Origin of the sequence: Pseudoalteromonas sp. A25 (genome assembly GCF_009176705.1) — a bacterium.
Lineage (GTDB): Bacteria > Pseudomonadota > Gammaproteobacteria > Enterobacterales > Alteromonadaceae > Pseudoalteromonas.
Window position 1 is genome coordinate 337,672 of sequence record NZ_AP021846.1, and the last position, 57,671, is coordinate 395,342.

51 protein-coding genes and 1 other RNA gene (2 of these 52 only partly in view) are annotated in these 57,671 nt (G+C 43.2%); 40 read left to right on the top strand and 12 right to left on the bottom strand.

Going from position 1 to position 57,671, the window contains the following annotated elements; all coding sequences use genetic code 11:
* A protein-coding gene (locus GDK41_RS01590) for a DegQ family serine endoprotease (protein WP_152084766.1) crosses the window boundary here: on the bottom strand, window positions 1-350 show its 5' portion. 1,003 nt of this gene lie to the left of the window's left edge; 350 of the gene's 1,353 nt are visible here — the first part of the coding sequence; the start codon lies at window positions 348-350; its stop codon lies off the left edge, out of view.
* Window positions 351-475: 125 nt separating this feature from the next.
* Window positions 476-934, bottom strand: coding sequence for a YhcB family protein (locus GDK41_RS01595; protein ID WP_152084767.1), 459 nt, complete (start codon window positions 932-934; stop codon window positions 476-478).
* Between the two features lie 155 nt (window positions 935-1,089).
* Here GDK41_RS01595 and zapE point away from each other — a divergent pair, with 155 nt between their 5' ends.
* The 8 genes from zapE to GDK41_RS01635 all read left to right on the top strand — a co-directional run bounded on the left by zapE (window position 1,090) and on the right by GDK41_RS01635 (window position 7,527).
* The gene (zapE, locus tag GDK41_RS01600; RefSeq protein ID WP_152084768.1) at window positions 1,090-2,178 is read left to right on the top strand and encodes a cell division protein ZapE; all 1,089 of its coding nucleotides are present in this window, start codon (window positions 1,090-1,092) and stop codon (window positions 2,176-2,178) included.
* A gap of 258 nt (window positions 2,179-2,436) precedes the next feature.
* Window positions 2,437-2,865, top strand: a complete 429-nt coding sequence (rplM, locus tag GDK41_RS01605) for a 50S ribosomal protein L13 (RefSeq protein ID WP_152084769.1) — start codon at window positions 2,437-2,439, stop codon at window positions 2,863-2,865.
* An 11-nt stretch (window positions 2,866-2,876) separates the two neighbouring features.
* A complete protein-coding gene (gene rpsI, locus GDK41_RS01610) occupies window positions 2,877-3,266 on the top strand; it encodes a 30S ribosomal protein S9 (protein ID WP_070983178.1) in 390 nt (129 codons plus the stop codon).
* A 516-nt stretch (window positions 3,267-3,782) separates the two neighbouring features.
* Entirely contained in the window at window positions 3,783-4,373 is a 591-nt protein-coding gene (petA, locus tag GDK41_RS01615) for a ubiquinol-cytochrome c reductase iron-sulfur subunit (RefSeq protein ID WP_152084770.1), read from the top strand.
* Window positions 4,373-5,638, top strand: a complete 1,266-nt coding sequence (locus tag GDK41_RS01620) for a cytochrome b (protein ID WP_152084771.1) — start codon at window positions 4,373-4,375, stop codon at window positions 5,636-5,638. Before petA ends, GDK41_RS01620 begins: the two co-directional genes overlap by 1 nt.
* Complete coding sequence (locus tag GDK41_RS01625; protein WP_152084772.1) at window positions 5,635-6,372, top strand: cytochrome c1; 738 nt, start codon at window positions 5,635-5,637, stop codon at window positions 6,370-6,372. Before GDK41_RS01620 ends, GDK41_RS01625 begins: the two co-directional genes overlap by 4 nt.
* Before the next feature lie 97 nt (window positions 6,373-6,469).
* The gene (gene sspA / locus GDK41_RS01630) at window positions 6,470-7,096 is read left to right on the top strand and encodes a stringent starvation protein SspA (RefSeq protein WP_152084773.1); all 627 of its coding nucleotides are present in this window, start codon (window positions 6,470-6,472) and stop codon (window positions 7,094-7,096) included.
* A complete protein-coding gene (locus GDK41_RS01635; protein ID WP_152084774.1) occupies window positions 7,096-7,527 on the top strand; it encodes a ClpXP protease specificity-enhancing factor in 432 nt (143 codons plus the stop codon). Before sspA ends, GDK41_RS01635 begins: the two co-directional genes overlap by 1 nt.
* A gap of 267 nt (window positions 7,528-7,794) precedes the next feature.
* Here GDK41_RS01635 and dolP read toward each other — a convergent pair whose 3' ends face one another.
* The 4 genes from dolP to GDK41_RS01655 are packed head-to-tail and all read right to left on the bottom strand — an operon-like array spanning window position 7,795 to window position 11,224.
* Entirely contained in the window at window positions 7,795-8,361 is a 567-nt protein-coding gene (gene dolP, locus GDK41_RS01640; protein WP_152084775.1) for a division/outer membrane stress-associated lipid-binding lipoprotein, read from the bottom strand.
* A 3-nt stretch (window positions 8,362-8,364) separates the two neighbouring features.
* Window positions 8,365-8,952: an SIS domain-containing protein gene (locus GDK41_RS01645; protein ID WP_152084776.1), complete on the bottom strand. Its 588-nt coding sequence runs from the start codon at window positions 8,950-8,952 to the stop codon at window positions 8,365-8,367.
* Between the two features lies 1 nt (window position 8,953).
* Window positions 8,954-9,319 (bottom strand): YraN family protein, encoded by a 366-nt coding sequence (locus GDK41_RS01650; protein ID WP_152084777.1) that lies wholly within the window; start codon window positions 9,317-9,319, stop codon window positions 8,954-8,956.
* 12 nt (window positions 9,320-9,331) lie between these two features.
* A complete protein-coding gene (locus GDK41_RS01655) occupies window positions 9,332-11,224 on the bottom strand; it encodes a penicillin-binding protein activator (RefSeq protein ID WP_152084778.1) in 1,893 nt (630 codons plus the stop codon).
* Window positions 11,225-11,286: 62 nt separating this feature from the next.
* On the opposite strand from GDK41_RS01655, the gene rsmI reads away from it, so the two are divergent.
* Together rsmI and rnpB are read left to right on the top strand one after the other, a co-directional pair.
* Window positions 11,287-12,147 (top strand): 16S rRNA (cytidine(1402)-2'-O)-methyltransferase, encoded by an 861-nt coding sequence (rsmI, locus tag GDK41_RS01660; protein WP_152084779.1) that lies wholly within the window; start codon window positions 11,287-11,289, stop codon window positions 12,145-12,147.
* Window positions 12,148-12,189: 42 nt separating this feature from the next.
* Window positions 12,190-12,550, top strand: an RNA gene (rnpB, locus tag GDK41_RS01665) — RNase P RNA component class A.
* Between the two features lie 606 nt (window positions 12,551-13,156).
* Here the strand turns inward: rnpB and GDK41_RS01670 are convergent.
* Window positions 13,157-14,062, bottom strand: coding sequence for a LysR substrate-binding domain-containing protein (locus tag GDK41_RS01670; protein WP_152084780.1), 906 nt, complete (start codon window positions 14,060-14,062; stop codon window positions 13,157-13,159).
* A 137-nt stretch (window positions 14,063-14,199) separates the two neighbouring features.
* Here GDK41_RS01670 and GDK41_RS01675 point away from each other — a divergent pair, with 137 nt between their 5' ends.
* From GDK41_RS01675 to GDK41_RS01690, 4 genes are all read left to right on the top strand, one after another.
* On the top strand, window positions 14,200-15,102 hold the full coding sequence (locus GDK41_RS01675) for a pirin family protein (RefSeq protein WP_232056502.1): 903 nt from the start codon (window positions 14,200-14,202) through the stop codon (window positions 15,100-15,102).
* A gap of 40 nt (window positions 15,103-15,142) precedes the next feature.
* A complete protein-coding gene (locus GDK41_RS01680; protein ID WP_152084781.1) occupies window positions 15,143-15,673 on the top strand; it encodes an NADPH-dependent FMN reductase in 531 nt (176 codons plus the stop codon).
* A 28-nt stretch (window positions 15,674-15,701) separates the two neighbouring features.
* Entirely contained in the window at window positions 15,702-15,929 is a 228-nt protein-coding gene (locus GDK41_RS01685; RefSeq protein WP_152084782.1) for a DUF2798 domain-containing protein, read from the top strand.
* 156 nt (window positions 15,930-16,085) lie between these two features.
* The gene (locus tag GDK41_RS01690; RefSeq protein ID WP_152084783.1) at window positions 16,086-16,703 is read left to right on the top strand and encodes a hypothetical protein; all 618 of its coding nucleotides are present in this window, start codon (window positions 16,086-16,088) and stop codon (window positions 16,701-16,703) included.
* A gap of 329 nt (window positions 16,704-17,032) precedes the next feature.
* On the opposite strand, the gene GDK41_RS01695 is transcribed toward GDK41_RS01690, so the two are convergent.
* Window positions 17,033-17,266: a heavy-metal-associated domain-containing protein gene (locus GDK41_RS01695; RefSeq protein WP_197739490.1), complete on the bottom strand. Its 234-nt coding sequence runs from the start codon at window positions 17,264-17,266 to the stop codon at window positions 17,033-17,035.
* Window positions 17,267-17,415: 149 nt separating this feature from the next.
* Here GDK41_RS01695 and GDK41_RS01700 point away from each other — a divergent pair, with 149 nt between their 5' ends.
* From GDK41_RS01700 to GDK41_RS01720, 5 genes are all read left to right on the top strand, one after another.
* Entirely contained in the window at window positions 17,416-19,782 is a 2,367-nt protein-coding gene (locus GDK41_RS01700) for a heavy metal translocating P-type ATPase (RefSeq protein WP_152084784.1), read from the top strand.
* Window positions 19,783-19,792: 10 nt separating this feature from the next.
* Window positions 19,793-20,200, top strand: coding sequence for a Cu(I)-responsive transcriptional regulator (cueR, locus tag GDK41_RS01705; protein WP_152084785.1), 408 nt, complete (start codon window positions 19,793-19,795; stop codon window positions 20,198-20,200).
* A gap of 239 nt (window positions 20,201-20,439) precedes the next feature.
* Window positions 20,440-21,396, top strand: coding sequence for an AraC family transcriptional regulator (locus GDK41_RS01710; RefSeq protein WP_152084786.1), 957 nt, complete (start codon window positions 20,440-20,442; stop codon window positions 21,394-21,396).
* A 234-nt stretch (window positions 21,397-21,630) separates the two neighbouring features.
* Window positions 21,631-22,305, top strand: a complete 675-nt coding sequence (locus GDK41_RS01715; RefSeq protein ID WP_152084787.1) for an NAD(P)-dependent oxidoreductase — start codon at window positions 21,631-21,633, stop codon at window positions 22,303-22,305.
* A gap of 148 nt (window positions 22,306-22,453) precedes the next feature.
* A complete protein-coding gene (locus tag GDK41_RS01720) occupies window positions 22,454-23,857 on the top strand; it encodes an MBL fold metallo-hydrolase RNA specificity domain-containing protein (RefSeq protein WP_152084788.1) in 1,404 nt (467 codons plus the stop codon).
* Between the two features lie 72 nt (window positions 23,858-23,929).
* Here GDK41_RS01720 and GDK41_RS01725 read toward each other — a convergent pair whose 3' ends face one another.
* Together GDK41_RS01725 and GDK41_RS01730 are read right to left on the bottom strand one after the other, a co-directional pair.
* A complete protein-coding gene (locus tag GDK41_RS01725) occupies window positions 23,930-24,601 on the bottom strand; it encodes an exo-alpha-sialidase (protein ID WP_232056551.1) in 672 nt (223 codons plus the stop codon).
* Window positions 24,602-24,750: 149 nt separating this feature from the next.
* Window positions 24,751-27,297 carry an Ig-like domain-containing protein gene (locus tag GDK41_RS01730; RefSeq protein WP_152084790.1) on the bottom strand — a complete coding sequence of 849 codons (2,547 nt, stop codon included), beginning with the start codon at window positions 27,295-27,297 and terminating at the stop codon, window positions 24,751-24,753.
* 317 nt (window positions 27,298-27,614) lie between these two features.
* Between GDK41_RS01730 and GDK41_RS01735 the strand changes: the two genes are divergently transcribed.
* From GDK41_RS01735 to GDK41_RS01745, 3 genes are all read left to right on the top strand, one after another.
* Entirely contained in the window at window positions 27,615-28,994 is a 1,380-nt protein-coding gene (locus GDK41_RS01735) for a DEAD/DEAH box helicase (protein WP_152084791.1), read from the top strand.
* Between the two features lie 103 nt (window positions 28,995-29,097).
* Window positions 29,098-30,303, top strand: coding sequence for a cation:proton antiporter (locus tag GDK41_RS01740; RefSeq protein WP_152084792.1), 1,206 nt, complete (start codon window positions 29,098-29,100; stop codon window positions 30,301-30,303).
* 222 nt (window positions 30,304-30,525) lie between these two features.
* Complete coding sequence (locus tag GDK41_RS01745) at window positions 30,526-32,184, top strand: alkaline phosphatase (RefSeq protein ID WP_152084793.1); 1,659 nt, start codon at window positions 30,526-30,528, stop codon at window positions 32,182-32,184.
* A gap of 346 nt (window positions 32,185-32,530) precedes the next feature.
* Here the strand turns inward: GDK41_RS01745 and GDK41_RS01750 are convergent, their stop codons facing one another.
* Window positions 32,531-35,584 carry a bifunctional diguanylate cyclase/phosphodiesterase gene (locus GDK41_RS01750; RefSeq protein WP_232056503.1) on the bottom strand — a complete coding sequence of 1,018 codons (3,054 nt, stop codon included), beginning with the start codon at window positions 35,582-35,584 and terminating at the stop codon, window positions 32,531-32,533.
* A gap of 397 nt (window positions 35,585-35,981) precedes the next feature.
* On the opposite strand from GDK41_RS01750, the gene mraZ reads away from it, so the two are divergent.
* The 16 genes from mraZ (at window position 35,982) to lpxC (ending at window position 53,664) form a co-directional block, all read left to right on the top strand.
* Window positions 35,982-36,440, top strand: a complete 459-nt coding sequence (gene mraZ / locus GDK41_RS01755) for a division/cell wall cluster transcriptional repressor MraZ (RefSeq protein WP_152084794.1) — start codon at window positions 35,982-35,984, stop codon at window positions 36,438-36,440.
* A gap of 24 nt (window positions 36,441-36,464) precedes the next feature.
* Window positions 36,465-37,400: a 16S rRNA (cytosine(1402)-N(4))-methyltransferase RsmH gene (rsmH, locus tag GDK41_RS01760; protein WP_152084795.1), complete on the top strand. Its 936-nt coding sequence runs from the start codon at window positions 36,465-36,467 to the stop codon at window positions 37,398-37,400.
* Window positions 37,400-37,723 carry a cell division protein FtsL gene (ftsL, locus tag GDK41_RS01765; RefSeq protein ID WP_152084796.1) on the top strand — a complete coding sequence of 108 codons (324 nt, stop codon included), beginning with the start codon at window positions 37,400-37,402 and terminating at the stop codon, window positions 37,721-37,723. The genes rsmH and ftsL overlap by 1 nt, the downstream gene beginning before the upstream one ends.
* Window positions 37,720-39,531 carry a peptidoglycan D,D-transpeptidase FtsI family protein gene (locus GDK41_RS01770; protein ID WP_152084797.1) on the top strand — a complete coding sequence of 604 codons (1,812 nt, stop codon included), beginning with the start codon at window positions 37,720-37,722 and terminating at the stop codon, window positions 39,529-39,531. Before ftsL ends, GDK41_RS01770 begins: the two co-directional genes overlap by 4 nt.
* Window positions 39,521-40,987 (top strand): UDP-N-acetylmuramoyl-L-alanyl-D-glutamate--2,6-diaminopimelate ligase, encoded by a 1,467-nt coding sequence (locus tag GDK41_RS01775; RefSeq protein WP_152084798.1) that lies wholly within the window; start codon window positions 39,521-39,523, stop codon window positions 40,985-40,987. Before GDK41_RS01770 ends, GDK41_RS01775 begins: the two co-directional genes overlap by 11 nt.
* Window positions 40,984-42,375 carry a UDP-N-acetylmuramoyl-tripeptide--D-alanyl-D-alanine ligase gene (locus GDK41_RS01780; protein ID WP_152084799.1) on the top strand — a complete coding sequence of 464 codons (1,392 nt, stop codon included), beginning with the start codon at window positions 40,984-40,986 and terminating at the stop codon, window positions 42,373-42,375. Before GDK41_RS01775 ends, GDK41_RS01780 begins: the two co-directional genes overlap by 4 nt.
* Entirely contained in the window at window positions 42,369-43,451 is a 1,083-nt protein-coding gene (gene mraY, locus GDK41_RS01785) for a phospho-N-acetylmuramoyl-pentapeptide-transferase (protein WP_152084800.1), read from the top strand. The genes GDK41_RS01780 and mraY overlap by 7 nt, the downstream gene beginning before the upstream one ends.
* A complete protein-coding gene (gene murD / locus GDK41_RS01790) occupies window positions 43,451-44,779 on the top strand; it encodes a UDP-N-acetylmuramoyl-L-alanine--D-glutamate ligase (protein WP_152084801.1) in 1,329 nt (442 codons plus the stop codon). Before mraY ends, murD begins: the two co-directional genes overlap by 1 nt.
* On the top strand, window positions 44,773-45,960 hold the full coding sequence (gene ftsW / locus GDK41_RS01795; RefSeq protein WP_152084802.1) for a cell division protein FtsW: 1,188 nt from the start codon (window positions 44,773-44,775) through the stop codon (window positions 45,958-45,960). The genes murD and ftsW overlap by 7 nt, the downstream gene beginning before the upstream one ends.
* Window positions 45,957-47,027: an undecaprenyldiphospho-muramoylpentapeptide beta-N-acetylglucosaminyltransferase gene (gene murG, locus GDK41_RS01800; RefSeq protein WP_152084803.1), complete on the top strand. Its 1,071-nt coding sequence runs from the start codon at window positions 45,957-45,959 to the stop codon at window positions 47,025-47,027. The genes ftsW and murG overlap by 4 nt, the downstream gene beginning before the upstream one ends.
* Window positions 47,028-47,076: 49 nt before the next feature.
* Window positions 47,077-48,486 carry a UDP-N-acetylmuramate--L-alanine ligase gene (gene murC / locus GDK41_RS01805; protein ID WP_152087482.1) on the top strand — a complete coding sequence of 470 codons (1,410 nt, stop codon included), beginning with the start codon at window positions 47,077-47,079 and terminating at the stop codon, window positions 48,484-48,486.
* Window positions 48,483-49,391, top strand: a complete 909-nt coding sequence (locus GDK41_RS01810) for a D-alanine--D-alanine ligase (protein WP_152084804.1) — start codon at window positions 48,483-48,485, stop codon at window positions 49,389-49,391. The genes murC and GDK41_RS01810 overlap by 4 nt, the downstream gene beginning before the upstream one ends.
* Window position 49,392: 1 nt before the next feature.
* Window positions 49,393-50,172, top strand: coding sequence for a cell division protein FtsQ/DivIB (locus tag GDK41_RS01815; RefSeq protein WP_152084805.1), 780 nt, complete (start codon window positions 49,393-49,395; stop codon window positions 50,170-50,172).
* A complete protein-coding gene (gene ftsA, locus GDK41_RS01820) occupies window positions 50,169-51,401 on the top strand; it encodes a cell division protein FtsA (protein ID WP_152084806.1) in 1,233 nt (410 codons plus the stop codon). Before GDK41_RS01815 ends, ftsA begins: the two co-directional genes overlap by 4 nt.
* A gap of 21 nt (window positions 51,402-51,422) precedes the next feature.
* Window positions 51,423-52,667, top strand: coding sequence for a cell division protein FtsZ (gene ftsZ, locus GDK41_RS01825; RefSeq protein ID WP_152084807.1), 1,245 nt, complete (start codon window positions 51,423-51,425; stop codon window positions 52,665-52,667).
* Between the two features lie 85 nt (window positions 52,668-52,752).
* The gene (gene lpxC, locus GDK41_RS01830; RefSeq protein WP_152084808.1) at window positions 52,753-53,664 is read left to right on the top strand and encodes a UDP-3-O-acyl-N-acetylglucosamine deacetylase; all 912 of its coding nucleotides are present in this window, start codon (window positions 52,753-52,755) and stop codon (window positions 53,662-53,664) included.
* Between the two features lie 29 nt (window positions 53,665-53,693).
* Here the strand turns inward: lpxC and GDK41_RS01835 are convergent, their stop codons facing one another.
* Window positions 53,694-54,197, bottom strand: coding sequence for a DUF721 domain-containing protein (locus GDK41_RS01835; protein WP_152084809.1), 504 nt, complete (start codon window positions 54,195-54,197; stop codon window positions 53,694-53,696).
* Window positions 54,198-54,591: 394 nt separating this feature from the next.
* Here GDK41_RS01835 and secA point away from each other — a divergent pair, with 394 nt between their 5' ends.
* Window positions 54,592-57,300 carry a preprotein translocase subunit SecA gene (gene secA, locus GDK41_RS01840; protein ID WP_152084810.1) on the top strand — a complete coding sequence of 903 codons (2,709 nt, stop codon included), beginning with the start codon at window positions 54,592-54,594 and terminating at the stop codon, window positions 57,298-57,300.
* A 65-nt stretch (window positions 57,301-57,365) separates the two neighbouring features.
* Window positions 57,366-57,671, top strand: partial view of an 8-oxo-dGTP diphosphatase MutT gene (mutT, locus tag GDK41_RS01845; protein WP_152084811.1) — the 5' portion only. Its footprint extends 90 nt past the window's final position; only the first 306 of its 396 coding nucleotides appear in the window; it begins with the start codon at window positions 57,366-57,368; its stop codon lies beyond the right edge, outside the window.

Sequence of the window (57,671 nt, forward strand, 5' to 3'; positions counted from 1 at the left end):
GTAACAATGATTTTTTCTGCATCGGCTATTACATGGTTATTAGTGACAACATACCCCTCGTCTGCATTGATAATGACACCTGAACCAAGGCCACTAAATGGGCGCTTTTGGCTACGCGGCTGAGGGTTACCAAAAAAGTAATCGAACGGGTCAACACGACGGCGTACTTCTTTTGCACCTGAAACCTGAATACTGACCACGCCGGGGGTTACTCGCTCTAACATTGGTGCGAGTGTAGGCATAGTCTGGCCATCTACAGCCATAGGCAACTTAGCATATGCTGCATGAGGGTTAATAAGCAGGGCGGTTGATAAAATAGCAGCTGTTAATAACGAGTGTTTCAATTTCATAGTCAGTAAATACTCCGCAAAAGCGTTAATGCATTGAAAAGGCGAGCACTAAAGTTGGTATGTGCTCGCCATTTCGCTATTGTAAAAAACTATATTTACTGACTATGGGGTCAAAAAAAAGTTCATCAAGAGGCTTTTGTTTGCTCAACTTCTAGCCGCTCACCTGAAAACAGACCACTTTCACCATCAACATAGTCAGTTGGCTGGGCAAAGCCTTCATTCGCTCTATCGCTACGGCGGCGTTCTGGGCGGCTTTTTAAAGAAGCGTGTAGTTGCTCGGTTGTTTCTTTTGAGAAAAATGGTTCACTCGGGTGGCTAGGTTTTTCGCTTAGCAATACCTGATTGGTTTCTTCAACATGGCTTAACAATTGACTGTAGCTATCTTGCATCTTGCCCATTAACTTTTTTGTGCTGGCAAGGTGATCAGCAACTTCCTGTCTATATTGCTCCAACTCGTGCTTTGCCTGCTGGGCTTGTTGTTCAAGGTCGCTATGTTTAAATTGCTTTTTAGTCCACACAGAGCCAACAAAAAAGGCGGCAATGGCAACGATTATGATAAGGCCTATCCAGGCAAATGAGGTCATATGTCTCTCCTAATAACATCGCGAAGCGCATAAGCTGTGAAAACTGGGCGAGTTTGCGACTAATAATAAAATCTAATGATAAGCTAAATATACGCCTAGAATCGATGCGTGTTAATATAATACGCAAATAAAAACGTAGAACTATGTAACTGACTATGACACCGTGGGAAAAATATCAGCAAGATTTGCAGCGCGAAGACTTTCAATATGACAATGCACAAGAAAATGCGGTCAAGCATTTGCAGAGGTTATATGATGATTTAACCGCTAAACCGGCCCCTAGAAAAGGTCTGCTAAGTAAACTGTTTGGTAAGTCTGAAGCGCAAAAAATAACAGGTTTATATTTCTGGGGCGGAGTGGGGCGAGGTAAAACATATTTAGTTGATACCTTTTACGAAGCACTACCAACACAGCGCAAAATGCGCGTGCATTTTCACCGTTTTATGCATCGAGTACATGATGAGTTAAAACTTTTGAAAGATGTAAAAAATCCTTTGGAAACGGTTGCTGACAAATTTAAAGCCGAAACCGATATTATTTGTTTTGATGAGTTCTTTGTACAAGATATTACCGATGCAATGTTATTGGGTGGGTTGATGCAGGCATTATTTGCCAGAGATATTGTGTTAGTGGCCACCTCTAATATCGTACCGGATGAGCTTTATCGAAATGGTCTACAAAGAGCACGTTTCTTACCTGCGATAGAGCTAGTTAAAGCTAATACAGAAGTGGTCAATGTTGATTCGGGCATTGATTATCGTCTGCGTACCTTAGAGCAGGCTGAAATTTTTCACAGTCCACTGGATGAGCAAGCTGACAAAAATTTATTTGAATATTTTGATAAGTTGTCACCTGAACCGGGCCGTCTGGATGAAAAAATTGAAATTGAAGGGCGTTTAATTCACACCCGTAAAGTATCGGACTGCATTGTTATGTTTGATTTTACGGCACTGTGCGAAACTGCTCGTTCTCAAGTTGACTATATGGAAATAAGCCGTCTTTACAATACAGTGATTTTGTCGAATGTGAAGCAGTTGGGTCAGCACAATGACGATGCAGCAAGGCGCTTTATTGCGTTAGTTGATGAATTTTACGAGCGTAATGTTACTTTAATTATTTCAGCAGCGGCGCCGATTACTGAGCTTTATACCCAAGGTACGTTGAACTTTGAATTTAAACGTTGCATCAGTCGTTTGCAAGAAATGCAGTCGTTAGAATATTTAGCGCGCGAGCATTTAGCATAATAACAGACTGTTGCTCCTGCGATAAGAATGAACTGAGTGTAGAAATTTTTTGTCGAAAAAACAATCTCACGCTAGTCAAGCATAAATAGAGTTGCTATAATCCGCGGCCTGCCACGTTGCGTTCTATTGCCCTCGTCGGCTTAGCCACTGACTTGAGCGGCAAAAAAGTCTTAAACTCGAAGGGGTTAAAGCACTCATATAGTAAGCGGTAATCACTTGATTACCTGTGGTTTTAAATAGAAAACATTGGATTTTTAAATGAAAACGTTTGTTGCTAAACCAGAAACTGTAAAACGTGACTGGTACGTAGTTGACGCTGAAGGTAAAACTTTAGGTCGCATCGCTACTGAAATCGCTCGTCGCCTTCGCGGTAAGCATAAAGCTGAGTACACTCCTCATGTAGATACTGGTGATTACATCATCGTTATCAACGCTGAAAAAGTTACTGTAACTGGTAACAAAACTCAGGACAAAATGTACTATGCGCACACTGGCTTCCCTGGCGGTCTTAAGTCTGTGAACTTCGAGAAACTTCAAGCTAAAAAGCCTGAAATGATCATCGAAAAAGCGGTTAAGGGCATGTTACCTCGCGGTCCTCTGGGTCGTGAAATGTACCGTAAACTTAAAGTTTACGCTGGTAACGAGCACAACCACGCGGCACAACAGCCGCAGGTTCTAGACATTTAAGGAGCACACTCATGGCAAATCAATACTACGGTACAGGTCGTCGTAAAAGTTCAAGTGCTCGCGTATTCTTACGCCCAGGCACTGGCAGCATCGTAATTAATCAGCGTTCTATCGAAGAGTACTTCGGTCGTGAAACTTCTCGCATGGTTGTTCGTCAGCCGCTAGAGCTAGTTGAAATGACAGAGAAGTTTGACCTTTACATCACTGTTGAAGGTGGTGGTATGACTGGTCAAGCTGGCGCAATCCGCCACGGTATCACGCGTGCACTTATGGAATTTGACGAGTCACTTCGTCCTACTCTTCGCAAAGCTGGCTTCGTTACTCGCGATGCTCGTAAAGTTGAGCGTAAGAAAGTTGGTCTTAAGAAAGCACGTAAGAAGACACAGTTCTCAAAACGTTAATTTTTTACGTTTCAAGAATTCAAAAACCCAGCATTTTGCTGGGTTTTTTGTTTTTTGCCTTTTAATTCCCTTTCATGAATGCGCCTAAAATATTTTCAAGATAGCTTAATAAGTAGGCATTTCACCTAATACTCAGATTTGCTGATAAAAAAAGTGCAATATTTAGGGTATTTAGTGTAAATCTGACGATAACTCGGCGGTTTTTTTTGCTACAATTGCAGGGCAAGTAAAGTGAGCGAGTTTCAACCCCGTATTCGGTGGTTCTCTAGCCTCAGTTGAGGTTGATCTTGGTCAGTATATTGTTTTTAGGATAGCGTATTATATATCATCGGCCTCATGCTCAAAGTAACCTAATAAATTCGAATCGGGTTTATTGGGGCATGAGTCTGTAATAACCTTGTTTTAATCAAGGGATTTATTTATGATCGCTTCTATTTTGTAGTTTCTTAAAATTAACCTGCTGTAACTGATGTTCTCAATATAGCAAGTGTTGAGAATCATAGTGGAGATAAGTGGATGAGCAATGCGCCTGTAGACAATGGCCGACGTCGCTTTTTAACCATAGCTACCTCTGTTGTTGGTGGTGTTGGTGCGGCTGGGGCTGCTGTTCCTTTTATTGCGTCTTGGAATCCAAGTGAGCGAGCTAAATCTGCGGGTGCGCCTGTAGAAGTAGATATCAGCAAGCTTGAGCCTGGACAATTAATTCGTGTTGAGTGGCGAGGTAAACCTGTTTGGGTTATTTCTCGTACGCCAAAAATGCTTGAACAAATGAAGGGCCATGAAGATATGCTTCGTGATCCGGAGTCTGAAGAGCCTCAACAACTAGATTCAGCTAAAAACCCATATCGTTCTAAGCGCCCAGAAATTTTTGTGGCGGTTGGTATTTGTACTCACCTTGGCTGTTCACCTAGCTTTTTACAGGGTGGTTTTGGTGAAAAGGTTGAAGGCACAGAGGATGGTTTCTTCTGTCCGTGTCACGGTTCTAAATTTGATATGGCTGGTCGCGTATTCCAGTCAGTACCAGCACCGTTAAACCTTGAAGTTCCACCGTATACCTTTATTGATGACACTACAATTCTAGTTGGTGAAGAAGAAGGGGTTGCGTAATGTTTGGTAATATTATCAACTGGATAGATGAACGTATTCCTATGACTCGCGTCTGGAATATGCACATTGCTCAATATCCTGCACCAAAAAACTTTAACTTTTGGTATCTGTTTGGTTCATTGGCCATTCTTGTACTAGTAAACCAAATCGTGACGGGTATCTGGCTTACCATGAACTTTGTACCTTCTGCGGAAGGTGCATTTGCGTCTGTTGAATACATCATGCGTGACGTTGAATATGGTTGGTTACTGCGCTATTTACACTCAACGGGTGCGTCTGCGTTCTTTATCGTTGTTTACTTGCATATGTTCCGTGGCATGATCTACGGCTCTTACCAAAAACCGCGTGAACTTCTCTGGTTATTTGGTATGTTCATTTTCTTAGCGTTAATGGCAGAAGCCTTTATGGGTTACTTATTACCTTGGGGACAAATGTCTTTCTGGGGTGCGCAAGTAATCATTTCATTGTTCGGAGCCATCCCTGTGATCGGTGATGATTTAACTCTTTGGATCCGTGGTGACTATGTTATCTCAGGTGCAACACTAAACCGTTTCTTTGCGTTGCATGTTATTGCATTGCCACTTGTACTAGTTATTCTTGTGTTCCTTCACATTGTTGCGCTTCACGAAGTGGGTTCAAACAACCCTGATGGTGTTGAGATTAAGCGTAAGAAAGGTACTGTTGCAGAAGAAGACAAGCCAAAATTTAAGTTCCATGAATATTACACCAGCAAGAAAGATATTGTTGATGCGATTCCATTCCACCCATATTACACAGTAAAAGATGTGCTGGGTGTAGCAGGCTTCTTAATTCTGTTCTGCTGGGTTGTGTTCTTTATGCCGGAAATGAACGGGTTCTTCTTAGAGGCTCCTAACTTTGAAGCGGCAAACCCACTGAAAACACCAGAACACATTTTCCCTGTTTGGTATTTTACGCCGTTTTATGCAATCTTACGTGCGATCCCTAATAAGTTATTAGGTGTTGTAGCAATGGGTGCATCAATCGTGGTCCTTGCGTTATTACCTTGGATTGACCGTGGTAAGGTGAAGTCTATTCGTTACCGTTGTGGTCTTCACAAGCTTAACATTGCACAGTTTGTTGTTACATTTGTTATCCTTGGCTGGATCGGGGCAACACCGCAAACAGACTTTAAAACGCTGCTGTCGCAAATTACTACAGTGACGTACTTCATGTTCTTTGTTTTACTCTTTGTGTATTCGAAGAATGAAAAGACTAAGCCATTGCCAACGAGGTTGACGAAATGATGAAAAAGCTAATTATCGGTTTATTCGCATTGTTGCCAACGTTTGTTATGGCAGCAGGGCCGTCTGTGCCGCTGATGGAAGCAGGCCATGACTTGACAGACAAGGCATCGTTACAACGTGGTGCTAAGTTGTTCATGAATTACTGTCTTGGTTGTCACCAGATGCAGTATCAGCGTTATGAGCGTACGTTCAGAGATATCGGTATTCCAACTGATATTGGTCAAGAACAGTTGATTTTTGATGGCTCAAAAGTGGGTAGCCACATTTTGAATTCCATTGAAAAAGATGATGCTGCTAAATGGTTTGGTGCTGCGCCACCAGATCTAACCCTGGTAGCGCGTGTACGTGGTGCAGATTGGATTTATACTTATCTGAAGTCTTTCTATAAAGATGAATCTCGCCCATTTGGTGTGAATAACACTATTTTCCCTTCTGTGGGGATGCCACACGTGCTTCAGGAGTTACAAGGGTTACCGACACCAATTACTGAGCAAGTAACTGAGAATGGGAAAACTGTAACGAAGATAGTGGGTACTGAAACGGATGGTTCTGGAGAGATGAGTACTGATGAATATGATCAAGCTGTTCGTGATTTAACGAACTTCATGGCATACGTTGGTGAACCTTCTCGACTTGAGTCTGAAGCTCTTGGTTATAAAGTGTTAGGATTTTTAGTTATTCTATTTATTCTGGCATTTTTCTTGAAGAAAGAATACTGGAGAGATGTCCACTAAGTTGGTCAAATCTAAGGTGATTTTGCAATAGGGGCTCTAGCCCCTATTGCTGTTTAAAGTGATTTATTACTTTTTGTAATTATTAATGGAGGTAGGCATGGCCGTTGCTGCCAATAAGCGCCCTGTAATGACTCTTTTCTCTGGTGCAAACTGCATGTATAGCCATCAAGTACGTATTGTACTGGCAGAGAAAGGGGTAAGTGTTGATATTCACCTAGCAGAAAAGGATAACCTGCCAGAGGCTCTACATGAGATAAATCCTTATGGTACCGTTCCTACTTTGATTGACCGCGAGTTAGGCCTATACCAAGCGGATATTATCAATGAATACCTAGATGAGCGTTTTCCGCATCCACCTTTAATGCCTGTCTACCCTGTAATGCGTGGTCGTAGTCGTTTAATGATGCACCGTATTGATACTGACTGGTATAGCCTTGCTGCAAAGATCACCGAAGGCGGAGCTGAAGAAGCCCAAGCACGTAAAGAGTTAACTGAAGCATTGCTTGCTGTAGCGCCAATCTTTAACGAAGCGCCTTACTTCATGAGTGAAGAGTTTAGTTTAGTTGATTGCTATTTAGCCCCCTTGTTATGGCGTTTGCCGCAACTAGGTATTGAGTTGAATGGAGCGGGAGCTAAAGAGTTAAAAGACTATATGTTACGCTTGTTTGAGCGAGACTCTTTCCAGGCTTCTCTAACCGAAGCAGAACGTGAGATAAGAGCATAATGACTCCTAATCGCCCGTATTTACTGAGAGCCTTTTTTGATTGGATAGTCGATAATGAGTGTACACCACATCTCGTTGTGAATGCAGAGTATCCAGCCGTTCAAGTGCCTACACAGTTTGTACAAGATGGGCAGATTGTGTTGAATATCAGCCCCTCAGCAGTGACGCAATTTGCAATGGACAATCACCAATTGAGCTTTAATGCACGCTTTGGTGGTCAGCCTATGCAAGTGTATGTGCCTATCGCTGCGGTATTAGCTATTTATGCACGTGAGAATGGTGAAGGTACTGTGTTTACACAAGAAGAGTTTCCCGAAGATGATGCTGTGGAAACACAAGAAGTGCAAGAGACACAAGAAGTACAAACAACTGAATCAGATAAACCTGAACCTGAAAAGCGAAAGGGCTCACACTTAAGAGTTATTAAGTAACCTCAGCTGCACATAAGAGAATTTGCCCAATAAAGCTATTTCGCTCACTCTCTTCGTTATTTTCGTTTGTAATAGCTCGCTATTACTTCACGAAAATGCCTTGATAGTGAGCGAAATATCGTCATTGGATATTGAAGGGGTTGCAATGTCTCTCTTCTGAACTATCAAAACTCTTATCCGCAGCTGAGGTTAAGTAATATTTGTTATTGCTTTTTGAATCTAAAAAACCTGCATAGTGCAGGTTTTTTTATCTCTGATGGGGGAATATTATAAATACTCAAATGCTTTTATAACGCGTGTAACCCCGTTTACATGACGGGCGATATCAACCGCTCTATTAGCTTCGTCTTGGCTAACTAATCCCATCAAGAATACTTCGCTATTTTCCGTGACCACTTTAATATTATTGCCACTGACATCATCAGCGGCAAGAAGCTTAGTCTTTACTTTCGAGGTTAACCATACATCATGAGTTTGGGTTGTAACACCAATATTACTGCTAATTCTAAGCTGGTTGTGTACTTGGCGAATAGCGGGTATGTCTTGTAGCGCTTTTTGTGCTTGTTGCTTCATTTCAATATTGGCTACTTGGCCAACCATCAATACCACCCCATTGACACTAATAAGGCTGATATTTGCATGCTCTTTTAACCGTTCAATATTACGAATTGCAAGCATCCCCTTGATCTCAATATTATTATCATCGAGTTGCGAGCCTATCGTTCGACGGTCATCTGCAGCAGAGATAGCACCAGCAGTACCTGCAACTACGGCTGCTGCGCAACCTTGTAAAAGGGCTAGGCTCAAAAGTATTGCAATAGGTTTAACCAACATTTTTTACTGCTCTCCCTGTGGAAATAGTGTGTTGTCTATGAGTTGGCTCAGGCAATGAGTAATAAATAAGTGAGACTCAACGATACGACTAGGTCGCTTGCTAGGAACGCGGATCTCAACGTCACTCGGACCTAAAAGCCCTGTTAGTTCACCGCCATCGTCACCAACTAGAGCGATTACTTTCATATCTTTGGTAAGTGCTGCTTCTGCGGCACTGACGATGTCCTTCTCATTGCCATTTACAGCGATGACTAAAAGGAGATCACCTTGTTGTGCAAATGCGCGTACTTGTCTTGAAAAGCGCTCTGTATCATCGGTCGCTACAGATTGCCCTAGATGTACTGAAGTTTGTGTGAGTGCAATTGCGGGTAAGCAAGGACGCTCAGTTTCATAAAAATTAACAAGTAAGCCTGCAAAGTGTTCAGCTAGCATATGACAGCTATCTGCACCACAACAAAGGAGTTTGTTGCCATTTATCAAGCCTTGCACAATTGTTAAAGCTGCTGATTCAAGCGCATCAGGCAATACTTCTCCTGCGGCGATTTGTGCTTGGATACTTTCAGTAAAAATGCTTTTAATAGATTCTTGCATACTAAAAAACGCTCTTAATCCATTGTATATTGGGAGGGTTTTTTCCCTCAATTGCGATAAAGTCTACGCGTACTGGTACATTATGCAACTGTTGCGCGCCTAAGTAGTAATAAATGCTACGTTTAAGTTTTTGCTGCTTTGTATGAGTAAGGGTAGAAAGTACCCCACCAAAGCGCTGAGACTGTCTAAATTTTACTTCAACAAAGACCCAACAGGTTCCTTCTCTCATAATGAGATCTATTTCGCCGTAACGGCAATTATAGTTGCTTTGTACAAAGCTAAGCCCTTGCTTGAGTAAGTAAGATTTAGCAAGTTGTTCGTAGTGTTGCCCCTTATCTCTACTGTTTTTAAATAGCTTTTCAAACATTGGCTTCCTGCCTTAGTTCATTATTTGTGCCTCTGTGGCCTGTGTTTGGCGCATAAATAAAGGCTTTGGAGGTGTCTCATTGAGTTTTACTAACCGGATCTTCTTTTTCCTGTATTGCGCCCAACTCAACGTGCGCGCGAGAGTGTTATCGCGTTTAATACTTAATTGCCCTGTAAGACCCGAAAACTCTTTGCCAGGCACACGTGCAAGCTGTTTTATCTGTGTTATTAAATTTACTGAGTCGTATGCCATAGCGAATAGGCGCTGCTCTATATCTGCCTGCTCGGGCCACAGTGTTAAATACTTTTCTCTTAATCCATTTTGCTGAACAGCACCAGGTAACATCCATGGTTGTTCGGTAAAATATAGCCCCTCAAGATCACCCTTATCAGTACTGTCTATGCGGCGACTGTAGCTTCGTGACGTAGCATACAGAGGGATCTTCTGTGCAAAGGTACTTACATTTACATCCAAATATGGCTTTAATAGGCGAGTTTCAATGGCATCTCCCAAAATATAGACCACATCGATGTCTCCTCGGGAGCGAGTCTCACTTTCAACCTCTTTGTTAAATAAAGACTTGATGGTTCTTATTCGTTGTTTTGACTCATCAACTTCTAGTAAGTTAGCGACGACTTTGGCCATATTTTTGCTGTCAGTATAAAAGCCTACTTCAGGCTCTGTTTCACTGTAGCGCTGCCATTGCTTTTGAAAGTGACTAATAAGTCGATGACCAGAATTATTATCTGGCGCCAGTAGCATCGGTTTTTGATATTCTTGCGTTAAGAAGTGTATCAAAGCTTGTTCGACTTCATGCTCTGGGTTAAGAGCAAAATAGTAGTGTTGTGGGTTGGAGTTAGAGTAAAGCTCACTTGATGTATTTAAAAATATAGTAGGTAATGCCGAAAGCACCGAGCTATCTGCGAGTTTATCGATATTGTTTTTCAGCAACGGCCCAACAACAAAGTCAACTTGATGACGGACTAAAGACTGCTCAATTTTTTCAATGCTTTGTGACTCATCAATAAAAAAAACTTCCTCGATTTTTTGTTTGTCTAGAGCGGCCAAAAAGCCATTTTTTAACGCAAGACCGAAGCGTTCACTATTGCCAGATTGGGGTAGTAAAATAGCTAATCGCTTTGTGTTGTAAGGGGTTAAGCTAACAGATTTTGCGACTTCTTCAGGCAATAAGTAGCTAGCAGGATGATTAACGAAACGACGTTGCCAATTATTAAGCGCCTGATGAAGCTCGACCCCCGCACCTAAATAGACCAGCTGATATTTAGCAAGTTTAACCCAACCTTGTTGAGTAACTGAGCCTGTATCTAGTTTTTCTAATGCATACGACGACAATTGCTGCAGAGCCTGCCAGATATCGTCATTGAGGTTAGCAATAGCAACATTGTTTTGCGCAGTTATATTGGCAGCATTAAAAAAGTAAGTGAGGGCTTGATTTGGCAACCCTTCAGAGGCGTAAATACTGCCCGTTAAGTATTGATGCCAAGCCTTGTGCTCTGGTAAAGAGAGTTGCTCTTCAAGTGAATTAAGCATCGCCAAGGCGTCACTTGCACGCTGTTGATTTTTGCGAGCCAAAGCGATGTATAACTTATTTTGAACGTGATCAACGCTTACTTTACTTTCTAAAGCGAGGCAAATTTGTTCAAGGAGTTGCCATTCTTTATTACTAATAGCCGCATCTCTTGCATAATAGAGCAGCTGTATTCTATCAGCCCCCTCTTTTGATTGGGCTTTTTCAAACAAGGCGAGTGCATCAGAATAATCCAATGTGTGCTTTGATTGCTGATTTTGTGACTTGGTGTTAGCAGTTGGTACTTTTTCGGTTGTACTGCAGGCTGATAACCCTGACAATATAGCGATTACAAGACTAATTATTTTCAGTCGCACAACAACGCCCTAGTTGATTTACTTTCTTGGGGCTATCTTACTGACTGAACTGGGAGAGCTCAATGATAAAAGCACAGAACACGGATAAAATAGGCACCCTTTATGTGGTAGCTACGCCAATTGGCAATCTTGCCGACATCAGCGAGCGTGCTTTAACAACTTTATCAAGCGTAGACTTAATTGCCGCTGAAGATACCAGACATACAGGCAAATTATTGAGTCATTTCAATATAAAAGCGAAAACCTTTGCCTTACATGATCATAATGAAAAACAAAAAGCGCAGCAGGTTGTTGATTGGCTTAATGAAGGTTTAGATATCGCCTTGGTATCAGACGCTGGCACGCCTTTAATCAGCGATCCTGGGTATGCCGTTGTAAATCTTTGCCGTGAACAAGGTGCAAATGTGACACCTGTGCCTGGAGCATGTGCTGCAATTACTGCGCTTAGTTGCTCGGGTCTGCCAACGGATCGCTTCCAATTTATTGGTTTTACACCCGCAAAAAGCCAAGCAAGGCAGCAATTCTTTATCGATGCCTATGAAAGTGGCATCACCAGCATTATGTACGAAAGTACGCATCGTATCATGGCGAGTCTGAATGACTTGCACAGTGCGCTAGGCGAAGAGCAACAAGTTGTATTTGCCAAAGAACTAACGAAAACATATGAGACATTTTTTAGCGGCTCCGTTGCTGAACTTATCGATTATTTGACTGAAGAGCCCGAAAAGCAAAGAGGTGAGCTAGTGCTGATGCTGCCCGGCAAGCCAAAGCAGCAGGCTGAAATTCCGGCTGATGCAAAACGGATGTTGTCTTTACTTGAAAGCGAAATGCCGCTCAAAAAAGCCTGCGGCATTGTGGCAGATTACTTTGATTTAAAGAAAAACGCGCTGTACAAAGCAGCTATCGCAGAAAAAGAGGCCTAAAAAGCGTGAGATTTTGGTGATAATCCTGTATTATCGCCGCCCTGAGTCAGCCGGATAATCGCTGCCTGTGACGAAAATGATCAGGGGGAGGAAAGTCCGGGCTCCACAGGGCAGGGTGCCAGCTAACGGCTGGGGGGCGTGAGCCTACGACAAGTGCAGCAGAGAGGAGACCGCCAACTTTCGAGTTGGTAAGGGTGAAAGGGTGCGGTAAGAGCGCACCGGGCCACTGGTAACAGTTGGTTGCAAGGTAAACTCCACCCGGAGCAAGACCAAATAGGGTTCCTTATGGTGTGGCCCACATCGGAACCGGGTAGGTTGCTTGAGCCTAGGAGCAATCCTAGGCCTAGACGAATGATTATCACTCGTAAGAGTACAGAACCCGGCTTATAGGCTGTCTCAGAAGTTTTAGTAACCGCTTGATTTACTTGTGTAGATCAAGCGGTACACTAAAATTATCCACCCTCAAATCACATTTCCATGTACCGTTTGGTACACGGATCGCAGCTTCAAAATTCAATTCACAAAAAAATTCAACTCGCGATGAATTCATAAAGTATTGATTTAGATGCTTCTTTTCGCCTGATACACTTTTCACTAACAGTTTGATTTTACGATTGGTAAGCACAATTCCGTGGTACATGGCTGGCGAAAATTTGGAAAGTAAAATGCTTTATGGGCAATACGAACTGTACTTCTAAGGCGGGTGTTACGGGTTGATAGCCAACTTTTGGTCTAATACCAATTTTATTAATACATTGATCATTCTAGCGAGCTAAATAACTCATTAACTGCGTTAAATATTTCTCATGTAGAATAACTGCATAGCGAAATATTTGCCTTGTTACTAAGCCATTTATCTGTCGCAATATCTGATCACCAATTTAATGCAATTGGTCTAAAATGCTTACCTTACCATGTTAAAGGTTGGTACTTTGCTGACTCGTTTTTGCGGGGACTAAACGATGATTCATGTGAACACCATCTTGCAAAGTTGAACTGTAAATTGAGGCTAGTCCCCAATACGTTCTTTCAAGTGTTTAAGTAAAAATTCGCCGACCGCCTTCGCGGAAGGCGATTGCGCTTTGCGTGATGGGGTTAGCAAGCTCAACTGTGCCCTACCTGAAATCCAATCTGGCAGCACTCTAAGTAAAGTACCATCATTAATTTCATTACGACATACGTAGCTAGGCAGGCTTACGATCCCAAGCCCTTTAATGGCTGCTTGCTTTAAAGTGCCCATGTCATCGCTACAAAGCTGCGGATTATAGGGGACGGTGGTTTTAAGTCCCTCCTTATTTTCAAGTGTCCAGTGTCCGTCAGAGGGTTGCCATCCAACTTTTAGACTTTGTCTTTTAAAAAGGTCATAAGTTGACTGAGGAGTGCCTGTTTTAGTCAAGTAATCTGGGCTGGCAAATAAGTGCCAAGAAACAGTCGCAAGACTTCTTTGAATAATCGTTGAATCAGGCAAAGATTCGATGTGACCACGAATTGCCAAATCCACGCCAGAGGAAATTAAGTCGATATTTTGGTTAGTGACTTGCTGAACCAACTCTACTTTGGGGTGCTCCTGAAGAAATTTTATGAGTAAGTCTTTAACTGCAAATTGCGCGACTCCCAGCGAGCAACTTATCGTTACTCGACCACTAAGCGATGTCTTTCTGCTTTCTATTGCCGCTTCCGCCGCTTCCATTTCATTGAGCAGCGCGCGGGCATGTTGATAAAATATCTGACCAGTTTCCGTAACATTAAACTGGCGTGATGTTCGTTGAATTAACTTTATATCAAGCCTTTCTTCGAGCTTTGACACATGACGACTTAATCGTGATTTTGGCATATTCAGCGCTGCTGCTGCGGGTGTGAAGCCTTGTTTTTCCACCACGTGTACAAAGTAATAATAGTCATTCAAATCAATCATATGTTTTTAAGCCTTCTCACTTACCGCCTCAACGTTTCAAATATAGAACAGTACTTTCAGTTTTTCTATCTACAAAACACTATCGTTCTACAACTAGAATGAAGTTATCGATTTGCAATAGCGTTAGGTGATTAAAAATGAATACATTAATAAATTCGACAATTGAGCATGCTGACAACCAAATTATTGCTCCAACTATGACAGCGGCAAAGTCGGGTGAAGTGTTAAGGATCGGAAGCGGCTTTGAAGCATTGGCTTTTCGAGATAAAGATTTTTCGGGCACCATGGACCCGCTCGTGATGGTTGATCACTATATAATGACCAAACCTACATTTGGTGCTCATCCGCATGCGGGCCTTTCAGCCGTCTCTGTTATTTTTGAAGACAGTGAGGGCCCGTTTCATAACCGCGACTCATTAGGAAATGACTTTGACATAATGCCTGGGGACTTATATTGGCTTAAAGCGGGTTCTGGTGTTATTCATGATGAGTCGCCACGTACTGGCTCGAAGATCCATGGATTACAAGTATTCGTAAACTTGCCTGCAGCGCTAAGAAAGAGTTCGCCCGAGTCGCTCCATGTTAAAGCGCAAAATATGCCTCATATTGAATATGAAGGTGCTCGAGTACGGGTTGTGCTTGGCCAGAGTAATGGCGTTAAAGGTGAACAATCCCCGGCACTACCAATGACCATTCTTGATGGGCAACTTCATTCAAATACCACTTTCTCTCACGCATTAGAAATGGGAGAAAACGCGTGGATAACAGTGGTTAGTGGAGAGCTAGATGTGGCTGTTGACGGTAACCCGATACGCCTTGTCTCAGGCCAGGCTACTTCCATATCTAATGTTTCGTCTGATACTGAAGCAACTATTAGCATGGTTAATCCTAGCCTAAAAAGTGTGCATTTTGCACTTTTCTCTGGCAAGCCAATCAATGAAACCTATGTCCAAAAAGGGCCTTTTATTATGGGCTCCGAAGCAGAAATTACGCAAGTTGAGCAAGATTTTTCCGCAGGTAAATTGGGAAAACTAGTTTAACAGTCTGTAAAGATTAGCTTTCAATCCATAGGAGATAAATATGAATATTTTAGCTTTCGCGGCAAGTAATAGTCGTAAATCTATTAATAAGGCCCTTGTCACTTATGCAGCATCGTTATTAGATCAGCATCGGGTGGATATGTTGGATATCAACGAGTACGAGATGCCCATTTACAATAGTGATCTGGAAGAGGGTTATGGTATTCCCGACGCGGCCAATCGGTTTTTAGATAGGATTACACAGGCGGATGCCTTGTTAATTTCATTTGCCGAGCATAATGGTAACTACACCGTTGCGTTTAAAAACCTTTTGGATTGGATGTCTCGCATCAACACAAAAGTGTATCAAGGTAAGCCAATAGTTATGTTATCAACATCACCCGGACCGGGTGGCGCTAACAGCGTATTGTCTTTGGCTAGTGACTCTGCGCATTACTTTGGTGGAAATGTAGTTGCCTCTCTCTCGATCCCAAGTTTTTTCGATAACTTTGACCTAGAAAATGGTCAACTCGCAAACGCTGAACTGATTTCTAAGTTGCATGCGGTGCTTAAAAAAATCGAAAGCGCTTAAAGTAAGTATTAACTAGGAGGCAGGTATCATGATCCCAAAAAAACTCACGTTTCATACCTTTTCGTTTGTTATGTCGTTTTTAATGTCTGGCGTGATGTCGTTGTCTATGCTGGTCATGGAATCAGCCACTATTAATGAGGTGTTTGCTGGTTGGCCAAGTGCATGGGCTGTAGCAATGCTAGTCGCTTTTCCATTTAGTTTGCTTGTCGTACCGCTCACCCAGCGATTGGTTTCAGCGATTGTTTCTGACGAGTAACTGTATTGATGTCGTTGCAATAGATGGCGGTCACATTATGTGTGCTGTCAAATTGTTATAACAAAAGAGTTTGGCAAGCGGTCAAAGAGCTCATTTTTGACTCTCAGAGTATTCTGCAAGTGCTATAGCCAAAATAAGATAAGAAGGATACACACTATGAACCATCTATATGAATTTAATCGTGCTTGGGACACTCCTGAATTTACTCAAATAGAGCTCGACCCAGTAGATATAAACGCCGTAATTAAAGATCATTATTCACATCCTGGTCAATTTAGCATGACAAAGACTCAGTTGTGGGACATGGAAGTGAAAAAAGCCAGTAGGCCTGATTTATTTATACCGTCTGTTATTAAACGAGGTTCTGCAGCTGCCTGGGGATTTAAAACACAAGGAAATAGCGAAACTTTTACTAGAGTATCAGAGCAGCGTTTGTGGCTAGATAACACTCAATACGGTGTGGTTATAGAGCATGTCCACATTGATCATGATACTAAACTAGTTACCTTTATTGGCGAGTTACAAGTAAATTCGGATGAGTACGGTCATTTTATTGTGGACGGAGCACAACCAATTTTCCATGTTCAACATGGTGTCGTTGGTGATGAGAATAGTCCAATTAACACATGGAAAATCGTTCACCTTGAAGCAACGAACGAAGCGAAACTCAAAGAACGATTCCAAAAAATGAATCATTGCAGATGGCTACCAGAATACGTTGAAATTTATCTGCGTGACATTCTTGGAGTGGAGTTACAAAGAGGGGAGTTTTGAGCTTAGTGTTTATTTAAAACTAGCTTTTACAAAAATTTAGATAGGTTTAACGTATAAGTATTCATATAAACCCCTTTGTTAGTAGTACAGTGTGCGATCTCCTCTCTAACTGTCTAAATGTATACAAAGCAAACTCCGTCTGTTCAAGTCTAAATAGCGTAGGGCTGTGGGTAAGGCAGTTGTTTATAAACGACTAAAAGTCGTGCATATGCCTACCAAAGAAAGCAAAATTCTACCAACGAATTGCGCTGGTTAAACTTTCAACGGAAATTGAAAAAAACGTCACTCGCCTTAAGCCAGTGACGTTAAGCTTAAACGTGACTCTCTTATTAGTGGCAACTATTTGAAGGGGAGCAACACGATACCTTTGCTTCGCTGGCATCATAACCGGCTTCTTTTATCGCCGCTGTTACTTCTTCTACTGAAAGCTTAGACTCAATAGAGACTGAGCTATGTGCTACATCAAAGGTCAGTTTTGCATCTTCATCAAGTGCAAATAGCGATTTAGCAATGGCGGCAGTGCAGTGATCACATGACATGTTAGCGACATTAAATTTCATCATTATTAATCTCCTATGTTTAACTTCAGTGCAATGCTAAAAGTTGCCCTATAGGGAATGTCAACAGTCTTTAAAAAACGTTTGACCTTGACATCGTGGTAAGGTTTAGCCTCTCGTTCTAGAATCTAAATTGTCATAGAGGAGATTCTATAATGACAACAACGGTAGACTTACCCGTGAAGGGGATGACGTGTGCTTCATGTGCAAAAAGAGTCGAAAAAGCGGTCATGGCAGTATCGGGCATCGATAGTGCGAATGTTAACTTGGCATCTGACACGGTGTCTATTTCAGGTGATTTAAACATCACAGCGGTAAGCGATGCGGTTAACGCAGCAGGGTATCAACTAGACTTTGTAACTAAGCAGTTCAAGGTCAAGGGGATGACATGTGCATCGTGTAGTGGTCGAGTAGAGAAAAGTTTAAATGCGCTTGAAGGTGTACTATCTGCCACTGTCAATTTGGCATCTGAGCAAGTCACTGTCGCAGTCTCGCCAAAAGTAACTGATGGTGATCTACAGCAAGTAGTTAAAAGCGCGGGATACGAACTGGTTATAAAAAGCAATACTGAAAAATCTGCAGAGCAAGCGAACAGCACGGCTTTTTATCATAGAGACAGCTGGTCGGTTATAGGCGCAGCAGTGTTAACTTTACCGCTCGCGCTACCTATGTTCGCAATGTTATTTGGTAAAGACTGGATGTTGGCACCAGTTTGGCAATGGATTTTAGCCACACCTGTGCAATTTTATTTTGGTGCTCGTTTTTATAAGGCTGGTTGGCACGCACTGAAGGCGTTTACTGGTAATATGGATCTCTTGGTGTCTATAGGAACCAGTGCCGCCTATGGCCTATCTCTTTACTTATGGCTTACCTTTGATGGGGAGCATGGCTCACCTCACCTATACTTTGAAAGCAGCGCTGCAGTTTTAACACTGGTATTGCTGGGTAAATTTCTTGAAAAAAGAGCTAAAAAAAAGACAACGAGTGCATTACAGGCCCTTGAAAATTTAAAACCAACGTCAGCGACGGTTAAGCGCAATGGACAATGGCAAACATTGTCAGCCTCTGAATTACAAAAAGGAGATGTCGTTAAGATCCGTCCTGGCGAGCGCGTTCCTTCAGATGGTGTTGTAATAAACGGCAATAGCAATGTTGACGAAGCGTTGATCAGTGGAGAAAGTATCCCCCTAAATAAATCCAAAGGCGATAAGGTGACTGGCGGATCTGTGAACTTGGATGGGGTACTAGAAGTTGAAGCGTCAGCGGTGGGTTCTGAATCAACATTATCAAAAATTATCCGCTTAGTAGAGCAGGCGCAAGGAGCAAAGGCCCCGGTTCAAGCTTTAGTAGACAAAATAAGTAGTTTCTTTGTTCCTGCTGTGTTGTTGTTTGCGCTATTAACCGTACTTGTGTGGGGCGGCATATTTAACCAATGGTCGCAAGGTATTGTTTACGCAGTTGCCGTGTTGGTAATAGCGTGTCCATGTGCGCTTGGTTTAGCTACACCTGCTGCCATAATGGCTGGCACGGGCACGGCAGCTCGACACGGGATTTTGGTTAAAGACGCTGTTGCTTTGGAAAGTGCAACGCACATTGACTACGTCGTGTTTGATAAAACAGGAACGCTTACAGAGGGCAAGCCGGTATTAATACAAAGTAAAGCTGTGAAAGGCAGTGAAGCTGATTTGTTAGAGTTAGCCTATGCATTGTCTGAACACAGTGAGCACCCTTTGTCTCAAGCTATTGTCAATTTTGCTCAGGAAAATAAAGTGAGATTGAATGATGTAGTAAATTTCAAAGTGATTGCTGGGAGTGGTGTTAGCGGGGATTTAAATGGCCGCACCATTATCATGGGGTCAAGTAAATGGATGAAGCAACTTGATTTGGAATTGCCAACGGAACTGATAGAGGTCGAGGGAGCTTCAATATCATGGCTAGCTGAGATGAAAGAGGAAGGGGCTGAGTTACTTGGGTTGTTATGCTTTTCTGATAAACCAAAAACGAACGCGCTACGTGCAGTTCAAAGCCTTCAACGTGATGGCATAAAGGTGGCAATGATAACGGGTGACTCTCATGCAAGCGCTGAGTATGTCGCTAAGCAGTTGGGCCTAGATAATTACGATGCGGAAGTTCTGCCCCAGGGGAAAGCCGCAGCGATTGAAGCTTATCAGGCTAAAGGATATAAAGTGGCGATGGTTGGTGACGGTATAAATGATGCGCCAGCACTAGCGCAGTCAGATTTAGGCATAGCAATGGCAACCGGGACTGAAGTGGCAGTGAATGCATCAGCTATCACATTAATGAGAGGTAATCCTGCATTAGTATCCTCTTCGTTGAAGCTTGCCAATGCAACTTATCAAAATATCAAACAGAACTTATTCTGGGCGTTTGCATTTAACACTGTTGGCATACCTTTGGCTGCTCTTGGATACTTAAATCCAATTCTAGCGGGAGCTGCAATGGCTTGTAGTAGCGTGCTTGTTATTACTAATGCTTTGCGGCTGCAAAGAATGTCGTTATAGGACTAGCTATATGGATACTCTATTAACTATCGGTGAAGCCGCTAAATTGAGTGGCTTAACAGCGAAAATGATCCGCAACTATGAAAAGTCAGGCTTGATCAGAAAGTCCCCAAGAACTGCAAGTGGCTATCGCTTGTATAATAGCGAGCAGTTAAATCAATTAAGGTTTATTAAACGAGCGCGCAACCTCGGGTTTTCGCTTTCAGATATTCAATCACTACTTGAGTTGTGGCAAAACCCAGACAGAGAAAGCCGAGTTGTTAAGCAGTTGGCGCAGTCGCACCTTGAAGAGATAGAAAACAAGATTACTCAGTTACAGCATATGCAGCAAGTGCTAACTGAGTTAGCTCAAAGCTGTAAAGGTGATACCAATCCTCAATGCAGTATTCTTGAACAGCTAGCCGAGTCTCATCTTTAAACTCGAGCTCGGCTTTAAGATTAGCTAGCTTATATGCATACAGATGAAGCGAATAACTTCATCTGTATCGTATTTTATCAGTAGTTTACTTAATGATAGCCATCTTGTTATAAACACTGAGCAGTGCTTGGTTTGTTTTTAAACTTGACCTACTATTTTACTGTCAATTTAGACTGTAATTGAGGCTTTATTGCACATCAGATATTATGTGAATAAGGCATTTATAAAGGCAAAGCATAGTGAACTTTGATTATAAAAAACGTACGTCGACAAGGATAGACGACAGTCCAATCGGTAAACTGCTTCACTCTTTGCGCATGGAAAGTGCGTTTTTTACCAACTCTACCTTTACTCGCCCGTGGGCGGTCGGTATGCCGTGTATGCCGAATTGCATGATGTTTCATCTTATCGTAGAGGGTTGCGCGCATTTTGAGGTGGGAGATAGTCATTTTCAGTTAAATGAAGGTGATTTTGTGCTTTTTCCTAAAGGTGAGGGGCATATTCTTTCAGATGGAACATGTACGTTGGTAAAGCCACTTGCTGAGCTACCTATTCAGAATCTGACCGCACGTTATGAAACACTTAATTTTGGGGGAGCAGGAGCGCGTAGTAAGCTTATTTGTGGTGCTATGCTGTTTGAGCATCCTTTAGCAATTAAATTGCTTGGCATATTACCTTCTTTTATTCGCATCGATTCTAATGCCGACGAGTCACTGAATATGGTAAAAAGTATTAGTGAGCTGCTTAAAACTGAAACACAAAATATCTCAGTGGGTGCCGAGGCGGTTATTGCACGTTTAGCCGATATTTTGGTGATTGCAGCAATGCGACAATACTTAACAGAGCTCAGTGACGACAAGCTCGGGTGGCTTAGTGCACTGGAAGATGAACGTGTAGGGAAAGCCCTAAAGCTTATCCATGAGAAGCCAGATAAGCATTGGTCTTTAGAAGAGCTTGCTTGTGAGGTCGCAATGTCAAGAACCAGCTTTGCCGTTCAGTTTAAGCGACTAGTGGGCAATACACCGATGGATTACTTGACTGAATGGCGGATGTCACTGGCCTACTCAAGATTGCAAATGAGTAAAGATACCGTGCTTTGTATCGCGCTTGATACGGGCTATCAGTCTGAAGCTTCGTTTTCTAGAGCTTTTAAAAAAGTTACAGGGAAAACCCCTGGAGAAGTTCGCAAAGCGTAAACTTGGCAAAAAAGCATATAAGACTACCTGTCCAAGGTATTGAAGAATGATTTTTTCAACGCACATACATCTCGGGTGTGCTTATTAAACTATGTGCTTTTGTGTGTTGTTATCGTTTACTCCCTCAGCGTAACCAGCAATTGTACTATCTGCATCAATCTTAGAACGCTCTGCAAAACCTTGGCATAAAAACATCTTCATACTGGATTTATACAAATACGGTGGAGAGTTAAGATGAGAGAAGTCAATAATGTCGTTGTTATTGGTGCAACGGGTGGTTCTGGATATAACACAGTTCAAGCGCTTGTTAAGCTTGGCTATACAGTGACGGCCATGTCACGCAATGCATCAAAAACTTTTAAATCCCCTATTAAAGCTGTCGATGGTTCTGCGCTAGACGAAGCGCCGCTGCGAGTTGCTATTGCAGGGCAAGATGCAGTCATTATTACGCTGGGGATTTCGCAAAACCCTATTGGTGTGCGTTTATTTGGTGCTCAAAAAACACCTTTAAACATTCGCAGTCAGGGGACCAAAAAGGTTATTCAAGTGATGAAGTCGTTAGGAGTAAAGCGCTTAATTGTGCAAACCACATATGGCTCAGGCCCGAGCAAAAATAAACTGCGTTTATTAGATAAGTTGTTTTTTGACTGGATCTTAAAACCGCAAGTTGATGACACTGAATTGCAAGATTCATACGTGAGAGAAAGCCAGTTAGATTGGACGATTGTTCAGCCTGTGCACTTAACGGATGATGATAATTACCATGAACGGCTTTTTTCATCGTCTAACTATGAAGTAGGGCAGTGGTCGGTGTCGCGTACGTTGGTAGGAAAATTTAACGCTTTGTTAGTAAACGATAATGCCACGATTAATGAGACATATACGCTCTCAGCCTTGCCAGAAACCTAAACTACGGTTGTTGATAATAACGAGCCATTTAGTTGTTACTCAGCATATGAGCGTAGTGTATAAATTGCTAGTTTCAACGGTTCCTCATTTTTCTAACTACACTTACTTAATCTTAGGGGTTACCTAGCAATTAAAAGTGAGTGGATAAATGCCAACAATTACATTTCATGGGGCTGCGCAAGAAGTAACAGGATCATGCCATTTAGTTAGCTCCGTATCACTGGGTGATGTATTGCTAGATTGTGGCATGCATCAAGGGATGAGAGCGAAGCGGTTGATTTCTCGTGAGCAGTTTTCTTTTAATCCGCTGAGTATAGACATGGTTATTTTATCGCATGCTCATCTAGACCATTGTGGTAGGTTGCCTTGCTTGGTACATGAGGGATTTTCCGGCCCGATTTATTGTACTGAGGCGACCGCGCAGCTACTGCCTATTATGCTATTCGATGCACTGAGTTTATATGAAAACGATTTACGAAGAGAAAACCGAAAGCGAGCTCGTAAGGGGCTAGCTGATATCGACGCTCAGTATAGTAAAGCTGATGTATTAAAAGTTTTAGACTGCCTTAAGCCACTTCCATATAAACAACACAAAAGCATTGGTAATGGTGCGTTAGTGTGTTTCTACGATGCGGGACACATACTCGGCTCTGCCATTGTAGAGCTAATATTGAATGATGAAGCAAAGCAGAAAAAGTTAGTGTTTTCTGGAGACTTGGGTAATACCGATACGTTATTGATGAATGACCCCACACTTTTGGAAGACGCAGACATCGTGTTGATGGAAGGTACGTATGGAGATCGTGAGCATAAAACTTTAGGTGATACACAAAGACAACTGCAAGAAATTTTGAGTAACGCCTTCGCCAGAGGAGGCAATGTGATGATCCCGGCGTTTGCTGTGGGTCGCACTCAGGAATTGCTACTTTATTTGGGAAAATTACAGCAGGCAGGAGAGCTGGATAATTGGCAGGTTTTTCTTGATAGTCCTATGGCTATAGAGGTCACGTCTGTCTATGACCAGTGGCTACCGACATTAGATTGCGAGGGAGTCAAAAAGTTGTGTACAGGTGAACAAACCCTGTTGAAGAATTTTTTATCCACGTTGCACTTGATGGTTGATGCTGAAGACTCGATGGCCATCAATAAAATTAGCAAAGGAGCGTTAGTTATTGCTGGCAGTGGCATGTGTACAGGAGGGCGTATCACGCATCACTTTAAGCACCGCATTTGGGATAGCCGTAACACGATTATTTTTGTGGGCTATCAAGCCAATGGTACGCTGGGGAGAATATTGGTTGATGGGGCTCAGCACGTTAAATTGTTTGGCGAAGATATTATCGTCAAAGCGAGTATTGAAACGCTAAATGGTTTCTCAGCGCATGCTGGTCAGGCGGCATTAATTGACTGGGTGAGTCACTTTAAGACGAATCCTAAAGTTGTGCTTGTACATGGTGAACCAGATGCATTAGAAGCGCTTGCGGATAAACTTGAGCAAATGCATAACATACAGGCAGAGATCCCGGTGCTTGGTGATACGATTGAGTTTTGATGGGTCGTAAATACAGGTGTATTGTGCTGAGTTATAATCGTAACTACACAGTAAGACTTTGCTGGGCTTTGGTCATAAGTGTATGGTCGAAAAGCGCAGAGTTTGCTGGTTGACAGAATAGCACAACAGCAAGCTGCCATCGTTGAGCATAGCAAGAGCGGGATAGGCTAAATCATCATTGTCGGTGTTTGGTTCTTCATGAATAATGCGTTTTTCACCCGCCCAGTTGATAAAAATAACCCAAAGCTTTTTTCTATTTTGGTGCGAAGGGTTGATTGCCATGTAATAACCCTCAGTATTAATCGCACGAAGCAAAGCAAATGCGGAATTAGGGTTTGGTATATCGGTTCTATATAGAGAACTGAAGGAGTTGCCGTTATCGGTGCTTTTAAAATGATACAGATTAGCCAAATTGCTTCTGCAATAGCCGTGTATTTCGTTATTGGGGTATTTTATCAAAGCCGGTTGCAAAAAATGCTCAGTTATTTTGGCTGCTGTGTGGTTAACGTTGACGAGCTGGGTTTCTCCTGTGTTCACATTGAGCTTTTCAATCGTAATTCTGCTAGGGCCTTTTTCAGTACTCGATGGTAGTAGTAACCAATCACTGTTTAACCATAACGGAGCGTGTTTAGTTGGTCCTATCAAATTACCGGGCAGCCTGCAGGGCTTGGACCAGCGTGTGAAGTCACGGGATATTACAACATATCCTTGCCAATCATAGGGGCTATGCCCTTTTTTTAGCATCACCCATATTTGCCCATTCACAACATGAACAACAGGGTTTACCTATTTTAAAAGTTCTGTCGAACGATGTCTTTTGAGTGTACTTATAAGTAACTTATTTTAACAGAAATTGGCTTGGCAAAAATTGCCAAGCCACAATGAGTGTAAAGTTAGTTTTGTTGATTAAGCTGTGTTAGTTTCTCCCCAATCGGCTTAGAGAAGTTATAACCATCGTATTTATCCCAGTTGATAGACCAAGTCATAACACCACCAAAGTTAGGGTAACGCTTATTTGGTACAATCGATGAACAGTTGGTGGCGTTTATTAGGCAATCCAGCGCTGCTGTAATATTACCAATCGGCGCTTGACCTGAATTAGCTGATTGAGGCCCTGAAGGTAAACCAATCGCTACTTGATCATCGCGTAACGGCATAAAACGAGAGCCGTCGGCTAAGTCAAAGCCTTCAACGAGCATTTTGGCATGGGCTACCATCATATTTACAGAGCCTTCAGGCGCACTGCCTGGTTCATATGGATTGGGTAATCCCCCATTGTTATACAGTTGTACGTGGAGTAAATCTAAGGTCTCTCGAAGCTCATTGATCAGAGGAATATATGCGCCCCAAATACCTGAGTAGGCGATCATTCCGCCGTGCACGTAAGGGTGCTCCGGTGCCATGGTTAGCACCATATCGCCACCTACATTTTGCTCAATTTGTTTTAGTGCACGAGGTAGTCTGGCTTGAATTTGCGAGCCATGTACGAGGTTGGAGCCGCTTTCTAGGTCAATGTCTAAACCGTCAAAACCCCATTCATTGATGATATCGGTTAGGCTTGCCACAAAATTGGCTTCATCACTATCAGTGTTAAGTGTGATAGTGCCTTCTGCGCCACCAAGGCTAAGTACAAACACTTTACCTTGTGCCTGTAGGTTCTGCATATCTTGCTTAAATTGCACAGGATCAACGGGTGGGCAATTTGAGTGAATATCTTTTTCAAACAAATTGAAATGAACTGTGCCGTTAGAGTTTCTATCGTTGTCGGCAAAGGCAATATCAATAATATCCCAGGCATCAGAAATTTGATTTAATGGGATCGGGCAGCCAGCTGGATTGACAAAGTTATGCCAGTAGCCGATGAGTTTATGGGTTTTGCCAAGAGGCTTATCTATCACTTTTATACTCACTCCCTCGCTTTGCGCCTCATTACCCAAGTTATCTTTGGCTGTAGCGACAAGTGTTTTCATACCTAAACTTGCGGGGGTATAAGTTGTTGAATAAGGCGCGGTGGTGTCTGTGGCTACGACAACTCCATCGATTGCAAAGCTAACTTGAGTGACTTGCCCAACTAAAGCTGCAGCATCTGCTTTGACTTGCACTGAGCTGCCGAGAGTCAGTTGGGTGCCCGCACTTGGGGAGGTGATTGAGGCAACTAAAGGCTTGTCTGTTACCGTTACCATTTGTGCACTGCTAGCGACGTTGCCTTCATTGTCTGTTGCTGTTGCTTTTAACGAGATAGCGCCCAGCTGTTGTGCTTGCCAAGTAACGGAGTAAGGTGCTTGTGAAAGACTGGCAAGTAAAGTGTCGTTGGCATATACACTTACCTGATTGATTTGTCCGTCAGCATCTTGCGCTTGAACAGCAATCTCATAGTGATTGCCTTGTAATAGGGAGCTGTTCGGTGTTGGTGATATAAAGCTCACTTGTGGTGCGATGGCGCAAATACCTTGATCTGTCCAAGCTTCTTGCCAGTGCTCTCCTACACCTGGTTCATAAGCCCAAAGTGCACTAGAGCTGCACCAAGGACCAATATCGCATCTGTACTTGTTATTGTGATGAGATACTAAGTCACCCGCATTATAATTGCCGCCAGCCTGATATGCAGGAACATTGGCGCAGCCTCCAGAGCTTTGCGCTGTTACATCAACCGATACAAGTGCGCTTGCGGTTGCTCCTTTGTCGTCGGTGGCGATAGCTTTGAGTTGCTGCTTGCCAACAGTAGCAAGCCAATCATGTTCGTAAGGCGCAGTGGTATCGGTGCTAAGCTTAGTATTGTTAAGCCAAAACTCGACAGACTCTATTTCACCATCAGCATCTTTTGCATCGGCACTAATACGTATTGTCTCACCTTTTTTAAACTGAGCATCGTTTGCCGGATTTAGTAGCTCAACTGTTGGTGGTAAGTTTTCCATCCCATCGCGTATCGTAAGCTGCGCCAATTTACTGGTTCTAGTAGCCCCTTTGTCATCGGTTGCCACTGCGCTGACGACATATTGCCCTACCACTGTTTGCCAAGTAATTTGGTAGGGAGATTGATTTGCGATACCGATAGATTGTGAATCTAAAAAGAACTCAACTTGTGCTACCTGTCCATCTGGATCGGATGCTTCGGCGATAAAAACAGCGCTGTCATTTGCGGGTAAAACAGAGCCATCAACAGGGCTGGTAAGCACCACGTTAGGGGCTTGGTTGCCACCACATTGTCCGAGGTTTTTCCAAACATAAAAAGGGGCTGAGTTGTTTGTTGGAGATTGATTAAGTGTCCACCACTGGGCTTCAAAGGCAGTATTTTGTTGTGTGACTAGATCGCCTTTAGTGTATACCAATGTATTTGACCATGTTGCTAGCCCCTGACAATCATATGCCAGCGCATGAAGCGGTAACACTGATAGCCCTAACAGGGCATGGGGTAAGATTATTCGTTTTGAAAATGCCATGATTGTTTCCTTTACAGTTGTATTATTTTTGCACAAAGCAAAATTCAGCATATAACCTAGGTGCATGTTAAGCAATTGTGATTTAGTTATATGCGTTTAAAGTTTGAGCATAATGGTCAATATTAAAAGCAGTTAATAGGGGATAGAGCAGCTATCTGTTATACTAAAGTTCTTGCTTGTATCTAGGCGGCTATTACGCGCATCAAGTGAGTACAGTTGGCTGAGTATAACAATGTACAAACAATGTTTGCTCGGGCTTATGCCACTGTGGTTATCCTATCTTATTGTTGATAATAAGCCCCAACACGAGAGTTTAAATGACATTTTCTGATTTGGGGTTATCTCCCGCTATTGTTCAAACAATTAATGAAAAAGGCTACAGTGAGCCGACACCTATCCAAGCAAAAGGGATCCCTGCGGTTTTAAGCGGACGAGATGTAATGGCTGCTGCGCAAACGGGAACGGGTAAAACAGCTGCCTTTACATTACCAATTATTGAGCAATTGTTGGCGCATGAGCGTCCTCGAGCAAACCAAGCCTTGGCTTTAGTGTTAGCGCCAACAAGAGAGCTCGCTCTGCAAATAGCGGAAAACGTAGAAGCATACAGTCAAGGTACGCGCTTGCGCTCTGCTGTGGTATATGGAGGGGTGAAAATCAACCCGCAAATGATGCAGCTTCGCAAAGGCGTAGATATTCTCATTGCAACACCTGGGCGCTTACTTGATTTGCATAACCAAAATGCGGTTAAATTTAACCAATTGACCACTTTGGTATTAGATGAAGCTGACCGTATGTTAGATATGGGCTTTATTCATGACATTAAAAAAATTATTAAAGCACTGCCCAAGCAGCGTCAAAACTTATTATTCTCAGCTACTTTTTCAGAACCAATTCAAGAGCTTGCTAAAGGCTTGATCGTTGATCCGATAGAGATCTCGGTAACACCCAAAAATGCCGCATCTAAAACAGTAACGCAGTGTGTTTACGGTATTGATAAAGCTAAGAAAACCAAATTGTTGAGCCACCTGATCCGTAGTAAAAAGTGGCAACAAGTTTTGGTGTTTTGTCGTACAAAGCATGGTGCTAACCGATTAGTTACCCAGCTTGAGAGAGACAAAATCGCGGGTGCAGCGATTCATGGTAATAAATCGCAATCGGCGAGGGTTAAAGCGCTCAATGGCTTTAAATCGGGTGAAATATCAGTACTGGTTGCCACCGATATTGTAGCTAGGGGGCTGGATATTGCTGAGTTACCATATGTTGTTAACTATGACTTGCCGAATGTGTATGAAGATTATGTGCATCGTATTGGTAGAACAGGGCGTGCTGGCAGTGATGGGTTTGCGGTGTCTTTTGTAACGATTGATGATGCGGATGATTTATATGGTATAGAGCGATTTATTGGTGCCTTGATCCCAAGAGCGCAAGAGCCGGGTTTTGAAGCGCAACACCCAGTACCAGAAAAGGCACTAGATACGCGTCCAATTAAACAAAAAAAACCTAAAAAGCCGAAGGTGCGCAAAGAGCATCAAGCTGTTGATCACGGTAAGCTCCAACAAACTTCCAGTGCGAAAAAAGCGAAACCAAACTCTGCAAACAAGGTTAAACAGCAACGTGTTAAAGCGGCGATTGACAATCCAACCAATGCTAAGCCAAAGCGTCGTCGTTTTAAGCCAAAACCTGCGAATACACCCTAATGTGAGCATTGAATATTGTCTTATTGAATAATTTGTCTCATGCTAGAGATATAGATTAAACCGTTGCTAGTCAGCGGTTTTTTTCGCTCTCAAAGGGAACAACATGACTGACTACGCGTTAGCCTGTGTGGGTATAGCGATTTTTATTTACTCAATTAGTGTAAGACAGATCAAACGGGCTGAGCTGACGGGCTCTATTTGGTTTGTTTCATTGGGGGCTTTGCTGGGCTGGTGGTTCAAAGATGAATGGCAGTTTCAAATTCAAGACAGCACTTTTGTTTTACCTATCATTGAGTTAACACTGGCTATTGTGTTATTTAGTGATGCAGCAAAAACGCGTTTACGCGTGCTGTTTCACTCTTACCAATTGCCTTTATTAATGTTACTAGTAGCGCTGCCTATCACCATGATCCTTGGCACTTTATTAGCACATTGGCTATTGACGCTGAGTTGGCTGTATGCGGCATTGCTTGCTGTTATTATTAGTCCGACCGATGCCGCTTTGTGTAAAGGGTTCATAACACAAAAGCAAGCACCTGCAAATTTACGTGAAGCGGTGAACATAGAAAGTGGCTTAAACGATGGATTATGTATTCCCGTATTTGTATTTCTATTGGCAATTGCGGGTGGTCAAACGCAATCGAGCTGGTTTGGATTAGTAGGGCTATTTTTTAAAGAAGTTAGCATTGCGTTGCTGGTTGCCGCAATACTTACCGCTGGGTCAATAACAGCCATTAAAGCAGCCCATAAAAGGCACATGTTTGCCTTAAACTCCAGCCCCTTCTTATTTATCGGGATTGTCATTGCCATCTTTTCAATTACAGAATCGTTTGATGGTAGTGGCTTTATTGCGGTGTTTGTCAGTGGACTGTTATTTGATAGATTTTACCAACACAGTTTTAAAGAAGAGTTGATTGAAGATAGTGAACATATTGCTGACTTTGCATCTTTGCTGATCTGGGTGTTATTTGGCATGGTCGTCAGTCAAACTTTGAGCTTTAGCGATAACTTATACGAATGGTTATATGCACTGTTAGCTGCCAGCGTGATCCGTATTATCCCTGTGCTGCTGAGTTTAATACCAAGCCAACTAAGCATTGAAGGTAAACTCACTTTAGCTTGGTTTGGTCCCAAAGGATTAGCCTCGGTGATACTAACTTTAATGCTACTACAGGCAAATATTGAAGGAACTCAGTTGATCGCACATGTTGCCGCTTACACCATCTTACTCAGCGTGTTTTTGCACGGAGTGAGCACACGGTCTATTTCGTTGCGTTTTTTTCAAAAGCATAGGAAAGCTAAACAATAGTTATATAGTTTCGCTAACTAAAATAACCTCTCCATTATTTTCACATTTAATCTATTGATACTCTTAGACTAAAAATCGTCACTCACTTTAACCGTGAATAGAGCTTGAACTCAAACTGTCATTTTACTGCAATTAAAAAGTCATTTTTTGTCCCTAAACTGTGCCGCAACTTAATCAGTTGCGATTTTAGCAACTGAGCGCTCACGTTACAGGAAATTTACCATGAATAAAAAGTTGCTGGCAGTCGCTGTATCGGCTGTTTTACTATCCGCATGTAATGACAACGACACAAAAACGGTTGAGGTCATTAAAGAAGTTGAAGTGATCAAAGAAGTACCTGCGAAGTCGGTAACTTCAGTTAAGAATGTGATCTTAATGATCGGTGATGGTATGGGCCCTCAACAAGTTGGCTTACTCGAAGAGTATGCAACACGTGCACCGAACTCAACTTACAATGGTCGCGGTAATCAAACAGCGCTTTCTAAGTTAGCAAACGGTGGCCATTTAGGTCTATCTTTAAATGCACCACATGGTGCAAGTGGTAAGCTTGTTACCGACTCAGCTTGTTCTGCTACTCAGTTGGCAACGGGTCTTGCTGCGGGATCTGAAATGATTGGTTTAGATGAGCAAGGTAATATCGTTGAAACCATTTTAGAAAAAGCGAAAAAAGCAGGCAAAGCAACCGGCTTAGTATCTGATACACGTATTACGCATGCAACGCCAGCGGCATTTGCAGCCCACCAACCTCATCGTTCGTATGAGCCTGAAATTGCTGAACAGTTAATCGAAAGTGGTATGGTTGATGTATTGTTATCAGGTGGTGCTCGTGTATTTATGCCATCGGATATTAAAACGGATGAAGCTGATAGAAAAGTGATGGCCGACTTAGGTGCGCCAGAAAGCGTTTATAAAAAGTCTAAACGTAGCGATGACCGTAACCTAGTTGTAGAAGCTAAAGAACAACATGGTTATTCTCTGGCATTTGATAAAGCGCAATTAGCAAGCAATGACTCTAACAAAGTGTTAGGTTTGTTTGCTAATTCAGGTATGGCCGACGGCATAGCTTACAAAGCATGTAAAGCTGACAACAGCTGTACACAGCCTTCATTAAAAGAAATGACAGTAAAAGCGCTTGATATTCTCTCTAAAGATGAAGATGGCTTCTTCTTAATGATTGAAGGCGGCCAAATTGACTGGGCAGGACACGCAAATGACGCTGGTTGGATGCTAAACGAACTACTTAAGTTTGATGAAGCAGTAGAAGCCGTTCATGAATGGGTGAAAGACCGAAATGATACGCTAGTGGTTGTCACTGCTGACCACGAAACCGGTAGCTTTGGTTTTAGTTACTCTAATCATAATACACCTGAGCCAGTTGCGTTACCTGGTGATGGTATGAGAGGTAAAGATTACAAGCCTAAGTTCAACTTTGGTGGTTTAGAGATCTTAGATACTCTATATTCACAAGCGGGCACGTTCTACGATGTAATCGGTGAAGTAAATGGCAATTATGACTACTCAAATGCAACGGATCAACAATGGAAAGATGCAATTGAAAAGTATACGCCTTACACGGTTAGTTATGAGCAAGCGGCAAAAGTAAATGCCGTTGAAGGCTTTAACAGTTCTGGCTACCCATTACCAAAATTTGATGACTTCTCAGATTTTTATGTGTACGACACAGAAGACTTTACAGCCAAAGTGGGACGCGTTCTTGCCACTCAGCAAAATGTAGTTTGGGGTACGGGCACTCACACTGCAGCCCCAGTACCAGTCTATGCATTTGGTCCTGAAGGCGTAACTAAGCAGTTCTCAACAATGCAGCACCATGTTGATATCTCTAAGAAGATGATGAAAGCATTAGGTCTTATCGAAGAATAATAAAGTTTAAGATTTAGTAAGCAAAACCCCTAGACTTAAAAACAAAGCCACCCTTTTGGGTGGCTTTTTATATTTAACTTCAGCGGTGGATAAGCGTTTTGATAATTCAGAATAGAGACGTTGTAACCCCCTCAACTTCTAATGATGATATTTTGCTCAATATCAAGGCATTTTCGCGAAGTAATAGTGCGCTATTGCAAGTAAAAATAACGCAGAGAGTGAGCGAAATAGCTTTATTGGGCAAATTCACTTATGTGCAGCTGAGGTTATTTAGCCTTGCTGCTGGACAAGTGTGATTGAATTACTGTCATTCTACATGTGCAACATATTGGCGACTATAAAACCCTTACACACCAGATGTGTCTAGTAACGTAAGTAATGCATCTTGTGGCATGGGTTTAGCGTAATAATAGCCTTGACCAAAATCACACCCAGCTTGCAGCAAGAGTGCATGCTGCTCATACGTTTCAATTCCCTCAGCAATAACCTGCAATCCTAGCTGGTGAGCCATCATGATCATGGCCTCACAGAGCGCCAGATCGTCTCGACTTTCTGCAATACCATCAACAAAACGCTTGTCTATTTTAATGTAGTCAGTATCCATTTGTTTTAAGTATGCCAATGATGAGTAACCGGTGCCAAAGTCATCCAACGCCAGCGCGAATCCTTGAGTTGTAAGCGCGTTTAAACGCTTTTGCGTACGGGGCTGGGCATTCATCATTAACCCTTCGGTGATTTCAATGACGATATCCTGTGTGCTCAAGCCTTGTGTCTGTAGTTGCTTATGCCACTTGTTTAGATGGCAATGCTTAGAGGTGAATTGTACGGGCGAAACGTTGATACTTAACTGCAAGTGTTTACCTGAGTCTTGTACCCGACGCAATGTGTCACAGGCACTGGCAAATATAAACTCACCTATTTTGTGTATGAGCTGGGTTTCTTCAGCAAGGGGAATGAATTCATCTGGGCGTATTAAGCCTTTTTCTGGATGCTGCCAACGGATCAACGCTTCAGCTTTGGCGATTTTTTGTGTTTTTAGTTCAACAATAGGCTGATAGTACAGGCAGAATTGTTGCTCTTGTTGAGCAACCCTTAAATCTTTGAGTAAACGCATGCGGTTTTCTGCTTGTTCTCGCATGTCATTGCTGAAAAAAGCGTAGCCGCTGCGTCCTTGTTGTTTTGCTTGATACATGGCTTGATCGGCAGCTTTAAGCAGATGCTCGCTGCTGATACCATCATCCGGTGTGCGAGCTATTCCGATACTGGCACTGATATGGAACGACTCATTACCAATATTAATTTTGGGTTGCAGTTGCGACAGCACCTTTTCGGCAAGCTCAATGAGTGTGTTGTCATCACCAAAGTAGGGGGTCACTAAAACAAATTCATCTCCACCAATACGAGAGACTAAGCTACACATTGGGCTCAATTGGTTCAAGCGTTCAGCGACTTCAGTGAGCAATTGGTCGCCATAAAAGTGACCGAGTGTATCGTTGATATCTTTAAAATGATCGAGGTCCAGCAGTAATATGGCAAGCTGCTGCGCACCTTTTACTAAGTGACTTTTTAAGTGGCGTTTTAACTGAGTTCGGTTTGCCAGTTGTGTGAGTTGATCATAATGTGCTTGGCGCCAAATCAACTCATCCTGCTGCTTTTTCTCCGTAATATCTGTAAAGATAGCAACGCGTCGATATGGCTCTCCATTGCTATCATATACGCTATTTATGGTAAGCCACTCGGTAAACAGCTCACCATTTTTACGTCGATTAATGATTTCCCCTTGCCATTTCCCTTGCTTTTCGAGTTGCTCCCACATTCGAGTATAAAACGCCTGATCATGTTGACCAGAAGCCAAAATTGAGGTGGTTTTGCCAATTACCTCAGAACGTTTATAACCTGTTACGGCACTAAATGCAGGGTTGGTATCTAAAATGTACCCGTTGGCATCAGTGATCACCATGCCTTCACTACTGTTGTTGTAAACCAAGGCGGCTAAATTAATGGCTTCTTCTTGTTTTTTACGTTGGCTAATATCGCGGATCACTAAAATAGCTTGTGGGTGATCGGTAATAGGACTTAGCCGACATTCAAAAACATGGCGTTTAGTGTTTTCAATGAGCGAAAACTCTAGTTGGCAATGAGAATTTGCGTTTAAACGCCCTAACTGTTTGAGTAAACGTTGATAAATATGCTCTGGAAATATTTGTGATAGTAATGCCGCTCGCTTAGCAAATTGGCCATGACGCATCAGAATATTACCTTGCTTGTCTAGCCTTAGATAGCTGTCGGGTAACGAAGCGAGCAGTGCGCTCAGCTCTGCATGCTTATGTGAAAGTGCTGACTCGACATTGAGTCGAATACTCGCCATCTGTTCAAAACGCAATGCAATGGCATTAAACTCAGGTGTTTGCGACTTTTGTGACCAACGTACAGGTTGCCCATGTGATAGGTCTTCAATGGCATTTACGAGGTTGTCTAAGGGTTTCAAGATAACTCTTTGTAAGCTCCAGCGAGCTTGCCAAATTAACAGTGCAATCGCTAAAACAAATAAAACCAAAATAATAGCAACTTCTTTATTGGCTTGAACAATGGCCTGCTCAAAAGGCAGAGATACATTAACAGTTAGTGTATTTAGAGTGTTGTTCGACTTTAAGGGAAGCGTAAAGTAAATTCTTCGATGGCCATTGTTATCTTCTAAGATATGGGCTTTGTTTGCACTAATTGTTGGCCAGTGCTCTGTGCGAGCTGAGCCCAAAATTGCGCTGTTAAATGGTGATAGAGCAATAATGTTGTCATGGGCATCGCTGAGCATCACTTGACTACCTTGCGGTAATGGAAGCTTTGCTAACGTTTGGCTCCATCTATCTAGCGGCTTGACAGCCACCAATACCGATTTTATGGTACCGTTTTTATCAAAAATGGGCGTTGCAAAGTTGACGGTTGCGCGATGAACTGAGCGGTCTTGTTGAAACTGGCCAATCGCAAATTGCTTAGATGACAAAGCACTTTGAAAGTAAGCTCTATCATGAATATCGATGGCTTGTGTGCCCGTTAGCAATGAGCAAATCACTTCGCCACTCGGGGCTACAATGCCAATATTAGCAATATCCGCTGAGAGAAGCTGGGCATGAGACAGTAATTCAGGGCATTGACCATCCTCGAAGCTGCGGATATTGGGCTGTTCAGACAGTGTGGTTAATAATGATTTAGTATCGTTGATCTCGGTATTCTGCACGGCAACAATATGCTTAGCAAGGAGCAGTGCATGGTGTTCGCTTTGCTCCAAAATTTCAGAACGCTCATCTAACAGTTGTGCAAAGATAACCAGCAAACCTGGAACACAAATAAGAAACAATAAACGATAGAAACGTTGTGGTATTGATAAATTAGAAATGATCACACCTAAAGGCACCAGTAGAACGACCCCATATAATACTAAACCACGACACTTTACGCCAAGTAATTGAGAGTTTTTTACTATTTATTTGTACTTTTATCGAGCACAGGTTTTTGTTGTTTGTGCTATCTGAGTAAGAATTTATTATTTTGCTTGCTGCTAAATAACTGTAATTTTTCTGTAAGGAAGTCGTATTTTTTACCTTTCCCACTTTTTTCCACCTAATTCATACACTTTGGCAAAACCCGCATTTTTTCTGGCCTCAAAAGCCATGTCAATGCTTATATTTGCTTGACATAAAGGCCTGTCAAGCCCTAGACTGTACTATTGTGGTAAAAAGTGGTTTTTAGTGGATCAAATTGGATCTTGAGCGCTAAGCGGGGTTGAGGTTGGTTTTTTAATGTTCAAAGGTGCAAGCTCACTGAGCTTAGATGACAAAGGGCGCTTTGCGGTACCGACTAAGTACCGGCAACAGCTCTTGTCTGAAGATCAAGGGGAACTGATCTGCACTATTGCTATTAATGAACCATGCCTATGGCTATATCCCGTGAGCGAATGGTATGAGATAGAAGCCCGTTTGCAAAAACTGTCCAATATGAATCCCAGAGCAAGGCGTTTACAACGCATGTTATTGGGTCATGCTACTGAATATCAACTTGATAAAAATGGCCGCATTTTATTGGCCCCGTCACTGCGCACCCATGCTGGGTTGAACAAGAAGATTATGCTGGTGGGGCTGTTAAATAAGTTTGAGATCTGGGATGAAGATCGCTGGCATCAACAGATGCAACTCGATACCGAGCTTGAGCGCGGTGGCGAGTTTGAAGCTTCTCCAGAGCTTGATAATTTCTCGCTGTAACAGAAAGTAAGGCAAAGTTTGAGCATGACGGCGCAATTTCAACATGTGTCAGTGTTGATGGCAGAAACGTTAGACGCACTCGCTATCAATCCGCAAGGCATATACATAGACGGCACATTTGGTCGAGGTGGCCATTCGGGACAAATATTGTCTCGTTTAGCACCTGAAGGTCGCCTGCAAGCAATAGACCAAGATCCTCAAGCAATAGACGCAGCAAAAAGGTTTGCTGATGATGCGCGTTTTTCGATTGCTCACACACGCTTTTCAAATATCAAAGAAGTTGCTCAACAAGCAGATTTGCTTGGGAAAGTTGATGGTATTTTATTGGATATCGGTGTTTCATCTCCGCAGTTAGATGACGCTCAGCGTGGCTTTAGCTTCATGCATGATGGCCCATTAGATATGCGTATGGACCCCACTACCGGGCGCAGTGCAGCACAATGGCTGGCTGAGGCCGATTTAGAAGATATAACCTTTGTGATCAAAAAGTATGGCGAAGAAAAATTTGGTCGCCGTATTGCTCACAAAGTGCTCGAAACACGTGAACACACACCAATTACAACGACCAAGCAGCTTGCTGATTTGGTAGATGAAGCGGTACCTGTCAAAGATAAACACAAACACCCTGCAACACGTACATTTCAAGCTATTCGTATTTATATCAATAGTGAGTTAGAGGAAATTCAAACTGCTTTACAGGCTTCTTTGGAGGTATTAAAACCTGGCGGTCGCTTAGTTGTGATCTCATTCCATTCTTTAGAAGATCGCATTGTAAAGCAGTTTATTAAGAAGCAGAGTAAGGGAGAAGCGATGCCCAGAGGTCTGCCTTTAACGGATGCACAACTTAAACAAAACCTGACGTTAAAGGCAGTGGGCAAAGCTATTAAGCCAAGTGCAGAGGAAATTGCAGCCAACCCAAGAGCAAGAAGCTCTGTTCTGAGGGTGGCGCAAAAATTGTAATGAGCAAAAATACCGATAGGCAGCCAAAACTATTTTTAGAGATAATTCAGGGCTTATTAGCAAATAAGCTGACTGTGTTTTTGCTGTTATTGATTTTTGCTACTGCCTTGGCCGTTGTGCAAGTCACTCATTTAACTCGCCAGCAACTCATTGCACAAGATGAGCTGTTACAACAGCGAGATGAACTCGATCTTGAGTGGCGTTACTTATTGGTTGAAGAAGAATTTTATTCACAGCATGCACGTATAGAAGAGATTGCAAAAACACAACTTAATATGAAGCGTCCAACCAGTAAAGATGAACAAGTGGTGGTGATCCAATGAACAAGCCAAAGGTAACCACGAGTCTAGTTACTTGGCGTTTTGCATTGGTGTGTGTGCTGCTAGTGATGGTGTTTTTAACCTTGGTTGCGCGTGCTGCATATCTACAGGTGATAGAGCCTGATAAGGCTCGAGAAGAAAATGCCAAACGCACTGTTCGAGTAGAGAAGCTAAAGGTTCAACGGGGTATGATCTTTGATCGAAATGGCAAAGAACTCGCAGTGAGCGTGCCCGTGGTTAGTGTATATGCTGACCCAAAAGCGTTGGATAAATCTATAGCCAAAAAAGTACTAAAAGCGGCTCGTAAACAGGGTGAGGATTATAAAGCGCTTGCCACCAATGAAGCTGAAATGACGCGTCGCAAGCAAGCTTGGTATGCAAATGAACTACGCTGGCGTGAACTGGCAGATGTGCTGCAAATAAAAAATGAAGAAGTAGACAGTCGCTTGCGCAATGACCCAAGCAGACGATTCGTGTACTTAAAGCGACAGGTAACCCCCGCAGTTGCCAATTATATTCGCCAACTCAGACTACCGGGTATTCATTTGCTTGATGAGTCAAAGCGCTTTTACCCAAGCGGCGAAGTGACCGCCCACGTGCTTGGTTTTACCAATATTGACGGTAAGGGTATCGAGGGGATAGAGCGATTATTTGAAACCGCGCTCACTGGTGCTGAAGGTAAGCGTACTGTGCGCAAAGATGCGCGAGGGCGTGAGATCCAAGTGCTCTCTGAAGAGCAAAGGGTTGAGCCTGAAAATATAGAGCTGAGCATAGATTTACGTATTCAAGCAATTGCTTATCGAGCCTTGAAAAGTGCGGTGTTGAGTTATAAGGCAACATCGGGTTCTGCGATGGTGGTTGATGTAAGAACGGGTGAAGTGCTGGCCATGGTAAACAGCCCGAGTTTTAATCCGAATGATATGAGTGATGCGGCGCCTTACAAACGTCGAAATCGTGCTATTACTGATTTATTTGAACCTGGCTCAACGCTGAAACCTCTCGCCGTATTGGCAGGCCTAGATTATGGTGCCATTGAGGCTGACGAAGTGATAGACACTTATCCCGGTTGGATGCGTTTAGGTGGTAGCTTAGTACAAGATACGATTAACCATGGTGAAATGACGTTACGTGAGATTCTCAAGATCTCCAGTAATATGGGGGTTGCGAAAATTAGCCAAATGCTGCCTAAAGACTATATGGTGGGCTTATATCAAAAAGTGGGCTTTGGTGAAGACACTGGCACCATGATGGTGGGTGAAAGCAGTGGCTTGTTTTATCCTAACCGTCGTTGGTCTGATTTTGAAATAGCGACTTTAGCCTATGGCTATGCGGTGTCGGCGAGCACGGCACAAATAGCACGCCTCTACTCCGTATTTGGCTCAGGTGGCATATTACGACCGCTAACAATATTAAAACAAAAAACACCGCCGCCGGGAGAGCGTATTTTCAAAAAAGAAGATGTGCACGCTGTGGTAGAGATGATGGAATCGGTTTTTGAAAAAGGGGGAACCGCTGCCAATGTTAAGGTGGATGGTTACCGTGCAGCAGGCAAAACAGGAACCTCTGAAAAGGCGATTGCTGGTGGGTATGGTGATGAATATGTTGGCTATTTTGCAGGAGTTGCACCAGTAAGCGACCCACGTTTGGCAGTTGTGGTTATGGTGAACGAACCCGGTGGTGATGTGTATTATGGTGGGCATACATCAGGTCCTGCCTTTGCTGAGATCATGTCAAATGCGCTGCGTATTCTCAACGTTGCGCCAGATAAAGACCGTGTTGCATATATATCGGAGTCAGGCAATGAATCGTGATATCCGCGTTGTACTTGAACAGTTGGGTGTGCACAGTGCCTCGATGATGGTCGCTCATTTACGTTTAGACAGCAGACAAGTTGAAGCTGAAGATGCGTTTATAGCGATACAAGGACACCAGCAAAATGGTGAAGATTTTGCGTTGTCAGCGCTTGAGCAAGGGGCAGCGTGTGTTTTAATTGATGCTGACAGCCACCTCTGTACCAGTCACCCTGATTTTATTCCAGTGCCGAATCTAATTAACAATGCGGCAAAAATTGCTGCGCTTTTTTATGATAAGCCAAGTCAAAGAATGTGTACGATTGGCGTTACGGGGACCAATGGTAAGTCGACAACGACAGCGATGATCGCAAGCTTAGCACAACACTGTGACACCCCCTCTGCAGTTGTTGGCACATTAGGCTATGGTAATCCCAAAAAATTGACTGAACTTGCCAATACCACACCGTCGAACGTTGACTTACAGCGTATTTTGGCTCAGCTAAGTGAGTGTAATAAATTAGTGGCCATGGAGGTTTCCTCCCATGGGTTGGTGCAAGGACGTTTAGATGAAACACATTTTGACGTCGCAGTATTTACCAATTTATCGCGAGATCATTTAGATTATCATGGTGATATGGCGCAATATGCGCTGGCAAAGCTGTCTTTATTTCAAAATCATAACCCTCAGCACAGTGTGCTCAACATAGATGATGAGCATGGACAGCAGTGGTTAACGGAGCACCATTTCGACAACATAGTGGTGTATGGTAAAAAGCGCCAGCACAGTGCATTCAAAAGATACGTATGGTTTGACGATGTGGTGTGTGACCATCAGGGGATGACAGTCACGATTGACAGCAGCTGGGGGCGGGGACAGCTACGTACGCCACTATTCGGTTTGTTCAACGTATACAACTTGGCGGCTGCATTGGCAGCTTTGTTAACCCAAGGTTTTGCATTTTCGTCGTTATTAAAAGCGGCCAAATATCTAGAGCCTGTGGCTGGTCGCATGCAAGCATTCTCGGCACCCAATAAGCCCACCTGTATTGTTGATTATGCCCATACCCCAGAAGCATTAGAGCTTGCCTTGCAGGCGCTTCAACACCATGTACCAGGTAATGTGGTGTGTGTGTTTGGTTGTGGTGGTGATCGAGATAAAGGTAAGCGTCCACTGATGGCACAAGCCGCTGAGCGCAACGCCGACAAGTTGGTGATAACTAGCGATAACCCCCGTAGTGAAGACCCGCAAAATATTATTAATGACGTTAAGGCTGGACTCAGCAACCCTGAGTATGCTGTGTGTAAAGTTGATAGAGCACAAGCGATCCGTTACGCCATTGAGCATGCACCGCAAAATGCGGTAGTACTAATTGCGGGTAAAGGTCATGAAGACTATCAAATTATTGGAGACAAGCGACTGCCGTTTTGTGATAGGCGCTTTGTAGAAACAGTTTTGCAGGAGGTAAGTGCATGATCAAAGCAGATTTAGCTTGGCTTGCAGCGGTACTTGATACGCCTCTAAATGGGGAAAACTTGGCGATAGCCAATATAAACACCGACACCAGAACAATAAAAAATGATGAGGTGTTTTTAGCATTGAGAGGGCCTAATTTTGACGGTCACCAGTTTGTTGAGCAAGCTAAACAAAAAGGCGCAATAGCAGCCATTGTTGATACACCAGTGGCATGTGATATTACGCAATTTGTTGTAAAAGATACACGCATAGCGCTTGGTAAAGTTGGTAAAGCAGTCATTGATACTGTGGCACCTAAAACGATTGCTATTACAGGCAGTGTCGGCAAAACTACGGTCAAAGAAATGTGTGCCGCAATTTTGCAGTGCAAAGGCAAAGTACTTGCTACCAAAGGTAATTTTAATAATGACATAGGTGTACCGCTTACGCTGCTACGCCTTCAAGAAGACGACGAGTTTGCAGTGATCGAGCTCGGTGCAAATCATATTGGTGAGATTGCGTACACCACCGCTTTAACCAGTCCCGATGTGGCCGTTGTATGTAATGTTGCACCCGCACATATTGAAGGGTTTGGCTCAATAGAAGGTGTTGGGCAAGCCAAAGGCGAAATTTTTTCAGGGCTAAAAAGTGGCGGCATAGCGGTTTTAAACTGCGACTGTGAATTTGTTGATATGTGGCAAAGTAGTCTTCACGATGTCAAGGTTAAACGTTTCTCAAGTACCCAAAAACTAGATGTATGGGCTGAAAATGTTAGCTTGAGCGACACCGCACACGCTAGCTTTATGCTGTGTACTGATGATGAGCAAGTACCAGTTCAGCTGGCTTTGCCTGGTGAACACAACGTCACAAATGCCCTGATTGCCGCGGCGCTTACAAGCGAACTTGGGGCTTCGTTGAGTGATATTGCCTCAGGCCTGGAGCGCATGACACCTGTAAAAGGTCGCGTTAATTTGATCAAAGCGAATGCCCGATTGAATGTCATTGATGATACCTATAATGCCAATGTTCGTTCGGTTAAGGCAGGTATCGATATATTGATGAATATGCCAGGCTATCGCATTTTAGCGCTGGGTGATATGGGCGAGTTGGGAGAGCAAGCGCGTGAATATCATCAAGAAGTCGGTGAGTATGCACAGCAAAAAGGGGTCGATGCGTTGTTCTCTCTTGGCGTTCTGAGCCGTTATAGCAGTGATGTGTTTTCTCAACCTGAACGGCATTTTTCAACTCGGGAACATTTACTAAAAGCATTGCAACATGAATTAAAGGCACACAACGGAGTATGCACTGTGCTTGTTAAGGGCTCGCGTAGCTCACGTATGGAATTGTTAGTAGAAGAGTTAGTGAGTAGTAGCCATATGTCTGGCAATGATGAGGCCCCAAAATGTTAGTCTGGTTAGCGGAATATTTAACGCAGTATTACAGTGGTTTTAATGTTTTTTCTTATCTTACATTAAGGGCCATTTTGGGGATCTTAACCGCACTCTTTATCTCTTTATATTTTGGGCCAAAACTGATCCGTGCATTGCAAAAAATGCAAATTGGGCAAACAGTGCGAGATGATGGGCCTGAGTCTCATTTATCAAAATCTGGAACGCCGACGATGGGTGGATTATTGATCCTAGCATCGATTTTTACCAGTACCTTGATGTGGGGAGACTTAGATAACAAATATGTATGGGTAACCCTCTTCGTTATTGGCAGTCTTGGGATTGTAGGTTTTGTTGATGATTATCGCAAAGTGATCCGAAAAGACAGTAAGGGATTAATAGCACGGTGGAAGTATTTTTGGCAGTCGGTTATTGCGATATCGGTTGCGAGTTTTATGTATTTTACTTCGCATTCAGCGGCTGAAACGACTTTGGTAGTGCCATTTTTAAAAGAAGTGATGCCGCAATTAGGCTTATTTTATTTAGTGATGTGCTATTTCGTGATTGTGGGTACGTCTAACGCGGTAAATTTAACCGATGGTTTGGATGGCTTAGCGATTGTACCCACTATTTTAGTAGCCTCGGCATTAGCCATCATTGCTTATTTGACGGGCAATGTGAACTTTTCAAGTTATTTGCATATACCGCATATCCCGCTGGCCAGTGAACTGGTCGTGGTGTGTACCGCAATTGTGGGGGCAGGGCTCGGATTTTTATGGTTTAACACTTATCCTGCACAAGTATTTATGGGAGATGTTGGCTCGCTCGCTTTAGGTGGAGCGCTTGGGATCATTGCAATTTTAGTGCGCCAGGAGCTTGTTTTGCTGATCATGGGAGGGGTATTTGTGATGGAAGCACTCTCTGTGATTTTACAAGTCGGATCGTATAAATTGCGTGGGCAGCGCATATTCCGTATGGCGCCTATACATCATCATTATGAATTAAAAGGGTGGCCAGAGCCTAGAGTGATAGTGCGATTTTGGATCATCTCTATTGTGTTGGTTTTAGCTGGATTGGCAACGTTGAAGATTAGGTAATGCAGTATTTAAACGCGTTAAAAAACAAGAAGATTACTGTGCTTGGACTGGGTGTAACCGGTCTGGGCATCGTGCGTTTTTTATTGTCTCATGACATCATGCCACGTATTGTTGATAGTCGTCCAGTGCCGCCAGGAGCTCAGTGGTTAGCCGACAATAAGCCAGAGTGTGAAGCCGTGTTCGGTTCGCTTGCCGAGGCAAGTCTCTCTAGTGCCGATATCATCATTATCAGTCCAGGGATTGCGCTGTATGAAGCAACGGTTGCTAAGGCCATAGCTGATGGCGTCGAAGTGATTGGCGATATAGAGCTATTCGCTCGGTTAAACGATAAGCCTGTGATTGCGGTAACGGGGTCAAATGGTAAGTCGACGGTGGTGACACTGGCTGCAAAAGTACTCACTGAAGCGGGCATGAAAGTTGGACTTGGTGGTAATATAGGTACGGCTGCACTGGACTTGCTCGCAGAAGATCATGATGTGTACGTACTTGAATTATCTAGTTTTCAGCTAGAAACAACACATAGCTTGTATTGTACGAGTGCGATGATCTTAAATATCACAGAAGATCACATGGACCGATACCCTGATTTTGCTGCATATTGTGCGGCTAAACAGCGTATATACAAGCACACCGAGCACCTTGTTTATAACGTAGGCGATAAAAACACGTTTTGCAGCGCACAGCAAGGCGTGAGTGTGGGTCTAAGTCAGGCTGATTATCAGTTAATACAGCATCAAGGCGAGCAATACTTTAGTGCGTATGGTCAACCTTTACTACCAATATCTATAATGGCGCTTGAGGGTAAGCACAACCAATTTAATGCGTTGGCAGTTATGGCCTTGTTGGCACCCATCTCATTGCCTATCAAGGCATTTGAAAAGGCATTTTCTCAGTTTAAAGGTCTACCTCATCGCTGCCAATTGGTTGCAGATCATCATGGTATTAAATACTTCAATGACTCAAAAGCAACAAATGTGGGCGCAACCGTGGCGGCATTGGAAAGCTTAGCGACAAAGCAAGGGAAAATTATTTTGATCGTGGGTGGAGATGCAAAAGATGCTGATCTTACCCCGCTTGCCAAACCCATGGCTCAATATTGCAGGGCAATTTATGGATTTGGTAAAGATGGTTCATTATTTTTGTCTTTGCATCGCAATAGCCACTTAGTCTCAACGCTGGAAGATGCTGTAAAACAAGCTAAAGCGATTGCTAACAATGGCGATTGTATCTTACTTGCACCTGCGTGTGCGAGCATAGACATGTATCCTAATTATATGGCCAGAGGCGAAGAGTTTTGTCGTTTAGTTGATGAGGTGACGCAATGCTAGCTTTGTCACAGTTTCGGCTGAACTTTAATATCAAACAGTCTAACGCACTGTACGATGTGCCCTTACTATACGCCATGTTGTGTTTATTAGGAGTGGGTTTTGTGATGGTGACGAGTGCGTCTATGCCCGTTGCAGAAAGACTTTTTAATAATCCGTATCACATAACCATTCGTCATGCGGCGTTTTTATGCATGGGGTTTGTACTGTTTTGGATAACGACCAGCTCGCCAATGTCTTGGTGGAAGCGTTGTAACCCTTATTTGTTGCTGTTTGGACTTGCATTGTTGGTACTTGTTCTTATTGTCGGGCGTGAGGTTAATGGCTCAAAGCGTTGGATCCCCGTTGGACCTGTCGGTATACAAGCTGCAGAGCTGGCGAAGCTGTTCTTCTTTAGCTATATCGCGGGTTACTTAGTACGTAAACGTGAAGAAGTACAAGAGAACTTAAAAGGGTTTGCTAAACCAATTGCTGTGTTTGCCGTATATGCGTTTTTGATTTTGATGCAACCTGATTTAGGTACTGTTGTTGTGATGTTTGTCACCACGGTTGGCTTACTCTTTTTAGCTGGCGCGAAATTATGGCAGTTCTTTGCGCTTATCCTGACTGGCATTCTACTGGTGGTACTGCTCATTATTTTTGAACCATACCGAATGGCTCGGGTCATTGGGTTTTTAGAGCCGTGGGATGACCCATTTGGTAAAGGGTACCAGTTGGTACAATCACTGATGGCTTATGGTCAAGGGGGCTGGTTTGGGCAAGGGCTAGGTAATAGCGTGCAAAAACTGCAGTACTTGCCTGAAGCACATAATGACTTCATTTTTGCAGTGATAGCAGAAGAGCTAGGCTTTGTTGGTGTCGTGAGCATAATTGTGCTGCTTGGCACGTTGGTATTTAGAGCCCTATTAATTGGCCAAAGAGCATTGAAGTGTGCAAAAGAATATGAGGGCTATTTTGCTCTGGCTATTGGTATTTGGTTTGCTTTTCAAACAATGGTAAATATTGGCGCGAGTGCAGGGATATTACCAACCAAAGGACTTACCTTACCATTTGTTTCTTATGGTGGCTCAAGCTTACTAGTAATGATAGTGGCAGCAGGTGTACTACAAAGAGTTGATTTTGAAACAAAAATGGCGACCAAACAGGCGACCTCTCGAAGTGGTTCAAGAGGGGGGAAGCGATGACTAAACGGTTAATGGTTGTTGCAGGTGGAACTGGCGGGCATATTTTTCCAGGTGTTGCTGTTGCAAACGAACTGAAAGCTAAGGGCTGGCAAGTCTCTTGGGTTGGTACTGCCGACAGAATGGAAGCGCAAGTTGTTCCTAAAAATGGTTTTGAGATAGATTTTATTGATGTGCAGGGAGTGCGAGGCAATGGTCTTAAGCGTCTGGTCAAAGCGCCTTTTATGGTATTAAAAGCGATTTTTGCAGCCAGAGCTCTAATAAAGCGTCGTCGTCCAGATGTTGTACTGGCTATGGGTGGCTATGTGACAGGTCCGGTAGGTGTGGCGGCAAAGCTTGCTGGGATTCCGCTTGTGATCCATGAACAAAATGCGGTAGCAGGATTGAGTAATAAATTGTTAGCCAAAATTGCTAATAGAGTTCTAGCGGCTTTTCCGAATGCATTTGCAGGTAGCAAAGTTCAAGTTGTGGGTAACCCGGTACGACATTCAGTGGCCGCGTTGCTGCCAAGAAATGCGTCGCAACACCTGAACTGCTTAGTCGTTGGGGGGTCGTTGGGGGCGAAAGCACTTAATGACACGCTTCCAGGGGCATTTGCCAAGTTAATCGAACATGCATCTTTGCCTTTGGCAATACATCATCAAAGCGGTAAAGGACACAAAGCGGCGTTACAAGCGCGTTATGCTGATGTTGGTATTGATGCAAATGTTGTTGAGTTCATCGATGACATGGATGCGGCTTATGATTGGGCTGATATCGTGATTTGCCGAGCTGGCGCGTTGACTGTCAGCGAAATAGCCGCAGCTGGTAAAATGGCGGTATTTGTACCGTATCCACATGCAGTGGATGATCACCAAACGGCCAATGCCGGCTATTTAGTTGATGAAGCCGCTGCGCTATTATTGCCGCAGAATAAGCTCAGTGAGCAAGCTATGTGTGATCTATTGCTTCCCTTTGTACAACAGCCTGAGCAGATCAGCCAGTTAGCAAAGCGTGCAAAGCAGTATGCAAAGTTAGAAGCAACAGCGAGTGTCGCAAAAGTATGTGAGCAACTTAGCTCACCCATTTGATATTAGATATAAAGAGTAAAGCGTGAAAGAAACCAGTAATCGTCGAGCTATGAGAAGAATTAACACCATACATTTTATCGGTATTGGTGGCGCTGGTATGGGCGGCATAGCGGAAGTGTTAGCATATGAAGGGTATCGGATAACAGGCTCCGATATTGCTCAAAATGCAATGACTGAGCGGTTATTAAAAGCGGGCGCAGAAGTATTCATTGGTCATCATGAAAATAATATAAAAGATGCCAATGTTGTGGTTGTATCGAGCGCGATTGATGAGCTTAATCCCGAAATAAAGGCGGCCAAAGCGGCTCGAATTCCAATTGTACGTCGGGCAGAAATGTTGGCTGAGTTGATGCGTTTTCGTCATGGTATTGCGATTGCGGGCACGCATGGTAAGACCACAACAACAAGTTTGATCGCGAGTATATTTGCGCAAGCACAGCTTGACCCTACCTTTGTGATTGGCGGTTTGCTTAATAGTGCAGGCACTAACGCGAAGTTAGGCACAGGCGATGTATTGATTGCGGAAGCCGATGAGAGCGATGCGTCATTTTTACATTTGCAGCCAATGGTCTCTGTGATCACCAATATTGAAGCAGATCATATGGATACTTATGACGGTGACTTTGAAAAGATGAAAGACACTTATGTCGACTTTATTCATAACTTACCTTTTTATGGTTTGGCCGTTGTATGCATTGACTCGCAAGTCGCTGCAGATCTTATTCCTCGTTTTGCACGGCCCACCATTACTTATGGTGAATCACAGCACGCTGATTATCGAATGCAAGGCTTTAAACAAACAGTGAATAGTAGCGAGTTTACTGTGGTAACCAAAAAGGGCGAGTCAATTGATGTAAAGCTCAATATGCCAGGTAAGCACAATGCGCTAAACGCCACAGCAGCAATTGCTGTAGCGAAAGACCACAACATTGAGAATACCGCTATTTTAGCAGCGTTGGAGCAATTTGAAGGTATTGGCAGACGTTTTCAGCATTACGGCGAGTTTGAAAATGAGCGCGGCAAAGTTATGTTGGTTGACGATTATGGGCACCACCCCTCAGAAGTGGCTGTGACAATTCAAGCTGCACGAGCTGGGTGGCCAGATAAACGATTAGTCATGATTTACCAACCGCACCGCTATTCACGCACGCGTGACTTGTACGAAGATTTTGTAAAGATCTTGGCCGAAGTAGATCAGCTTATTTTGTTAGATGTATACAGTGCAGGAGAGGCGCCAATTGTTGGTGCTGACAGTAAAAGTTTATGCCGTAGCTTAAGACAGCGGGGCATTGAACCTATTCATGTGGCTGATCACAGTGAATTGTCGATGGTATTGGCAGAAACCATACAAGATAACGACCTTGTGATCACACAAGGTGCAGGCAATATAGGTCAGATAGTCAAACAACTGGCTGCCAGCAAATTGTCAATAGCAGCATTAAAGCAAGGTGAAGCATGAATCAGTTCGGTAAAGTAGCGGTATTATTAGGCGGCAGTTCGGCTGAACGAGAAGTTTCGCTTAAATCGGGAGAGGCGGTTTTAAATGCGCTACAAAGTGTAGGGGTTGATGCTATTGGATTCGACCCAGCACAAAGAAACTTATGGGAATTGAAAAATTTAGCAGTTGAGCGCGTGTTTATTGCTTTACATGGTCGCGGTGGTGAAGATGGCACCATACAGGGCGCGCTTGAGTATATGGGTATTCCATACACTGGTAGTGGCGTACTTGGGAGTGCATTGGCTATGGATAAAGTGCGTTGCAAGCACCTGTTTCAATCGGCCAAGCTCAGTACAGCGCCATATGCTGTAGTCGATGCCAACATTGGTTTTAATGCGCAAGCCATCATCAGTGAGTTTGGCAAAGTGATGGTCAAGCCTTCCCATGAAGGGTCAAGTATTGGTATGGCACAAGCAAGTTCTGCGCAAGAGCTAACTGATGCGCTTAATAACGCATTTAAATTTGATGACCAAGTATTAGTAGAGCAGTGGATCACGGGGCGAGAGTTTACTGTGGCCATGCTAGCAGAGGACGCATTGCCTGTAATTGAAATGAAAACTCCGCGAGGATTTTATGATTACGAGGCAAAATATCAGGTTAATAGTACGCAGTATTTTTGCCCTGCTGATATTTCAGATGCTTATACATCACAACTACAAGTAATGGCTAAACATGCATTTGAATTAGTGGGTGCCAAAGGTTGGGGGCGTGTGGATGCTATGCAAGACGAAAATGGGCAGTTTTATTTGCTTGAAGTGAATACTGTACCAGGAATGACCGAAAAGTCTTTGGTGCCCATGGCTGCTAAGGCGAAAGGTATAAGTTTTGAACAATTAGTTGTTCGCATTTTGGAGCAAACCCTTTAAGATGCGTGCATTTTTCGAAAAAGCAAAACAGCTGAATCAACACCTAAATTGGTCGTTAATTTTAGGTGTGAGCTTTTTTGTTTTTGTCGTTATTGGTGTAATACGAGGCACTTATTGGGTAAGTGATTGGTTGATTGAGCATAAAGACGCGCAAATTAAGCAATTAATAGTGCTAGGAAAGCCTTACTATACGCAAGAAGCTGACATTATAAGGGTGATTAAAGAGGTCGATCTGAGTAGTTATTTTGAGCTCGATGTTAAATCTGTTCATAACAAGGTTCAGGCGTTGCCTTGGGTTGCTCATGTGTCCGTACGTAAACAGTGGCCAGATCAATTACAGGTTTACGTAGTTGAGCATAAACCTGTGGCAGTGTGGAATAGTGACTTGCTACTTAATCGGCATGGCGATGTATTCCAAGCTCACAGTGACTTGCTTGATAAGGAGTTGCCTCAACTTTATGGCCCTGAAGGCAGTGAGCAAGAAGCATGGAAAACATTTTTACAATTTAAAGACATGCTTAGAGTTAATGACTTTAAATTGGTGAGTTTAGCGCTTTCCGAGCGTTTTGCCTGGCAGCTATGGTTGGATAAAGGCATTCGACTTAATTTAGGTAGAGAAAAAATAGCCAAGCGAGTACAGAGATTTATTGATGTCTATCCAAAAATGCAGGCACCAGAAGGTGCGATGATTGATGTGATAGATCTGCGTTATGATACGGGGCTGGCGATTCGCTGGAAATATCCGCAAATACAAGAACAACAAAGTAAGAGTGAAGCATGACTAAGTCAGCAGAAAGAAACCTAGTGATCGGGTTGGATGTAGGAACTTCAAAAGTCGTTGCGACTGTAGGAGAAATTACTGCGGACAATCAACTGAGTATCGTGGGTGTGGGTAACCAAGTTTCTCATGGTATGGATAAAGGCGGAGTGAATGATCTCAACCTGGTTTCAGAGTCGATCCGCCGTGCGATTGACGAGGCTGAGCTAATGGCTGATTGTCGTATCAGCTCGGTTTACTTAGGTATTTCAGGTAAACATATTCAGTGTCAAAACGAAAGTGGTGTGGTTGCTATCAACAATGCGGAAGTCAGTGACGATGATATTGCTAATGTGATCCATATTGCTCGCTCGGTTCCTATTTCTGCAGAGCGTAAAATGCTCCATTCATTGCCGCAAGAATACAGTATTGATATGCAAGAAGGGATAAAGAACCCTTTAGGCATGAGTGGAGTGCGTATGGAAGCCAAAGCGCATATCATTACATGCTCGAACGACATGGCAAAAAATCTTGAAAAGTGTGTTGAACGATGTGGCCTGCAAGTGGACCAATTAACTTTCAGTGCGCTGGCGTCTTGTTACTCAGTGTTAACGGATGATGAGAAAGAGCTAGGCGTCGCAGTTGTTGATATTGGTGGTGGTACTATGGATATCGCCATATATCTCAATGGTGCTTTGCGTCATTCTGCGGTTATTCCAGTGGCTGGTAATCAAGTAACGGGCGATATTGCGAAAATATTCCGTACGCCTATTTCACATGCAGAATCACTTAAAGTGCAATATGCCTGTGCGAGCAGTCAAATGGCCAGTAGTGAAGACACCATTGAAGTCCCAAGCGTAGGAGGACGGCCGGCTCGTTTAATGTCAAGGCACACATTATCAGAAGTCGTCGAGCCGCGCTTTAGAGAATTATTAGAGTTGGCGTTAGAAGAGATCCGTCGCTCAGGTTTTGAAGACCAAATCGCAGCAGGTTTGGTGATTACAGGTGGTAGCGGCAAAATGACAGGAGCCCTAGAGGTTGCTGAAGATATTTGTCAGATGCCAGTAAGAATAGGCAAACCTATAGGCATAACTGGTTTAACTGATTATGTTGACGATCCTGCATATGCAACGGCGGTAGGTTTGTTACAATATGGCCGTACTTTGCAATCGATGAATGCACAAAAGTCGAAAGCAGAGTCGGAAGGAAGCTGGTGGAGCCGCATAACGAAGTGGTTTCAAGGCGAGTTTTAAGCTCAAGTCGGAGAGTGAAAGATGTTTGATATTATGGAACAACACAGCGAAGAAGCTGTAATTAAAGTCATTGGTGTTGGTGGCGGTGGTGGTAATGCCGTTGAACACATGGTGAAACAAGAAATTGAAGGCGTGCGTTTTATCGCTGCCAATACAGACGCGCAAGCGTTGCGTAAGTCGTCAGCTGATGTAACGGTACAGTTAGGTACTCAGATAACGTCTGGTTTAGGTGCAGGAGCAAACCCAGAGGTAGGCCGTAAGTCTGCAGAAGAAGATATTGAGACTATCAAAACAGCCTTAGAAGGCGCCGATATGGTATTTATCGCCGCTGGTATGGGTGGTGGTACAGGTACAGGCGCCGCTCCTGTAGTTGCGCGTGTTGCCAAAGAGCTTGGTATTTTAACTGTAGCTGTTGTTACGCGTCCATTTGATTTGGAAGGCAAAAAGCGCATGGCTGCAGCTGATCAAGGTATTGGTGAGTTGTCAGAAATTGTAGATTCTCTTATTACAATTCCCAACAACAAATTACTTAAAGTCTTGGGCAAAGGGACTACACTGCTAGATGCGTTCGCTAAAGCAAATGACGTGTTATACGGTGCTGTACAAGGTATCGCAGAGCTAATTACGCGCTCAGGTTTGATCAATGTTGACTTTGCCGACGTAAGAACAGTCATGTCTGCAATGGGGACCGCGATGATGGGTACTGCTTCAGCCTCTGGTCCTGATCGAGCGCAAGAAGCAGCGGAAGCCGCTATTTCGAGCCCATTATTAGAAGACGTAGATTTAACCGGTGCTAAGGGTATTTTGGTTAACATCACAGCCGGTATGGATATCACAATTGAAGAGTTTGAGATTGTTGGTAATCATGTTAAAGCACTCGCATCAGAAAATGCGACGGTTGTGGTTGGTGCGGTCATTGACCCTGAAATGAGCGACGAGCTACGTGTAACGGTTGTTGCAACAGGTTTAGGCGGTGAGCGCCGCCCTCAGTTTGGCATTGTGGATAACGGCTTTAAAAAAGTAGTTGGTTCTGACGCGGGTAGTGCAAGCACGGAAAGTTCGCAATCAGCAGGCATGTTTGTGCCAAGCTTTACGCAACCACAAACAGATGCAAGCCAAGAAACTGTTACAAATAGTGGTAGCACAACCTCTAGTAGTGCACAAAGCACGAATAATGAGGCGGCTAAAGCAAGTAGCAAAGATGCGGATAAAGACAAAGATAATTACTTTGATATTCCTGCGTTCTTGCGCAAGCAATCAGATTAACATCTGGTTATAGAATAAACGATTGGCAGCTGGTCGTATCTGTGATACTATCCGCCGTCTATGTGTAATAAAAGTGGGCGAAGCTATGATTAGACAACGTACAATTGCCGAAGTTGTAAAAGCAACGGGTGTAGGGCTTCATAAAGGCGAAAAGGTCACGATCACTCTCCGACCTGCGAGTGAAAACACCGGGGTGGTGTTTCGTCGTGTGGATCTTGATCCTGTCGTCGATTTTGAGACTACGCCAGAAGCTGTCGGTGATACGCAGTTGTGTACGTGTTTAACCAATAAAGACGGTATTCGTCTTTCGACCACTGAGCATTTAATTGCCGCAGTCGCTGCGATGGGTATTGATAACCTCGTCGTTGAGCTAGATAGCGCGGAAGTGCCAATTATGGATGGGAGTGCATTACCATTCATTTATTTATTACAAAAAGGCGGCATTAAAGAGCAAAATGTTGCCAAACGTTTTATTCGCATAAAAGAAAAAGTGCGCGTTGAAGACGGTGATAAGTGGGCCGAAATTACCCCATATGATGGTTTTCATATCGATTTTGAAATTGCTTTTGACCACCCTGCAATTAATGATAGTCGCCAACGTATCGCGCTGGATATTACTGCACAAAGCTTTACCGAGCAGATCAGCCGCGCGAGAACTTTTGGCTTTATGAAAGACATTGAATACATGCATGCCAATAACCTAGCTTTGGGTGGTAGCATGGATAACGCGGTCGTTTTAGATGATTATAAAGTATTGAATCCTAATGGTTTGCGTTACGATGATGAGTTTGTTAAACATAAGATCCTAGACTGCGTGGGTGATATGTTTATGGCTGGTCATAACATCCTAGGCAAGATCACCTGCTATAAGTCTGGTCATGGCCTAAATAATATTTTACTTCGTAAAATTATGGCTACAGAGTCTGCGTGGGAATGGGCTACATTTGATGAACCCGTTGTTATGCCTGCACCAGGACTTGAAGTGGCAACGGCATGAGATAAAAAACACAGGAAAAAATGACGCTTTTATGCGTCATTTTTTTTGTCTGCTTTTTGAGCATGCGCTGCCAGCTTTAGAAGTTTTGCCTGCAAGCTGGGGGGGGCTCCACTGGCCAGCTCTCTCAATTGTTCAGCAGTATGCTCGCTCATAACACGACCCTTACCTTGGGAGTTTTGTTTGGTATTTGTATAACTGTCTCTCGGTGATAAGCGCTGTTGTGCTTCTGGGTTGGTGGTTATTTTTACCTGCGAACACTCAATCATGCCCGCTTGACGAAACTGTGACAGTATTTCCATTTTAAGGTAGTTAAGTCGGGTGGCCAGCGTCGCGGATGCAGCTTCAATGATAAGTGTGCCATCACGGTAATTGGCAACGCGAGATTTCTTACTCAAGATTGGGCCAATGGCTTTTTCTAAACATTGCTGTAGTTCAGCCATTTTTTTTGATTTGTCAGTGTAGTTGAGCAGTTTATCTGACCACTTGCCCATTAGTTCGTTAAGCTGCTTTGGATCGTAGCGGTTCTTTGCCATGAAGAATGTATCACCGAATTAATGACGCTTTGCTAAGTATATCTTGCCTTGTGATACAACAGAAGTTTTATTGAGGACTTGATTTTTTTGTATTCGTACCCATCTCACTAAGCAACCTGCGATACCACGGTTAGGCATCTTGTTTGACTTTTAATTACATTGTGCCGCTAAATCGCCCGGTGAAATTGTTGTAAATAGACACAAAAATGGGTTGATTTCACTTCAGTGGTTTGCACTGTCGCTGAGTCTGGTATGATAGGGCATAATTTTAAATTTTAGGCAGTACAACGAATGTAACCACATTTGTTGCCAAAGCGAAGCAGTGCGACCTCACCTGCCCAAGAGATATGGATGTGGCGTAGGTCAGCCATCACAAGAGTGAAACGGTTTTAACATGATAGCTAATTTATTTACCAAGATTTTTGGTAGTCGCAACGACCGCACTATTAAAAACATAAGAAAAACGGTCGCCTTAATCAATGCCCTAGAAGAGCAATACAGCGCACTTTCAGATGAAGAATTAAAAGCAAAAACCGCTGAGTTTAGACAGCGTTTTGAGCAAGGGACTAGCTTGGATGATTTGTTACCTGAAGCTTTTGCAACGGTTCGTGAAGCATCGAAGCGTGTATTTAACATGCGTCACTTTGATGTGCAAATGATAGGTGGTGTTGTATTACACCAAGGCCGTATTTCTGAAATGCGCACCGGTGAAGGTAAAACTTTAACAGCAACGTTGCCTGCATATTTAAACGGACTAACGGGTAAAGGCGTTCATGTAATTACGGTGAATGACTATCTGGCCAAACGGGATGCAGAGACAAACCGTCCATTATTTGAGTTTTTAGGTCTGACTGTTGGCTGTAATGTACCGGGCATGATGCCACAACAGAAAAAAGCAGCATATGCTGCTGATATCACCTACGGCACAAATAATGAGTTTGGCTTTGATTATTTGCGCGACAATATGGCGTTCAGTATCGAAGAAAGAGTGCAGCGCCCATTATATTACGCTGTTGTGGATGAGGTGGATTCGATTTTAATCGATGAAGCGCGTACACCACTTATCATCTCTGGTCCCGCAGAAGATAGCTCGGAGCTTTACACTAAAGTTAACACCTTAGTGCCACTTCTAGAACTGCAAGAAAAAGAAGATGAAGAAGGTGTTGAAGGCGATGGTGACTTCACGCTGGATGAAAAATCAAAACAGGTGCACTTAACTGAGCGCGGTCAGCTTAAAGTTGAAGAGTTATTAATAGAGCATGGCTTAATTGAAGAGGGTGACTCATTATACTCTGCAGGCAATATCACTTTATTGAGCCATGTTTATGCGGCATTACGAGCTCATAAACTATATCAAAAAGACGTTGATTATGTTGTAAAAGACAATGAAGTAATTATTGTTGATGAGCATACTGGCCGTACTATGGAAGGGCGTCGTTGGTCTGAAGGTTTACACCAAGCTGTGGAAGCAAAAGAAGGTGTGCGTATTCAAAATGAAAACCAAACATTGGCATCGATCACCTTCCAGAATTACTTCCGTATCTATGAAAAGTTAGCGGGTATGACAGGTACCGCTGACACTGAAGCATTTGAATTCCAATCTATCTATGGCTTAGATACTGTGGTTATTCCAACTAATAAGCCGATGATACGTGACGATCGCGCTGACTTGGTTTATCTGACGCAAGAAGAAAAGTTTGAAGCTATTTTAGAAGATATCCGCGATTGTCAAAAGCGTGGTCAACCTGTTCTTGTTGGTACTATTTCAATTGAAAGCTCTGAGTATCTTTCACACTTCTTAACGAAAGAAAAAATTGAGCATAATGTGTTGAATGCTAAGTTTCATGCTCAAGAAGCCGATATCGTCGCCGATGCGGGTTTGCCGGGTAAGGTAACGATTGCAACCAATATGGCAGGTCGTGGTACTGATATTGTGTTAGGGGGTAACTGGCAATCTGATGTTGCCAAGCTGGAGAACCCATCTGATGAACAAGTTGCTGAAATAAAAGAAAAGTGGAAGCAAACGCATGATGCGGTAATTGCTGCCGGTGGTTTACATATTATCGGTACTGAACGTCATGAATCACGCCGCATCGATAATCAGCTCCGTGGTCGTTCAGGACGCCAGGGCGATGCAGGTTCAAGCCGTTTCTACCTTTCTATGGATGACGCTTTAATGCGTATCTTTGCCGGTGAGCGCATGACTAATATGATGCGAAAACTAGGCATGCAACGAGGCGAGGCCATTGAGCACCCATGGGTAAACCGTGCAATTGAAAATGCGCAGCGCAAAGTAGAAGCACGCAACTTTGATATTCGTAAGCAGCTGCTTGAATATGATGATGTTGCTAATGATCAGCGTCGTGTTGTTTATGAGCAACGTAATGAGCTGCTCGAAGAAGGCGATATTTCTGAGACCATCACAGCTATTCGTGGTGATGTGTTGGGTAATATCATTGATCAATTTATTCCACCGCAAAGTTTAGCTGAAATGTGGGATATTCCTGGGCTTGAAGAGCGTATTAAAGCAGACTTTTTACTCGATTTGCCGATTGCAAAATGGCTCGAAGAAGATGCGAAGCTTTATGAAGAAAAGCTTCGCGATCGTATAACGGAAGAAGTTGAATCAGCATATAAGCAAAAAGAGTTAATGGTTGGCCCAGATGTATTGCGTCAATTTGAAAAGGCGGTAATGCTACAAAGCCTCGATCAGCATTGGAAAGATCACTTAGCTGCTATGGATCATTTACGTCAAGGGATCCACTTACGTGGTTATGCTCAGAAGAACCCCAAGCAGGAGTATAAACGAGAGTCGTTTGAGCTCTTCTCTGAAATGCTTGAAAACTTGAAAACAGATGTGGTTGGCATTTTGAGTAAAGTACAAGTGCGTGCTGAAGAAGATGTTGAGAAGGTTGAGCAACAACACCGTCGTAGTGAGCAGGCTCCGAGACAATATCAGCATGCTGAAGCTGAGCATGTGGGTGGCGAAGTACCAGAAGGCGTTGCGGTTGCTGCAAAGGCTGAACAAAAAGTTGGCCGTAACGAGCCGTGTCCTTGCCAATCAGGTAAAAAGTTTAAGCAGTGTTGTGGTAAATTAAAATAATCCACATTGTGGTATAAGAGTTTTGAAAAGCGACCTTTAGGTCGCTTTTTTTTAAGGAGTTGACGATGACAATAAAACGTGTGCATGTAGCCGTAGGGGTGATCATTAAAAACAACAAGGTGTTTGTAACTAAGCGTGGCGAGCATCAACACCAAGGCGGATTATGGGAATTTCCTGGGGGTAAAGTTGAACAGGGTGAAACCGTAACAGACGCGTTAAAAAGAGAGTTACAAGAAGAAATCAACATACTGACGCATAAATCACAGCCTTTTATGGTGATAGAGCATGACTATATAGATAAGCAAGTATGTTTGGATATTCATTTGGTGATGGAATTTTCTGGAGAGCCCAAAGGGTTAGAAGGTCAGCAA

What these genes read in the sequence shown, in the direction of transcription:
- GDK41_RS01595 (WP_152084767.1), bottom strand. Translation starts at nt 934, where the DNA reads ATGACCTCATTTGCCTGGATAGGCCTTATCATAATCGTTGCCATTGCC.
- zapE (WP_152084768.1), top strand. Translation starts at nt 1,090, where the DNA reads ATGACACCGTGGGAAAAATATCAGCAAGATTTGCAGCGCGAAGACTTT.
- rplM (WP_152084769.1), top strand. Translation starts at nt 2,437, where the DNA reads ATGAAAACGTTTGTTGCTAAACCAGAAACTGTAAAACGTGACTGGTAC.
- rpsI (WP_070983178.1), top strand. Translation starts at nt 2,877, where the DNA reads ATGGCAAATCAATACTACGGTACAGGTCGTCGTAAAAGTTCAAGTGCT.
- petA (WP_152084770.1), top strand. Translation starts at nt 3,783, where the DNA reads ATGAGCAATGCGCCTGTAGACAATGGCCGACGTCGCTTTTTAACCATA.
- GDK41_RS01620 (WP_152084771.1), top strand. Translation starts at nt 4,373, where the DNA reads ATGTTTGGTAATATTATCAACTGGATAGATGAACGTATTCCTATGACT.
- GDK41_RS01625 (WP_152084772.1), top strand. Translation starts at nt 5,635, where the DNA reads ATGATGAAAAAGCTAATTATCGGTTTATTCGCATTGTTGCCAACGTTT.
- sspA (WP_152084773.1), top strand. Translation starts at nt 6,470, where the DNA reads ATGGCCGTTGCTGCCAATAAGCGCCCTGTAATGACTCTTTTCTCTGGT.
- GDK41_RS01635 (WP_152084774.1), top strand. Translation starts at nt 7,096, where the DNA reads ATGACTCCTAATCGCCCGTATTTACTGAGAGCCTTTTTTGATTGGATA.
- dolP (WP_152084775.1), bottom strand. Translation starts at nt 8,361, where the DNA reads ATGTTGGTTAAACCTATTGCAATACTTTTGAGCCTAGCCCTTTTACAA.
- GDK41_RS01645 (WP_152084776.1), bottom strand. Translation starts at nt 8,952, where the DNA reads ATGCAAGAATCTATTAAAAGCATTTTTACTGAAAGTATCCAAGCACAA.
- GDK41_RS01650 (WP_152084777.1), bottom strand. Translation starts at nt 9,319, where the DNA reads ATGTTTGAAAAGCTATTTAAAAACAGTAGAGATAAGGGGCAACACTAC.
- rsmI (WP_152084779.1), top strand. Translation starts at nt 11,287, where the DNA reads ATGATAAAAGCACAGAACACGGATAAAATAGGCACCCTTTATGTGGTA.
- GDK41_RS01670 (WP_152084780.1), bottom strand. Translation starts at nt 14,062, where the DNA reads ATGATTGATTTGAATGACTATTATTACTTTGTACACGTGGTGGAAAAA.
- GDK41_RS01675 (WP_232056502.1), top strand. Translation starts at nt 14,200, where the DNA reads ATGAATACATTAATAAATTCGACAATTGAGCATGCTGACAACCAAATT.
- GDK41_RS01680 (WP_152084781.1), top strand. Translation starts at nt 15,143, where the DNA reads ATGAATATTTTAGCTTTCGCGGCAAGTAATAGTCGTAAATCTATTAAT.
- GDK41_RS01685 (WP_152084782.1), top strand. Translation starts at nt 15,702, where the DNA reads ATGATCCCAAAAAAACTCACGTTTCATACCTTTTCGTTTGTTATGTCG.
- GDK41_RS01690 (WP_152084783.1), top strand. Translation starts at nt 16,086, where the DNA reads ATGAACCATCTATATGAATTTAATCGTGCTTGGGACACTCCTGAATTT.
- GDK41_RS01695 (WP_197739490.1), bottom strand. Translation starts at nt 17,266, where the DNA reads ATGATGAAATTTAATGTCGCTAACATGTCATGTGATCACTGCACTGCC.
- GDK41_RS01700 (WP_152084784.1), top strand. Translation starts at nt 17,416, where the DNA reads ATGACAACAACGGTAGACTTACCCGTGAAGGGGATGACGTGTGCTTCA.
- cueR (WP_152084785.1), top strand. Translation starts at nt 19,793, where the DNA reads ATGGATACTCTATTAACTATCGGTGAAGCCGCTAAATTGAGTGGCTTA.
- GDK41_RS01715 (WP_152084787.1), top strand. Translation starts at nt 21,631, where the DNA reads ATGAGAGAAGTCAATAATGTCGTTGTTATTGGTGCAACGGGTGGTTCT.
- GDK41_RS01720 (WP_152084788.1), top strand. Translation starts at nt 22,454, where the DNA reads ATGCCAACAATTACATTTCATGGGGCTGCGCAAGAAGTAACAGGATCA.
- GDK41_RS01725 (WP_232056551.1), bottom strand. Translation starts at nt 24,601, where the DNA reads ATGCTAAAAAAAGGGCATAGCCCCTATGATTGGCAAGGATATGTTGTA.
- GDK41_RS01730 (WP_152084790.1), bottom strand. Translation starts at nt 27,297, where the DNA reads ATGGCATTTTCAAAACGAATAATCTTACCCCATGCCCTGTTAGGGCTA.
- GDK41_RS01735 (WP_152084791.1), top strand. Translation starts at nt 27,615, where the DNA reads ATGACATTTTCTGATTTGGGGTTATCTCCCGCTATTGTTCAAACAATT.
- GDK41_RS01740 (WP_152084792.1), top strand. Translation starts at nt 29,098, where the DNA reads ATGACTGACTACGCGTTAGCCTGTGTGGGTATAGCGATTTTTATTTAC.
- GDK41_RS01745 (WP_152084793.1), top strand. Translation starts at nt 30,526, where the DNA reads ATGAATAAAAAGTTGCTGGCAGTCGCTGTATCGGCTGTTTTACTATCC.
- mraZ (WP_152084794.1), top strand. Translation starts at nt 35,982, where the DNA reads ATGTTCAAAGGTGCAAGCTCACTGAGCTTAGATGACAAAGGGCGCTTT.
- rsmH (WP_152084795.1), top strand. Translation starts at nt 36,465, where the DNA reads ATGACGGCGCAATTTCAACATGTGTCAGTGTTGATGGCAGAAACGTTA.
- ftsL (WP_152084796.1), top strand. Translation starts at nt 37,400, where the DNA reads ATGAGCAAAAATACCGATAGGCAGCCAAAACTATTTTTAGAGATAATT.
- GDK41_RS01770 (WP_152084797.1), top strand. Translation starts at nt 37,720, where the DNA reads ATGAACAAGCCAAAGGTAACCACGAGTCTAGTTACTTGGCGTTTTGCA.
- GDK41_RS01775 (WP_152084798.1), top strand. Translation starts at nt 39,521, where the DNA reads ATGAATCGTGATATCCGCGTTGTACTTGAACAGTTGGGTGTGCACAGT.
- GDK41_RS01780 (WP_152084799.1), top strand. Translation starts at nt 40,984, where the DNA reads ATGATCAAAGCAGATTTAGCTTGGCTTGCAGCGGTACTTGATACGCCT.
- mraY (WP_152084800.1), top strand. Translation starts at nt 42,369, where the DNA reads ATGTTAGTCTGGTTAGCGGAATATTTAACGCAGTATTACAGTGGTTTT.
- murD (WP_152084801.1), top strand. Translation starts at nt 43,451, where the DNA reads ATGCAGTATTTAAACGCGTTAAAAAACAAGAAGATTACTGTGCTTGGA.
- ftsW (WP_152084802.1), top strand. Translation starts at nt 44,773, where the DNA reads ATGCTAGCTTTGTCACAGTTTCGGCTGAACTTTAATATCAAACAGTCT.
- murG (WP_152084803.1), top strand. Translation starts at nt 45,957, where the DNA reads ATGACTAAACGGTTAATGGTTGTTGCAGGTGGAACTGGCGGGCATATT.
- murC (WP_152087482.1), top strand. Translation starts at nt 47,077, where the DNA reads ATGAGAAGAATTAACACCATACATTTTATCGGTATTGGTGGCGCTGGT.
- GDK41_RS01810 (WP_152084804.1), top strand. Translation starts at nt 48,483, where the DNA reads ATGAATCAGTTCGGTAAAGTAGCGGTATTATTAGGCGGCAGTTCGGCT.
- GDK41_RS01815 (WP_152084805.1), top strand. Translation starts at nt 49,393, where the DNA reads ATGCGTGCATTTTTCGAAAAAGCAAAACAGCTGAATCAACACCTAAAT.
- ftsA (WP_152084806.1), top strand. Translation starts at nt 50,169, where the DNA reads ATGACTAAGTCAGCAGAAAGAAACCTAGTGATCGGGTTGGATGTAGGA.
- ftsZ (WP_152084807.1), top strand. Translation starts at nt 51,423, where the DNA reads ATGTTTGATATTATGGAACAACACAGCGAAGAAGCTGTAATTAAAGTC.
- lpxC (WP_152084808.1), top strand. Translation starts at nt 52,753, where the DNA reads ATGATTAGACAACGTACAATTGCCGAAGTTGTAAAAGCAACGGGTGTA.
- GDK41_RS01835 (WP_152084809.1), bottom strand. Translation starts at nt 54,197, where the DNA reads ATGGCAAAGAACCGCTACGATCCAAAGCAGCTTAACGAACTAATGGGC.
- secA (WP_152084810.1), top strand. Translation starts at nt 54,592, where the DNA reads ATGATAGCTAATTTATTTACCAAGATTTTTGGTAGTCGCAACGACCGC.